The organism is Sphingomonas trueperi, from assembly GCF_040545665.1.
In the GTDB taxonomy this organism is placed as follows: Bacteria; Pseudomonadota; Alphaproteobacteria; order Sphingomonadales; family Sphingomonadaceae; genus Sphingomonas; species Sphingomonas trueperi_B.
Genome location: NZ_JBEPMH010000007.1, coordinates 170,488 through 227,659, shown reverse-complemented (window position 1 = coordinate 227,659; position 57,172 = coordinate 170,488). Strand labels below are relative to the sequence as shown.

The window sequence follows — 57,172 nt, the reverse complement described above, 5'->3', positions numbered from 1 at the left end:
CGTGATCGACATCGTCGCACCGCAGGGCAAGGGCCAGCGCGCGCTGATCGTCGCCCCGCCGCGCGTCGGTAAAACGGTGCTGCTGCAGAACATCGCCAAGGCGATTACCGACAACCATCCCGAAGTCTTCCTGATCGTGCTGCTCATCGACGAGCGCCCGGAAGAAGTCACCGACATGCAGCGTTCGGTGAAGGGCGAAGTGATCAGCTCGACCTTCGACGAGCCGGCGACGCGCCACGTGCAGGTCGCGGAGATGGTGATCGAAAAGGCCAAGCGCCTGGTCGAGCACAAGAAGGACGTGGTGATCCTGCTCGACTCGATCACCCGCCTTGGCCGCGCCTACAACACCGTGGTGCCGAGCTCGGGCAAGGTGCTGACCGGCGGTGTCGACGCCAACGCCCTGCAGCGCCCGAAGCGCTTCTTCGGCGCCGCGCGCAACATCGAGGAAGGCGGCTCGCTCTCGATCATCGCCACCGCGCTGATCGATACCGGCAGCCGCATGGACGAAGTGATCTTCGAAGAGTTCAAGGGCACCGGCAACTCGGAAATCGTCCTCGACCGCAAGGTGGCGGACAAGCGCATCTTCCCGGCGCTGGACGTCGGCAAGTCGGGCACCCGCAAGGAAGAGCTGCTGGTCGAAAAGGCCAAGCTCACCAAGATGTGGGTGCTGCGCCGCATCCTGATGCAGATGGGCACCATCGACGCGATGGAATTCCTGCTCGACAAGATGAAGGATTCGAAGACCAACGAAGACTTCTTCGACAGCATGAACCAGTAACGCGAGCCGTCGTTCTCGTGATTTCGGCAAGGCCGGGCCCGGGTGCCCGGCCTTTTTGCGTCTGGCGGCAGGGAACGTCTCGCGCCGGGCAAGCGTAGGCGTTGCGTGCGCCGATGGGGGCGCTAGGGTTTTGGCATGATCGATCTTCTTCTCAGCGCCGCGGCAGGCGGCATCGGCTCGCCGCTCGACATCTGGCAGCACATCGTCGCCGATTTCTCCAATCTCGGCGATCCCGCGGCGCTTGCCGCGTTCGGCTCGGTGCTGATGATCGACCTGGTGCTGGCGGGCGACAATGCGATCGTCGTCGGAGCGCTGGCGGCCGGCTTGCCGGCGGACCAGCGCAAGAAGGTGATCCTGATCGGCATCGGCGCGGCGCTGATCCTGCGGATTGCCTTCGCGCTGATCGTCAGCTGGCTGATGGGGATCGTCGGGCTGATCTTCGCGGGCGGGCTGCTGCTGCTCTGGGTCAGCTGGAAATTCTGGCGCGAGATCCGCCACGGCGGCGAGAGCGCCGGATCGGAGGAGATCGAGGGCGACGAGCGCTCGGGCGTGCGCGCTGCGCGGAGTTTTGCGGGCGCTGCCTGGGCGGTTGCCGTCGCCGACGTCTCGATGAGCCTCGACAATGTGCTGGCGGTCGCCGGCGCGGCGCGCGAGCACCCGGGGATCCTGGTGGTCGGTCTGCTGCTGTCGGTCGCGCTGATGGGGCTGGCGGCGAACCTGATCGCCAAGCTGATCGATCGCCACCGCTGGATCGCCTATTTCGGCCTGGCGGTGATCGTGTTCGTCGCGTTCAAGATGATCTACGAAGGTTGGGTGGGTACGCCTGGCACCGCAGGCATCACCAGTCTGTTCTGAGCCCCAGACCCCTCCCTGCGCGGCAGGGAGGGGAGGGCGGAGCCTCAGCCCAGGTTCGCGGCGAAGAAGTCTGCGGTGCGCTTGTCAGCCAGCTGTGCGGCCTCTTCCGAGCGCCGCTTGCCGAGTTCGGCCGCGAAGCCATGGTCCTCGCCCGGATAGTCGAACAGCGTGACCTTGGGGTGGTCGTCCAGCCCCTCGTGCATCTTGGCCTGCACTTCGGGCGAAACGAAGTGATCAGCCACCGGAATGTGGAGCATCAGCGGCTTGGCGATCGCATGCTTCTCACCGAGCAGCCCGTCGATGCCCACCGCATAATAGCCGACGCTCGCATCGATGTCGGTCCGCGCCGCGGTCATGTAGGCGAGGCGGCCGCCCAGGCAGAAGCCCACTGCGCCCACCTTGCCGCCGCCCAGCTCGGCGCGCGCCACCTGGATGGTCGACTCGATGTCGGCAATGCCCTTGTCCTGGTCGAACTTGCCGAACAGGTCGAAGGCCTGCTGCATCTCCTCGGGCACGTCGGCGTCGAGCTCGATGCCCGGCTTCAGGCGCCAGAACAGGTCGGGCGCGATCGCGAGATAGCCGTCTTGCGCGAAGTCCTCGCATTTCTGGCGGATGCCTTCGTTCACGCCGAAGATTTCCTGGATCACGATGATCGCGGCGCGCGGGGTGCCTTCGGGGCGCGCGACATAGGCGGAGAAGCTGCCGGTCTCGTCCAGGGCGTCGATCGTCAGGGTGCTCATAGCAGATAGTCTCCGGTTAAGCGCCGCTCATGATCGAGCAGCCAGGATTTTGTGGTCGGCCCTTGCCCGGCCGAATAGGCGCCGAGCCCGCCGCCCCGGTTCAACACGCGGTGGCAGGGCACGACGAGCGGAAACGGGTTTCGTGCGCATAGCTGACCGATCGCACGGGCGCTTGAACCCAATGCGCGTGAAAGGTCGCCATAGCTGATGGTCCGGCCGAACGGCACCGCGATCAGGCCATCGCGCAGGCTTGCACCGCGCGGTGTCGATGGAGGGGCTAACGCAACGTCGAAATCGCGCCGTTCGCCGGCGAACCATTGTTCGAGCTGGTCCGCCGCCGCGCGAACCGCAGTGGCACTGCCGTGAGCAACCGGACCTTCCGCGCCGATGGTGATGCGCTCCAGATACCCCTCCTTGCCTTCGATCCGGATCGGGCCGATGGGCGTTGCGATCAGGGCATGGTCGCGCGCATACATGGGCATGGCCTAGCAGGCGGCCGGGGATGCGCTCAAGCGCGGAAGGGATCACATGAAGATCAACGTCGAAGTCGAGTGCACGCCGGAAGAAGCGCGCCGCGCTATGGGACTGCCCGACCTCACGCCCGTCCATGATCGCTATGTGAAGCTGATGGTGCAGGCGATCGAGAACCACGGCACGCCCGAAGGCTTCGAGCAGATGATGCGCAGCTGGGCGCCGATGGGCGAGGCGGGGATGAACTTCTGGCGCGGCATGTTCGATGCCGCGACCAAGAAGCCCGGGAGCTGACGACCACCCGCATGGACACGATCTTCGCGGTTTCGAGTGGGGCGCCGCCCGCGGCGATCGCGGTGCTGCGCATCAGCGGCGATGCTGCGTTCGCTGCAGTGCAGCAGTTGGCGGGCGATGTTCCTGCACCAAGGCGTGCTGCGCTGCGGACGTTGCGCGATGCGGCGGGCGAGCCGCTCGACCAGGCGCTGGTGCTGTGCTTCCCCGGGCCGCGCTCGGCGACCGGCGAGGATCTCGCCGAGCTGCACCTGCATGGCGGCCGCGCGGTGGTGCGGGCAGTTGAGGCGGCGTTGGCGCAACTTCCCGAACTTCGCGCAGCGGAGGCAGGGGAGTTCACCCGGCGGGCACTGCTCCACGGCCGGCTGGACCTGAGCGAGGCCGAGGGGCTGGGCGACCTGCTGATGGCGGAAACGGAGGCGCAGCGGCGCGCGGCGATCCGCAGTGCGGGCGGGGCGGTGCGGCGCCATGCCCAGGATTGGACGAACCGATTGTTGGGCCTTGCCGCGCGCATCGAAGCCGAACTCGATCATGGCGACGAGGATGACGTCGCCGGTGCCGACCCGCTGCCGGCCCTGCGATCGGGGGCGGCGGCGCTGGGTAGCGACATCGCGGCCATCGCCGCACGGCCCCCGGTGGAGCGGCTGCGCGACGGCTTGCGCGTGGCCTTGGGCGGTCCGCCGAATGCCGGCAAGTCGACCCTGTTCAACGCCCTTGCCGAGCGCGATGCCGCGATCGTCTCGCCGATCGCGGGCACCACGCGCGATCGCATCGAAGTGCCCGTGGTCCGTGAAGGCATTGCCTGGCTGCTGATCGACACCGCGGGGCTGGCGGAGAACACCAAGGACCCCATCGAAGCGATCGGCGTGGCGCGCGCCCGCGATGCGCTTTCCGAAGCCGATCTGCTGCTGTGGCTGGGCGACGATCCGCCACCGCCGCACGCCTGCGCCCTGTGGGTGCATGCCCGCGCCGATGCCGAAGGCCGCGCGTCCGCGCAGCCCGGTCAGCTGGTCGTGTCGGTGCGTGAGGGTAGGGGCGTCGACGCGCTCTGGCAGCGCATGGCGGAGCTCGCATCCGATCTGCTACCCCCGCCCGATCTTGTAACGCTCAATGCCCGCCAGCGCGGCTGGTGCATCGCCGCGGCTGACGCATTGGCGCGCGCGTCGCTGCTCGACGACCCGCTGCTCTTCGCCGAGGAGCTGCGGGCGGCCCGCCGCGCGATCGATGCGATCACGGGTCGGGCCGGGGTCGAGGACGTGCTCGATGCCCTGTTCGGGAAATTCTGCATCGGTAAATAAAGTGTTCCACGTGGAACACGGACGGGGCGTTCCGCCGCACCCCTCTGGACAAGCGCGCCGCGAAGGCGTTTAGCGATGCCATGCAATTCGACGTGATCGTGATCGGCGGCGGCCATGCCGGTACCGAGGCAGCGGCTGCGGCCGCGCGCCGCGGTGCCCGCACCGCGCTGCTCAGCTTCGATCTGGAAAAGCTCGGCGCGATGTCGTGCAACCCCGCAATCGGCGGGCTCGGCAAGGGCCATCTGGTCCGCGAGATCGACGCGCTCGACGGGCTGATGGCGCGCGCGGCCGACGCCGCCGGCATCCACTATCGCATGCTCAACCGCTCCAAGGGCACCGCGGTGCAGGGCCCGCGGGTGCAGGCGGACCGCACGCGCTACGCCGCCGCCGTCCAGGCAATGCTGCGGGCACAGGAGAAGCTGACGCTCGTCGAAGGCGAGGCGGAAGCGCTGATCCTGGAGGGCGGCCGGGTCGCCGGCGTGCAGCTCCGTGACGGCACCAGCCTGATCGCGCCCGCCGTGGTGCTCGCCACCGGCACCTTCCTTGGCGGGCGACTGTTCCGCGGCGAGGAGCGGTTCGAAGGCGGGCGGGTAGGGGAGGCATCCGCGCTCCGCCTCGCTGCGCAGCTGCGTGAGCTGGCGCTGCCGATGGGCCGCCTCAAGACCGGGACCCCGCCACGGCTCGACGGCCGCACGATCGACTGGGCGCGCACCGAGGAGCAGGCCTCGGACGCCGAGCCCTGGACGATGTCGCCGATGAACGCGACGCGGCTGCTGCCCCAGCTCCACTGCGCCGTCACGCGCACGACGCAGGCGACGCATGACGCGATCCGCGGCGGGCTCGATCGCTCGCCGTTGTTCACCGGCGCGATCGAGGCGCAGGGCCCGCGCTACTGCCCGTCGATCGAGGACAAGGTGCATCGCTTCGGCGATCGCGACGGGCACCAGGTGTTCCTCGAGCCCGAGGCGCTCGATCATCACTGGATCTACCCCAACGGGCTTTCCACGTCGCTGCCCGTCGATGTGCAGGCGGCAATGATCGCCTCCATTCCGGGGCTGGAGCACGCCGTCATCACCGTGCCCGGCTATGCGGTGGAGTATGACTATATCGATCCGCGCGCGCTGGAATCGACCTTGGCGCTGCCGCAGATCCCCGGGCTTTTCTTCGCCGGTCAGATCAACGGCACGACGGGTTATGAGGAAGCAGGCGGGCAGGGGCTCGCCGCCGGTGCCAATGCGGCGGCACTGGCGCTGGGTATCGCGCCGTTGGTGCTCGATCGCGCCACCTCCTATCTGGGCGTGATGATCGACGACTTGGTGCTGCAGGGCGTGACCGAGCCCTATCGCATGCTCACCGCGCGTGCCGAGTTCCGGCTGCGCCTGCGCGCGGACAATGCCGAGACGCGGCTGGGTCCGATCGGCGAGGCGCTGGGACTGCTCGGCTTGGAACGCCAGGCGCGGCTCGACCGTAGCCGGGAAGGCAGGGGGCAGCTCGACGCAATCTTCGCGGTCGAGCGCACCGCGCACCAGCTTGCCACCCGCGGCGCGCCCGTGGCGCAGGACGGCGCCAAGCGGCCGGCGCGGGAGTGGCTGCGCTTCCCCGGTGTCGCGCTTGAGCATGTCCTGGATGAAGCGCCGGAGACGGACGTAGCGCTCCTGGCGGAGTATGTAGAGGATGCGCGCTACGCGCCCTATCTCGAACGGCAGGATGCCGAAGTCGCCCAGCTGCGCGCCAACGATGCCGTGCGGCTGCGGGTTGACATGGACTATGCCGCCATCCCCGGCTTGTCGAACGAGATGGTCGAGCGCCTGACCGTCGCTGGGCCGGAGACTCTGGGCGCAGCAGCGCGCATCCGCGGCATTACCCCCGCCGCGCTCTCCGCCATATTGTTGCACGCGCGAAAGGCCGTGGCATGAACGAAGACGAAGCCAGAAGCTGGATGCGAGACCGCTTCGGTGTTTCACGTGAAACACTCGTCGCCAGATTCGGTGACATCATCGTCGCCGAGGCGGCGCATCAGAACCTGATCGCCCGCTCGACTCTGGACAGCCTTTGGGGCCGCCATCTCACCGACTCCGCCCAGCTGGTTCCGCTGGCGGAAACGGCTGGGGAGGGGGCATGGCTCGATGTCGGCAGCGGCGCGGGGCTGCCAGGCATCGTGGTGGGGCTGCTCACCGATCGGCCGGTGGTTCTGGTCGAGCCGCGGACCAAGCGCGTCCAGTTCCTGCGCGATGCGGCAGACCAGCTGGGCATCGGCGATCGGGTGACGGTGATCGGCAGCAAGGTGGAATCCTATCGTCCAGACTCGCCCGTGGCGGTGGTGTCCGCTCGCGCCGTCGCCGAGCTGTCCGCACTGATGTTATCCACAGTCCACTGCACAGATTCGTCCACAGTCTGGTTGCTGCCAAAGGGGCGGAGTGCGCAATCGGAGGTGGATGCCGCGCGCGCGAAATGGCAAGGTCAGTTTCACGTGGAACCCAGCATCACGCAGCCGGACTCGGGCATCGTGGTCGCAACACAGATAGGCGCCAGATGATCACCATCACGATCGCCAATCAGAAGGGCGGGGTGGGCAAGACCACGACCGCCATCAATGTCGGCACTGCCCTTGCTGCCACCGGCAAGCGGGTGCTGCTGATCGATTTCGATCCGCAGGGCAATGCGTCGACCGGGCTCGGCATCGGACGCGGGGATCGCGAGCATTCTAGCTACGACCTGCTTGTCTCCGATGCCGATCTGGAAGAAGTGGCAGTACCCACCAACGTGCCGGGTCTCGACGTGGTGCCGGCAACGCAGGACCTGTCGGGTGCCGAGATCGAGCTGATCGAATTCGATGCGCGCACCCACCGCCTCGACGCCGCGATCAAGCGCCACCAGGCCGAGCGCTGGGATGTGATCCTGGTCGATTGCCCACCATCGCTGGGGCTGCTGACGGTCAATGCGATGGTTGCTGCGCACGCGCTGCTGGTGCCGCTGCAGTGCGAGTTCTTCGCGCTGGAGGGGCTTAGCCAGCTGCTCAACACCGTCGAGCGGATCCGCACCCGATTCAACCCGGGGCTGTCGATCCTCGGCGTCGCGCTGACCATGTATGATCGCCGCAACCGGCTGACCGACCAGGTTTCGGACGATGTCCGCGCGGTGCTGGGCCGGGTGGTGTTCGATACCGTCATCCCGCGCAACGTCCGCCTGTCCGAAGCGCCGAGCCATGGCGTGCCTGCGCTGATCTACGATCATCGCTGCGCCGGCTCCGAAGCCTATATCGCGCTCGCCCGCGAAGTGATCGACCGCCTTCCCAAATTGCAGAAAGCCGCATGACCGATTCCCCTGCCGCCGCCCGCAAGCCCCGCCCCGGTCTCGGCCGCGGGCTTTCCGCGTTGCTGGGCGACAGCCTCCCCGAAGAGCCGATCAAGGGCAATCCGACCAGCGCCTCGGGCGTGCGGATGCTGCCGATCAGCTCGCTGGTCGCCGATCCCAACCAGCCGCGCCGTCATTTCGACGAGGAGGCGCTGGACACGCTGGCGGAGTCGATCCGCACCCGCGGGCTGATCCAGCCGATCTTCGTGCGGCCGCACGGCCAGAGCTTCCAGATCGTCGCTGGCGAGCGCCGCTGGCGCGCGGCGCAGCGGGCGCGGCTCCATGAGGTGCCGGTGATTGTCCGCGAGCTGAACGATGCCGAGACGCTCGAAATCGCGCTGATCGAGAACATTCAGCGCCAGGACCTCAACGCGATCGAAGAAGCCGAGGGCTATGCCCGGCTGATCCGCGAGTTCGGCCATACCCAGGAGGCGCTGGGCAAGATCGTCCACAAGTCGCGCAGCCATATCGCCAACCTGCTGCGCCTGCTCGATCTGCCGGTGCCGGTGCGCGAGATGGTGGTCGATCGCTCGCTGGAGATGGGGCATGCCCGCGCGCTGATTGGTTCGCCCGATCCCGAGAAGCTGGCGCGCGAAGTCGTCGCCAAGGGGCTGTCGGTGCGCGATACCGAGAAGCTGGCGCGCACCGCCAAGCCCGCCCCTAAGCGCAAGGCGAGCGAGAGCCGCAGCGAAGGCGATCCCGATATCGTTGCGCTGGAGCGGCATCTGGGCGATGTGCTCGGCCTCAACGTCCGCATTGCACATGGCGAGAAGGGCGGTACGCTGTCGGTCAGCTATTCGACGCTCGACCAGCTCGACATGGTCTGCCAGCGGCTTAGCGGCGAACGTATCTGAGAAGGGTTCCGCTGCCCTTTGTGGCAGGGTTGACCTTGGTGGGGGTCATGGCAGCCTGTCGCCATGCTGCTCTCCCCGTCCGGCCATGGGCCGATCCTGTCCTTCGACTTCCCGCTCTCGCGGAGCGCGGCGTTGGCGCGTCTTGCGGCCTTTCTGCCGCACGCGGGAGAGGCCTATGCCCGGCATCGCAACGAGGAGCGGGGGCAAGGGCAGCATCACGCCGTGTCGCGGCTCTCGGCTGCCTTGCGGCGGCGGCTGATCAGCGAGGCCGAGGTGGCCGATGCGGTCTTGCGCATGCACGGCGGGCTGGCGGCCAAGTTCATCGGCGAACTGTACTGGCGGACCTATTGGAAGGGCTGGCTCGAGCAACATCCGTCCATCTGGGAGGATTGGCGGGCGGCGTGCGACCGCTGGGTGGAGCAGGGGCTGCCGGAGGGTTACAGCGCTGCAGTCGAAGGCCGCACGGGGATCGACGCCTTCGACGCCTGGGCACGCGAGCTGCGCGAGACTGGCTATCTGCACAATTGGGCGCGGATGCAGTTCGCGTCGATATGGATCTTCACGCTCCGCCTACCCTGGGAGCTTGGAGCGGCCTTCACCTTCCGCCACTTCGTCGATGCGGACCCCGCGTCTAACACGCTGTCGTGGCGGTGGGTCGCCGGTCTGCACACGTCCGGAAAGGCGTATCTCGCCGACGCGGAGCGAACTCGGGTGCAGACGGACGGGCGCTTCGATCCCAGGGGGCTTGCGGTCACCGCGGATGTTCCACGTGAAACATGCAAGGCGGAGCTCGGCCGAATCCGAACGCCGACGGCGCCCGACCCGCATCTACCCTCGCTGCTGCTGCTGACGCCCGAAGATCTGTCGCTGGAGACGGAAGCAACACTGAAGGCACTGGATGTCCGGCGCGTGGTGGCGTGTCGCGCGCATTGCAGCGGCGCGGCCGACCTTGCCGCCGTTGCCGATGGCTTGCAGCGCGGGTCGACACATTGGGGGGTACGCGCGCTCTGGGTGGATGACATGGAAGCGGTACTGGCAGTCGCGCAGGACGAGGGCGTAGCGCAGATCGTCACCGGCTATGCGCCGGTGGGGCCGGTCGCGGACTCGCTGGCCGCGTACCGCGAAGGGGCGCGCATCGCCGAACATCGCCGCGCCTGGGACGTGGAGGCATGGCCCTATTGCGGCAAGGGCTATTTCGCGCTGGCCCAGCATATTCCGGCGCTGCTCGGAAGCGCGGCGCTGGAATCATTGCCCGCGTAACCAAGAAGCGCTGGATCATGGTAAAGAAATGGTGAACACTTTGCCGCACTGCAGCGTTAGCGCAGGGGTGAAGGGTGAGGCATGATCGAGCAGTTGCACGACGATCAATGGCGTGGGCATGGCTCGGATGCGTTGCGCCCTACTTGGCACGATGCAGCCCGCGACGCGATCCGGCATCGGCTCGCGTCGCCCCCGAAGCGGTCTCAGCGCTGGTTCGGAAAGACCAGGTTCTTGCTGAAGAAGGGCAGGACGTAGTTTTGGAACCGGTCCGCCACCGCGCTGGTGTGGTCGCCGGGGTAGATGGTGAAGCTGTTGGGCACGCCGTAGCGGTCCAGCGTTTCGTGCAAGGTCTGGGCATCGCCGCGTAGGCCGTCCTTGTCGCCGACATCGATCGCGATCGCCCGGTAGCGGCGCAGCTCCCCGATATATTGGTCGACGAACGCCAGCGGGGCGTTGGCGGCCCATTTCGCCAGCACCTCGGGCCGCTGCTTGCCGTTCTCGATCGGCAGGTCGAGATAGAGCGGCGGCGCCTTGGGATCGGGCGACCAGGCCGCCGCCGCCGCCAGCGTCGCGCGCAGCCCCCAGGAAAGTTTGGTCGCGTCCTCGCGGGTCTTGATCGCGGCGATCTGCGCGAGCCCATTGGCATCGAGCAGGCCGGCGTCGCGGGCCGAGAGGCAGCAGGGGCTCATCATGTAGACCGCGCCGAACACATCGGCATGCTTCATCCCGATGCGGCTGGCGCCGTAGCCGCCCATCGAATGGCCGACCACGCCGCGGCTCTCGCGCGTCGGAATCGTGCGGTAATGCGCGTCGATATAGGCGACGAGGTCGTGCGCCACGAAGCGCTCGAAATCGCCCGTGGTCGGCGAACTCGAATATATCGATCCGTTGTGCAGCGTCTTGCTGTCCGGCAGCACCAGGATCACCGGCCTGGCACCGAGCGCATAGGCGCCCTCGACGACCTGGGGGACATGGATCTCCTTGATCCACTGCTCGGCACCGATCGAATAGCCGTGGAGCGCATAGACCACCGGATACCGCTTGCGGGGCGCGCGGGCATAGTCGGGCGGCAGCACCACGATCACGTCGCGGTCGGCGCTCTCGCCCTCGAGATTGCCCTGAATCGCGGGCGAGTGGACCTTGATCCGCTGCACCGTCACCGGCTTGGCGCCGGCAACCACCGGCGGGATCTGCGTCTGTACCTGCGCCATCGCCGGTGGGCCGCAGAGGCTCGCCAGCAGCGCTGCGCGCATCACCCAAGTCCGTTTGCCCATCGCTCTCTCTCCCATGCAAGGCCGGCTCGGCCCCTATTCTTGTCGGCGCAGTTCCGCTGCCGCAAAGCGGCGCACTTTACCAAGTAAAGCCGCCAACACCCCGATATACGGTAGCGTTAACATCTTCCTTCGGATACAACAGCTCCGAGTAAATAAAAAGAGGGAGAGGAATATGGCGCGGTTGCGCACCGGCATGTCTGCCTTGTTGTTCGCGTGCACCATTTCGCCGGCGGGCGCACAGGCCCTGCAGGCGACGATCGATGCGGGCCGCACATCGGCACCCGTCACCCAATATGAATATGGCATGTTCATCGAGCCGATCGGCGGGCTGGTCGCGCGGACCTTGTGGGCGGAGATGCTCGACGACCGCAAATTCTACTATGCGGTGGTACCCGCCGCGCGCGACGTGCCGCCGCCGCCCAATGCCGAGGGACGGCCAGGGGTCGCCTATCGCAAATGGCGCCCGATCGGCGGCGACGACGCCGTCACCATGGACACGCACGACCCCTATGTCGGCACGCAGAGTCCCAGCGTCGCGCTCGATGCGGCGACCCCGCGCGGCCTCTCGCAGGACGGCATCGGCATCGCCAAGGGCAAGCGTTATGTCGGTTCGCTGTGGCTGAATGGCGATGGGGGCGCACGGGTGCAGGTGCGGGTCGCCTGGGGGCAGGGGGGCGCCGAGAGCCAGACCGTGGCGCTCCCCACGCCCGCCCCGGGCTGGCAACGGGTGACCTTCGCCTTCACCCCCAAGGCAGACAGCAAGGATGCCCGCTTCGAGATCACCGGCACGGGCAGCGGCCGCTTCCGCGTGGCGGCGGTTTCGCTGATGCCCGACGACAATATCGACGGCTGGCGGGCGGACACCACCGCGCTTGCCAGGACGCTCAACTCGGGCTTCTGGCGGCTGCCCGGCGGCAACTTCCTCTCCGACTGGGACTGGCACGCGGCGATCGGCCCGCGCGACAGGCGTCCGCCGATGTTCGACCATGCCTGGAGCGCGATGCAGACCAACGACCAAGGCATGGACGAGTGGATGGCGCTGGCCAAGCTGGTCGGCGTCGAACCCTATGTCACGGTCAACGCCGGGCTGGGGGATGCTAACTCTGCGGCCGAGGAGGTCGAGTATCTCAACGGCCCGGCGACCAGCGAATGGGGTGCCAAACGCGCTGCCAACGGCCATGCCGAGCCCTACGGCGTGCGCTTCTGGAACATCGGCAACGAGCCCTATGGCTGGTGGCAGATCGGCCGCACCACGCTCGATTATTTCATGATCAAGCACAACGAATTCGCCCGGGCGATGCGCGCCAAGGATCTCGGCATCGTGCTGATCGGATCGGGCGCGATGCCCGACCAGATGCACCCCAAGGGCACCAAGGAGAACCCGACGCTCGCCAGCATCCAGCACAAGTTCGGCACAGACGAGGATTGGACCGGCGGGCTGTTCGCCCAGGCCTGGGGCAATTTCGCCGGGGTAAGCGAGCATTGGTACGACCGCGCCGAGCAGCGCCCCGATGCCCCCGCCGATGCCGAACTGCTCGAATATGTCCGCTCGCCCTCCAACCAGGTGCGGATGAAGGCGGAGGAGTGGAAGATCTACGAGCAGCGCTTCCCGGCGCTGCGCCGCGACAAGATCTTCCTGTCGATCGACGAATATGCCTATTTCGGGCCGCCGACGCTCAAGAACGCGCTCGCCTATTCGATGGTGCTGCAGGAAATGCTGCGCCACACCGATTTCCTGACGATGAGCGCCTTCACCACCGGCGCCTCGACGATGGACATCACGCCCACCGCCTCGACGCTCAACGCCACCGGCATGGTGTTCAAGCTCTATGGCGCGCATTTCGGTGCCGGCACGGTACCGATCGCGCTCGACGGCAATGTACCGCAGCCGGATCCCAAGTTCGTCGTCGGCTACAGCCACCCGCAGGTAAAGGCGGGCAGCGCGACCTGGCCGCTCGACATGATCGCCGCGCTGAGCGCCGACGGGCGGACGCTCAAGATCGCCATCGTCAACGCGACGGTGAAGCCGCAGACGGTCGCCATCGCGCTGCAGGGGTTGCGGACGCGAGGGGCCGGACGGCGCTGGATGCTCAGCGGCGCGTCGCTCGCGGCGGAGAACAAGGTGGGTGCTGCGCCCGGCGTGACGATCGGCGAGGCGCGGGTGCCGGCGCTGGGCCGTTCGCTCACCGTGCCGGCGACCGCCACCACGGTGTACGAATTCCCCGTGGTTCGCTGATCGCGTGCACCGCCGGCTTGCTTGCCGGCGGTGCATCGCGCACCACCCGGCCATGGCCGAACCTCAACTCGAGGGGCTGACGATCGTCGCCCATCCGCTGGTCCAGCACCGCCTCACCCGGCTGCGCGACCGGACCACGCCGCCCGAGCGCTTCCGCGCCGAATTGCGCGCGGTGGCGACGCTGCTGGGGGCGGCGGCGCTGGCCGACCTGCCGCTGGCCCCTCTGGCGATCGAGACGCCGGTCGCGGCGATGGAATCACCCGTGCTGGGCTGCGCGCCCCCGGTGGTGGTGCCGGTGCTGCGCGCCGGGCTCGCCATGGCGGAGGGGCTGCTCGATCTGCTGCCCGAGGCGGCGGTGGCGCATCTCGGCCTCTATCGCGATCCGCAGACGCTCGAGGCGATCGAGTATTATTTCAAGGCGCCTGCCGATGTCGCGGCGCGGCCGGTGCTGATGGTCGATCCGATGCTGGCGACCGGCAACAGCGGGGTGGCCGCGCTCGATCGGCTGAAGGCGGCGGGCGCGCGCGACCTGCGCTTCGTCTGCCTGCTCGCGGCGCAGCCGGGGGTAGCGGCGGTGCGCGCGGCGCACCCCGATGTGCCGATCTGGACGGCAGGGCTCGATGCCGAGCTCAACGCACACAGCTATATCGTGCCGGGCCTGGGCGACGCGGGCGACCGCGCCTTCGGCACCGAGCATCGCTGAGCGTCAGCCGCCGCGCAGCAACTGCATCACGAAGGCGCGGACCCGCCCGCGATTCTCGCGGCTGTCGGCGAGGATGCCGTGGCGCTCGGGCGGCAGATGCGCGAGCGGGTGGCCGTTCGGGCGGAAGGCATAATGGTCGAAAAAGGCGCGCCACGCCGCGCGCTCGGCTGGGGGGCGCTCGGCCAGCGTCGTCATCGCCAGCAGCAGCGCGGTGTAGGGAGAGTCGGGGCCGCTGGCGAAATCGTCCCACCAATAGTTCATCAGCAGGTTGAACGGCGCGGTCGCCTCGACCTGATGCCACCAGAGCTTGGGCAGATAGAGCGCGTCGCCCGGGCGGAGAGTCACTGTCAGCGCCCGCGCCCGGGCGGCGGCGAAGCGGGGATAGCGGGGATCGTCCGGGCCTGCGGAGGCGGCGAGGCTGACCGGCTGGCCCGCCATCGTGTGGTCGATCGGGCCGATATAGAGATCGCCGATCGCATCGGGCGGGTAGAGCGTGAAGCGCCGCTCGCCCGCGATCACGCAGGCGAGATTGTCGAACCGGTCATAATGGCAGGCAATCGTCGAGGCATTGCCGATCCACAGGCGCGGCAGCACGCCTTCTGGCACCAACGGCAGGGGATTGGCCTCGGCGAAGCCGGGAAGATGATCCTCGGTGGGGAGCGAGCCGCAATAGACGCTGGGCTGGTCGGGCTCGGCGGCGGCGCGGGTGATGCGGTCCAGCGCCGCACCCAGGCCGAGCGTCTCGCGGGCGAAATTGAAGCCGTCGGGCCTGTCGCCATAGGCATAGCGCCCGCCGATCGCGGGATCGCCGACAAAGGCCTGCGCCGTGCGTCCGCTGTCGAAGCCGCGCAGATAGGCGCACAGGCCCTCGATACTGGCTGCCGCCTGCGTGACGGGACAGTCCGCCGCCGCGCACCGCAGCACGATCGGCTCGCAGGCGCGGCGTGCCTCGGCGAAGTCGGCAGGTGCGATGTCGGCGGCGACCTCGCGGAGCATCGTCAGGCCGCGAGCCGGCGGTTGCGCCGCGCCGCGAGCACCGCGATCTGCCGCAGCGAGCCCGCCAGCGCATAGGCGAGCTGGAGATACCCGGCGCGGAACAGCGTGAGCACCGCGCCGTCGTCGAGTGCGTGGAGCGTATCCAGGCTCACCGTGTAGAGCCCCGTCAGGTCGAGCGAGGTGCCGTCGTCGAAGCGCAGCGTGACGTCGATCGGCTCAAGCAGCTTGTGGGCGAGCAGCGCGTCGACAAAGGCCTGGGTCTCTTCCACGCCGCGGTGCAACTGGGCCAGCGTCTGCTGGATGCCGCGGAGCGCCGGGGCGGGGGCGCCATCGTCGCCGAACAGCGGCTCGCCGTCCTGGCCGGCGAAGCGCACATCCTGCGGATCGATCGCGATCGAATCGCCGGCGATGAAGAAGCCCTGGCGCTCGACATGGAGGGGCCAAAAGCCTTCGCCGGCGCGAAGCTCGACCAGCGATTCCCCCGGCTGGAATCCCAGCATCGCGCCGACATAGAAGCGCCCGGTCTCGGCATCCTTGGTGAGCAGCACCGGGCAGGCGGCGGCGGCGGCGGCGAACTCGGCGGCCACCACCGGCACGAAATAGGGCAGGGGGCCGGTGGCGGGACGGACCCGCAGATCGCGGTGCTCCACCGAATCGAGCAACGTCACGCCTTCAGCCATTCCTGTCCTCTCCCATCGCCGCGCGTGCTGCGCCCCCAGTCTGCATATCGGCTCACGCCGCTGGCGCCAATGGCCTGACTAAAGGACAAGAATACGCCGACAAAAACCTGTTGATAGCGCTAACGCCAATCGCTACAGTTACGAACAGATTCGCAGAAGAAGAATGAATCGGGGAGGATGCTGTGCCGCTATTTGTGCGGGTGCGAAGGCTTGCGCCTATTCTCCGAGCATATGTCGCGTTGCACTGCGGTGTAGCGCGTGCGGGTCTGTATCGATCCCAACAATAAACACGGAGGGGGTAAGCACATGCCGAACATCATCGGAATGGGTTCATCGCAGCGGCGCGCGCGTCTTGCGCGGCACGTATTGGCGGGGGCCACGAGCGTGATGGCGCTGAGCCTGATCACGCCGGCAGGGGCGCAGACGACGGCGCCGTCGACCAGCCAGGCGCAGGACGAAGAGATCATCGTCACCGGTATTCGCGGTTCGCTGCAACGCAATCTGGATGCGAAACGCAATGCCTCCGGCGTGATCGAGCAGATCTCGTCCGAGGATATCGGCAAGTTCCCGGATTCGAACGTCGCGGCCTCGCTGCAGCGCCTGCCGGGCATCTCGATCCAGCGCGACGGGCCGCGCGGCGAGCCCAACGGCGTCACCGTGCGCGGCTTCGGCGGCGACTTCAACGAGACGCTGGTCGATGGCCGGCGCCTCTCGACCGCGACCGGCGGCCGCTCGATCGACTTCTCGACCGTGGGCTCGGACTTCGTCGGCGGGCTGACCGTGCTCAAGACGCCCGACGTGTCGCTGTCGTCGAGCTCGATTGGTGCGACGATCAACGTGTCCTACCCCAAGCCGTTCGACCGGCCGGGCTTCCACCTCGCCGTCTCGGCCTCGGGCTCGATCCAGGACGATGCCGGCAAGGTGGTGCCGACCGGCGGCGTGCTGATCAGCAAGACCTTCGCCGACGACACCTTCGGCATCCTCGCCAACGCGATCTACACGCGGCACGATACCCAGACCAACAACGTGTTCGTCCATGGCTGGCCGGGCGGCCGCTATGCGCCGTGTCAGCTGGCCGGCAGCACCGCGACGAGCTGCAACCCGACCAGCGACACCACCTCCGCGGCCTATGCCACGCCCAGCAACCGCCAGACCGTGGTCGGCTGGTTCGAGCAGCAGTTCGGTGCGACCCAGAACTATACGCGGGACGAGCGCATCGACGGGCGGATCGCGCTGCAGTGGAAGCCGGCGGACGGCGTGCTGCTGACGCTGGACAACAATTATTCGGACCAGCGGATCAACACCGATAATTTCGGCTTCGGCATCTGGTTCAACCAGGGCAGCCTGCGCAACGTCAAGCTCGACAAAAACGGCACGACGACGGACTTCACCCAGGCCAACTCGCAGACCGACTTCACCGCGGGCACCGACAGCAACCTGCGCCGCACCAACCAGACCGGCCTCAACGTCAAATGGGATGCGACCGAGAATCTGCAGGTCGAGGCCGATGGCAGCTGGTCGAAAAGCTGGCTGAACCCCGACGGGCGGATCAGCTCCAAGGGCGCGGACGTGGGCTATGGCTTCGGCATCGGGCCTTCGCTGGGCATTGCGATCAACGGCGACAGCAAGGACGTGATCCCGGTCCTCCACGATTACGGCGTCAACGGCACGGGCAGCCGCTGGGCCGACCTGGCGGCGATCGGCAGCCACGTCACCGTCAACATCGCCAACAAGAATACCGACGAGATCAAGCAGGCCCGGCTGGGGCTCAAGTGGCAGCAGGACGACCTGACGCTGCGCTTCGGCGGCTCCTATCTCGACGACAAGTTCCGGTTCCGCAGCGCCAACACCTTCGCGAACAATTTCTGGCAGGCCTATTCGGGCTATGGCCCCGCCTCGGGCACCAATGGCGGCGTCGCGCTGCCGGCGAGCCTGTTCAAGGGCACGGTGAGCACGAGCAACTTCCTGCCGGGCTATACGGGCGCGCTGCCGCCGGTGCTGCTCAACTTCACGGCGGCCGATTACCAAGCCTATCTGACCGGTCTCGGCAACCCGCAGACCAAGACGATCCCCGGCTACAACACCAGCTGTTGCAACAACGCGTTCAACGGCCAGTTCGCGGTGGCGGACGATGTCGGCAGCACGCGCGACATCGGCGAGCGGACCTGGGCGCTCTACGTCTCGGCAAACTTCAAGAGCGAAATCGCCGGCATGCCGTTCTTCTTCAACGCCGGCGTGCGCGAGGAAGTAACCCATGTCTCCTCGACCGGCATCGGCCGCCTGCCGACCTCGATCACGCCGAGCACCACCGACCCGACGCTGCTGACGGTCAATTTCGGAAACCAGCAGGCGATCACCACCAAGTCGAGCTATTCCTACCTGCTGCCCTCGATGGACCTGAAGCTCGAGCTCACCGATGCGCTGCACCTGCGCCTCGACGCCTCGCGCACGCTGACCCGGCCGACGCTCAACCTGCTGACCCCGGCGCTCAACATCGGCGTGGGCCAACGCATCGGCGCGCTGACCGCGGACGGCGGCAATCCCACGCTGCAGCCGTACTTGGCGGACAATTTCGATGCGGCGCTCGAATGGTATTACCAGCGCAACTCCTACGCTGCTGTGAACTTCTTCCTGAAGGACGTGCGCAACTTCATCGTCCAGGGCGTGCAGCGGCAGTCGATCAACGGCGTGGTCGATCCGTCGACCGGCACGCTGGCGCAGTTCGCGGTGTCGCAGCGGGTCAACGGCCCCAAGGCGACGGTGAAGGGCGTCGAGCTCGCCTGGCAGAACACCTTCGGCAACAGCGGCTTCGGCTTCATCGCCAACGCCACCTTCGTCGAGACCAACCGGCCCTATGATCCGAGCGACATCAGCCAGAGCGGTTTCGCGGTGACCGGCCTCGCCAATTCGGCCAACTTCGTCGGCTTCTACGACAAGAACGGCATCGAATTCCGCGCGGCGGCCAACTGGCGCGACAAATATCTGCTCCAGTTCGGCCAAGCCCAGAATACCGGATCGTTCGGTGCCGAGCCGACCTTCGTCAATTCCAGCCTGCAGATCGATCTGAGCGCGAGCTACCAGATCACCGAGGCGATCAACATCTTCGGCGAAGCGCTCAACATCACCGACGAGGTGCAGAGCACCCATGGCCGCTTCTCGAACCAGCTGCTCGACGTGTTCGCCTATGGCCGGCGCTTCACGGCGGGCGTGCGCTATCGCTTCTAAACTCTCTTCCCACGACTGGGGATGTCGGTATCGTCCGGCATCCCCTTCTTTTTCCACGGGTCGGCGCGCGTGAAACGGGTCCAGAACATCGTCATCGTCGGCGGCGGCACCGCCGGTTGGCTCACCGCGGGGGTGATCGCCGCGCGGCACCAGAGCCGGATGCCTGGCGGCTTCACCGTCACCCTGGTCGAATCCCCCAACACCCCGATCATCGGGGTGGGCGAGGGGACCTGGCCGACGCTGCGGACGACGCTCGCCAAGATCGGCGTCTCCGAAACCGATTTCTTCCGCGAGTGCGACGCAGCCTTCAAGCAAGGCGCGCTGTTCGCCCGCTGGACCACCGGCGCCGAGGACGACGCCTATTACCACCCGCTGATGCTGCCCCAGGCCTTCCACCAGCTGAGCCTGGTGCCGCACTGGATCACGGACGCGAAGGGCCGCAGCTTCTGCGACACGGTCACCCCGCAAGGGCGGATCTGCGACGCCGGGCTCGCCCCCAAGACGATCGCCACGCCCGAATATGACGGGCAGGCCAACTATGCCTATCACCTCGACGCGGGCAAGTTCGCGCCCTTCCTGACGCGCCACTGCACCACCAAGCTCGGCGTCCGCCACGTCCTCGCCGATGTCCGCACGGTCGCGCTGGCCGAGAATGGCGACGTGGCCGCGATCGACACCGAACAGGCCGGGCGGATCGAAGGCGATCTGTTCGTAGACTCCACCGGTTTCCGCTCGCTGCTGCTCGGCGAGGCGATGGGGGTGAAGTTCAAGGATTGCGGCGACGTATTGTTCTGCGACGCCGCGCTCGCCGCGCAGATTCCTTACCCGGAAGAGAACGCCCCGATCGCCACGCATACCCTCTCCACTGCGCAGGATGCCGGCTGGATCTGGGACATCGGCCTGCCGACTCGGCGCGGCACCGGCTATGTCTATTCCACCGCCCACACCAGCGACGACCAGGCCGAGGCGACGCTGCGCGCCTATCTCGGCCCGGCCGGCGCCGACGTGGCCGTCCGCCGCATCCCGATCCGATCGGGCCATCGCGAGCTCTTCTGGAAGAACAATGTCGTCGCGGTCGGCCTCGCCGCCGGCTTCCTCGAGCCGCTGGAAGCCTCGGCGATCGTGCTGATCGAGCTTTCCGCCAAGCTGATCGCCGAGCAGATGCCGGCGGTGCGCGAGGTGATGGACGTGGTCGCCAAGCGCTTCAACGCCACCACGCTCTATCGCTGGGGCCGGATCATCGACTTCCTCAAGCTCCACTATGTCCTGACCAAGCGGACGGACACGGCCTTCTGGCGCGACAATCTGCTGCCCGAGACGATCCCCGAGCGGCTCCAGGAGCTGCTCACCTTGTGGCGCTACCAGCCGCCCTGGTTCCATGACGAGTTCGACCGGGTGGAGGAGGTCTTCCCGCCCGCCAGCTACCAATATGTCCTGTACGGCATGGGCTTCCGCAGCGAAGTCGAACCGCAAGCGCTGTCGGGCGACCAACGGCTCGCCGAGCGGGCGATGCGCGAGAATGCCGCGCAGACCGAGCGGCTCTGCGCCGGCCTGCCGCGCCACCGCGACCTGATCCGCAAGATTCACGAACACGGGCTGCAACCGGTCTGACGGACCGCAGAGGGGAACACCACATGAAACGCACCATCCGCGCCGCGCTGCTGGCCGCCGCGCTTATGCCGCTGCCCGCGCTCGCTCAGAGTACCGCCGATCCGCGCGCCGAGGCCGATGCCAAGGCGGCGGCGATCGTGGCGCAGCTCACCCCGGAGGAGAAGTTCGCCCAGCTGCTCAACGTCGCGCCGGCGATCCCGCGGCTCAACATCCCGCGCTACAATTGGTGGACCGAATCGCTCCACGGCGCGCTCGGCACGCTGCCGACCACCAACTTCCCCGAGCCCGTCGCGCTCGCCGCCAGCTTCGATGCGCCGCTGGTCCACGACGTCGCCGCCGCGATCAGCAGCGAGGTGCAAGGCCTCCACGCGCTGGCCCGCGAGACCGGCCGGATGGGCCGGATCGGCACCGGGCTCGATACCTGGTCGCCCAACATCAACATCTTCCGCGATCCGCGCTGGGGGCGGGGGCAGGAGACGTACGGCGAGGATCCGTTCCTCACCGCAAAGATCGGCGTCGCCTTCATCCAGGGCATGCAGGGCCCGAACCCGGACCTGCCCAACGTGATCGCCACGCCCAAGCATTTCGCCGTCCACAGCGGCCCGGAATCGACCCGCCACGAAGCCAATGTGTTCGTCTCGCGCCACGATCTGGAGGACACCTATCTGCCCGCGTTCCGCGCCGCGATCGTCGAGGGCAAGGCGGGATCGGTGATGTGCGCCTATAACCGCATCGACGGCCAGCCCGCCTGCGCAAGCGACGAACTGCTCAAGGAGCATCTGCGCGGCGCCTGGGGCTTCAAGGGCTATGTCGTTTCCGATTGCGACGCGGTGAAGGACATCAGCGACAACCACCACTATGCGCCGGACGGCCCCGCCGCGGTGGCGGCGGCGATCCGCGCGGGCGTCGACAACGAATGCAACGGCGCCACGCTCACCGACACGGCGGGGCTGGGCGACCGCTATCGCGACGCGCTGGCCAAGGGACTGATCACGCAAGGCGAGATCGACGCCACGCTGGTGCGGCTCTTCTCCGCGCGGCTGCGCAATGGCGACCTGCCGGGGATCCGCAGCACCAGCGGCAAGCCCAGCGATGTCGGCGCGCCGGCGCACCGCGCGCTGGCCCTGGATGCGGCCGAGAAGAGCCTGGTGCTGCTCAAAAATGATGGGCTGCTGCCGCTCAAGCGCGGTAGCCGCATTGCCGTGATCGGTCCGCTGGGCGACGCGACGCGGGTGCTGCGCGGCAATTATTCCTCCTCGCTGTCGGGTCCGCCGGTCTCGGTGGTGGAGGGCCTGCGCCGTGCCTTCCCCCGCGCAAACGTGTCCTATGCGCCCTTTGGTGCCTCGGTGACCGATGGCGACCGCGTGCCCGGTTCGGCACTGCGCACCCCCAGCGGCAAGCCGGGCCTGCTCGCGCGCTACTTCAATCCCGTGACCCCAGCGCCCACCGCGTTCGCGCCCGGCACCTTCCGCGACGCGGTCGCCAAGATGCAGTTCGCCGACACGCCGGTGGTCACCCGCGTCGAGACCGATGTCTCGGCGCGCAGCCTCGACCTGCCCACCGTCTCCGAGCATCATCGCACGATCTGGACCGGCTTCCTCGTGCCCCCCGAGACCGGCACCTACCGGCTGGGCCTGACCGGCTTCGGCGGGGCGATGAGCTTCGAGGGCAAGCCCTTCGTCGACCTGACCAAGTCCGGCTGGGGCAGCCTGCCGACGATGCGCGAGGTGCAGCTGGTCAAGGGCAAGCGCTACCCGATCGAGGTGCGAACCGACGAGCATGTGCTCTCCGGCATCGATCTCGTCTGGAAGCGGATCAGCGCCGATCCCGTCGCCGCGATGAAGGCGGCCGCCGCGAAGGCCGATGTGCTGGTGGCGGTGGTGGGGATCACCTCCGATCTCGAAGCCGAGGAATCGCCGATCCAGATCCCCGGCTTCAAGGGCGGCGACAAGACCAGCCTCGACCTGCTGCCCGATCAGCAGGCGCTGCTCGACGCCGCCAGGGCGACCGGCAAGCCGTTGGTGGTCGTCGCGATGAACGGCAGCCCGATCAACCTCAGCTGGGCCAAGGACAATGCCGCCGCGATCCTGGAGGCCTGGTATCCGGGCGAGGTGGGCGGCACCGCGATCGCCAATGTCCTCTCGGGCAAGACCAGCCCCTCGGGCCGCCTGCCGCTGACCTTCTACCGCAGCGTCGACGACCTGCCGCCCTTCGGCGACTACGGCATGCAGGGGCGGACCTATCGCTACTTCACCGGCACGCCGGTCTATCCGTTCGGGTACGGCCTCAGCTACACCAGCTTTGCGTACGCGGCGCCGGTGGTGGAGAAGGCGGAAGGGGCGGGGCTGACCGTAACCGCCGAGCTGCGCAACACCGGCGCGCGGGCAGGGGACGAGGTGGCGCAGCTCTACCTCAACTTCCCCGAGGATCCCGGCGCGCCCAAGGTGGCACTGCGCGGCTTCCAGCGCGTGTCGCTCAAGCCAAGCGAGGCGCGAAAAGTCACGTACACCCTCTCGCCGCGCGACCTGAGCACGGTGACGGTGGAAGGGCAGCATCGCGTCCTTGCCGGCACCTATCGTGCGACGGTCGGCGGCGGCCAGCCGGGCAGCGGCGCGGCGGGGGCGTCGGTGCAGTTCAAGATCGAGAAGGCCATCGACCTGCCGAATTGAGGCGGAGCCTCAGCCATCCGCGTGCATTTCCGCTTCATCTCGGCTAGCCCGGGCGAAACATGAGGGGGATTTGATGGCGGGTGGCCTGGTCGCATTGCTGGACGATATCGCGGCGCTGGCGAAACTGGCGGCGGCGTCGCTGGACGATGTCGGCGCTGCCGCAGGACGCGCGGGGGTGAAGGCCGCGGGCGTGGTGATCGACGATACCGCGGTCACGCCGCGCTATGTCGTGGGGCTCACCCCCGATCGCGAGCTGCCGATCATCGGCAAGATCGCGCTGGGTTCGATCGCCAACAAGCTGGTCGTGATCCTGCCGCTGGCGCTGCTGCTCAGTGCCTTCGCGCCCTGGGCGCTGACGCCGATCCTGATGCTGGGCGGCACCTATCTGAGCTTCGAGGCCGCCGAGAAGATCCTCGAGGCGCTGACCGGCACGCACGATTCCGATGCGGTCGCCGAGATCACCGACGCCAAGGCGCTGGAGAAGCGCCAGGTGCTCGGCGCGATCCGCACCGACCTGATCCTCTCGGCCGAGATCATGGTGATTTCGCTCGCGCAGCTGCCCGCCGACATGTCGTTCGTGACGCGCGCGGGGGCGCTGGTGCTGGTGGCGTTCGCGATCACCATCGGGGTGTACGGCGTCGTCGCGCTGATCGTGAAGATGGACGATATCGGCCTGCACCTCAGCCGCGGCGGCGCCACGGGCGCGGTGGCGGGGTTCGGGCGCGGGCTGGTGACGGCGATGCCGGTGCTGCTCACCGCGCTGTCGCATATCGGCGTGGCGGCGATGGCCTGGGTCGGCGGCGGCATCCTGCTCCACGGACTGGAGGAGTTCGGCGTCGGTGCGATTCCGCATGCGCTGCACCATTGGTCCGAGGTGGCCGGCGCCGCGACGGGCGCGCTGGGCGGCGTGGTCGCATGGCTGGTCTATGCGCTGGGCTCGGCGGTTGCGGGGCTGATCGTGGGCGCGGTCGTGGCCGGGCTGCTCCACCTGATCCCGCGCAAGGGGCATTGAGCAGCTCTCGTTAACCTAATTCGGGACCGATCCCGACAGCTGCGCGTTCGCCCCCCTGACAAGGGAGGCCGCGCATGCCCATCACCATCAACGGCGCCGAGTACGAACTCGACGTCGATCCCCGTACCAGTCTGCTCGATTTTCTCCGCCGCGATGCCGGCCTCACCGGCACCAAGAAGGGGTGCGATCACGGCCAGTGCGGCGCCTGCACGGTGCTGCTCAACGGCCAGCGGATCAACAGCTGCCTCACCCTTGCGGTGATGCACGACGGCGACAGCGTCACCACGATCGAGGGCCTTGGCACGCCCGATGCGCCGCACCCGCTCCAGGCGGCGTTCGTGCGGCACGACGGCTATCAGTGCGGCTATTGCACGCCCGGCCAGATTTGCTCCGCCAAGGCGATGCTCGACGAGATCGCGGCGGGTTGGACCAGCACGGTCAGCGACGACGTTGCCGGCACCCCGACGCTCAGCGAGGAAGAGATCCGCGAGCGGATGAGCGGCAATCTCTGCCGCTGCGGCGCCTATTCGAACATCGTCGCGGCGATCGTCGAAGTGGCGGAGGCGCAGGCATGAAACCCTTCGACTATCAGCGCGCCCATGGCCTGGGCGATGCGGGCCAGCTGCTCGTCGCCGAGGGTGCCAAGCCGATCGCCGGCGGCACCAACCTGCTCGACCTGATGAAGCTGGAGGTGGAAACCCCCACTGCGCTGGTCGACGTCAACCGCCTGCCGCTCGGCGGGATCACGCCGCACGGCGAGGGGCTGCATATCGGCGCGCTGGTCTCGAACAGCGCCTGCGCCGCCGATCCGCGCATCCGTGCCGACTATCCGGTGCTCGCCCGCGCAATCCTGGCAGGGGCGACCTTCCAGCTGCGCAACAAGGCGACGACCGGGGGCAATCTCTGCCAGCGGACGCGCTGTTACTATTTCACCGACCTCGCCCAGGCCTGCAACAAGCGCGAACCCGGCACCGGCTGCGCGGCGATCGGCGGGTTCAACCGGATCCACGCGATCCTGGGCGCCAGCGACGCCTGCATCGCCACCTATCCGGGCGACATGGCGGTGGCGCTTTCGGCGCTCGACGCGACGGTGGAGATCCACAGCGCCAAGGGCGACAAGCGCATGGTGCCGGTGCGCGACTTCCATCGCCTCCCCGGCGACACGCCCGAGCGCGACAATGTGCTCGAACCCGGCGACGTGATCACCGGCGTGCTGCTGCCGGCACCCGCCGGCGGGACCCAGCTCTACCGCAAGGTCCGCGACCGGGCCTCCTATGCCTTCGCGCTGGTCTCGGTGGCGGCGGTGATTCACGTCGAGGACGGCAAGATCGCCAAGGCGCGGCTCGCCTTTGGCGGGCTGGCGCACAAGCCGTGGCACGATGCCCGCGTCGAGGCGCTGCTCGAAGGCGAGGCGCCGTCGGATGCGCTGTTCGACCACGCCGCCGCGCTGCTGCTCGAGGAAGCCCGCGGGCAGGGCAGCAACGATTTCAAGATGCCGCTCACCCGCCGCACGCTCAAGGCCGTGCTGCGCGAAGCGACGGGAGGTACGCTGTGACTCGCCTGTACACGATGGACAAGCCGGACGACCGTAACCGGCTCGATGCGATGGCGCAGGGCATCATCGGCCGCTCGCTCGATCGCCCCGACGGCAGCGCCAAGACCAGCGGCGTCGCCCCCTATGCCGCCGAATACAAGATCGCGGACTGCGCGGAGGGCGTCCTCGTCCTCGCCACGATCAGCCGCGGCGAGGTCGTGGAGATCGAATCGGAGCCCGTGCTTGCCATGCCCGGCGTGCTGGCCGTGATCGCCGATCCGCGGATGATCACCCGCTCGGCACAGGGCGGCGCCGGCAAGTCGCCGGTGCGCGAGATCCAGAAGGTCGACTATTTCGGCCAGCCGGTCGCCCTCGTCGTCGCCGAGACGTTCGAGCAGGCGCGCGATGCCGCCACGCGGCTGCGCATCGCCTATCGCGCCGACGATCCCGCCAAGGTCCCGCTCGATTCGGAGGATGGTCATGCCGCCCATGAGTCGTTCGGCGAGCCGGTGCAGCAGGGTAATCTCGACGCCGCGATGCGCGATGCCGTCCATGCGGTCGACGTCACCTATACGACCGAGGGCCATGCCAGCGCCGCGATGGAGCCGCATGCCAGCATCGCCGAATGGGACGGCACCACGCTCACCGCCCATTCGAGCCTGCAGATGCTCAAGTACAACCAGAAGGAGCTGGCCGACGCGCTGGGCATCAAGCCCGAGCAGGTGCGGCTGATCGCGCCCTATGTCGGCGGCGGCTTCGGCTCCAAGCTGGGCATCAGCGCGGAGCTGACCGCGGCGGCCGTCGCGGCGATCGAGCTCGGCCGGCCTGTGCGGGTGGTGATGAGCCGCCCGCAGGTCTTCCAGACCGTGATGCGTCGCTCCGAGACACGCCAACGCATCCGCCTCGCCGCCGATGCCGAGGGACGGCTGGACGGCTTCGGCCATGAGGCCTGGGTCTCCAACCTGCCCGGCGAGAAGTTCGCCGAGCCGGTCACGCAGGCGAGCGAGTTCCTCTATCGCGGCGAACATCGCACGCTGCGCATTGACCTCGCCCGCATCCACCGGATGACCGCAGGCTCGGTGCGCGCACCGGGCGAGGCGGTGGGGATGCAGTGCCTCGAAGCGGCGATGGACGAGCTGGCACTGGCCAGCGGCATCGATCCCGTCGAGCTGCGGCTGCGCAACATCCCCGAGCAGCATCCGAGCCAGGGCCTGCCCTATAGCTCGCGGCGGCTGGCGGAATGCCTCAAGGTCGGCGCCGAGCGCTTCGGCTGGGACGGCAGCGACCGCCGCCCGCTCCAGCGGCGCGAGGGCGAATGGTGGATCGGAACCGGCATGGCCAGCGCCACCCGCGTCCACAATCTCAACGAAGCCCAGGCCAAGGTGACGCTGTCGACCGACGGCACCGCGATCGTCGAAAGCGACATGACCGATATCGGCACCGGCACCTATGCCATTCTCGGCCAGATCGCGGGCGAGATGCTCGGCCTGCCGCCGGAGAAGGTGCTCGTCCAGCTCGGTGACACCCGCTATCCGCCGGGCTCGGGGTCGGGCGGCAGCTGGGGGGCCGCGTCGACCGGTTCGGCGGTGCTGGTTGCCTGCGAGGCGATCCGCGAGCAGCTCGCCGAGCAGCTCGGCGTCGAGGAAGCCTACCTTACGCTCAAGGACGGCGAGGCGATTGCCGGCAACCGCCGCATCCCCTTCACCGAGCTGCTCAAGACCGACCTCACCGAGACCGGCCATTTCAAGAATGGCGGGATCGACGAGCAGTTCGCCATCGCAATGTACGGCGCCTTCTTCGTCGAGGTCGGCGTCAACGCCTATACCGGCGAGACCCGCGTTCGGCGGATGACCGGCGCGTTCGGTCTGGGCCGCGCGCTGAACGCGAAGACCGCCACCTCGCAGTGCCTGGGCGGCATGGTGTGGGGCATCGGCAGCGCGCTGACCGAGGAACTCGTCTTCGATCCGCGCGACGGCCACCTCGTCAACCACGACCTCGCCGAGTACCATGTGCCGGTGCATGCCGACGTGCCCGCGCTCGACGTGGTGCTGGTCGACGAGCGCGATCCCGCGGGCAGCCCGCTCCAGGCCAAGGGCGTCGGCGAACTCGGCATCTGCGGCGCGGCAGGGGCGATCGCCAATGCCATCCATCATGCCTGCGGCGTGCGGGTGCGTAGCTTCCCGATCACGCCGGACAAGCTGCTGGAGCAGCTGCCGGAGGTGTGAGGGCAGATGCCTTGGTTTCACGGATAAAAAGACAAACCTTATAACAGGTTAATTCGAATACCCCTTAGGTTGGAATTGTCAGTGCGGCACCCGCCCGCTAGGCATTGTTTCGCGAGCGGTGCGGCCCCGTGCACGGGGCTGCCCCTCCATTCGCTGGCGTTCTGCCGGCGAGGACACATCCAGGACAGGGGAGCATCTGGGGTGCCGAACTACCCGTTGACGCGATTCCACGAACAGGCGTCGCTCACGCAAGCGGAAGCCGAAGCCTTGCGCGGCATGGGCGATCCGGAGATCGTCGTGCGTCGGGGCGGCACGATCCGCCGCGAGCGCGATCCGGTGCAATCGATCTATCTGCTGCACGAAGGCTGGGCCACCGCGGCGATCCGGCTGCCGGCCGGCCAGCGCCAGATCGTAAAGATCCACATCACCGGCGACATGATGAGCACGCCCAGCATGGTGCTGGATACCGCTGCCGATACGCTGACGGCGGTGACCGAGTGCCGGGTCGCGGCGGTACCGCTGGAGCGGCTCCGCGACGTGCTGATCGCCTATCCGCGACTGGGGCCGTTGCTGCTGATGTCGGTCCAGGTCGAGCGGCTGGCGCTGATGGATAGCGTCGCGGCGATGGGCAAGTCGTCGGCGCGTGAGCGCATGGTTCGGCTGCTGCTCGACCTGCACGATCGGCTGGCCAAGATCGGCGCGGCGGAGGAGGGCCGCTTCGACCTGCCGCTGACCCAGGAATTGCTGGGCGATGTGCTCGGGCTGACCGCGGTACACGTCAACCGCACGATGCGGCTGCTCGAGCGCGAGGGGCTGATCGCCCGCCATGGCCAGCGCGTCGTGCTCGGCGACATCGAGGCGCTGCGCAAGATCTCGCCGGTGCCGCCGCGCCGCATCCGCTTCGATCCCGCCTGGCTGCCCGGCCCCGGCGAGATGTGACGGCGGTTCAGCCGAGCAGCGCGTCCACCGCCTCGAGCAGCTCGCGCTCGCGGAACGGCTTGCGCAGCTGGGGCACGTCGCCCGGCAGGTCCTCCGCCGCATCGGTATAGCCGGTGAGCAGCAGGAAGGGCTGGGGGAGCCCAGCATCGCGGGCGCGGGTGATGAACTCGCCGCCGGTGCCGCCCGGCATCATGTAATCGGTGATGACCAAAGCGGTGTCCGGCGCATGGCTGAGCGCGGCCATGCCCTGGCTCAGCGACTCCGCCTCGGCGACCAGATGGCCATGGGCGCGCAAAACCTCCGCGGCCGCCTCGCGCACGGCGGGATCGTCGTCGACCAGCAGGATTTCGGCGGTGCGGGTCGGCCGCGCGCGGGCGGCATCGAGCGCGGGAGCCGGGGCGTCGGTCGCGGGAAGGATCAACGTTGCGCTGGTGCCCTGGCCCGGCGCGCTTTCCAGCAGCAGCCGTCCGGCGGATTGCTCGGCAAAGCCATGGACCATAGACAGGCCGAGCCCCGTCCCGCGATCGCCCGCCTTGGTGGTGAAGAAGGGCTCCATAGCCCGGCGCAGCGTGGCGGCGTCCATGCCGCAGCCATCGTCGTGCACCGCCAGCGCGAGATAGTCGCCGCGGGTAAGGCCGCGCGCCTCGTCGCGTCGGGGCAGGCGGGTCTCGACGACGATCGTGCCGCTGACACGGCCGTCGGTCTGGATCGCGTCGCGCGCGTTGATCACCAGGTTGAGCACCGCCAGTTCGAGCTGGTTGCGATCGGCGCGGACGGCGGGCAGGTCCGGCGCGCTGCGGAGCGTGCAGGCGATGGTCGGGCCTGCCGAGCGCTGGAGCAGCTCGTGGAGGTCGGCGAGCAGCGCGCCGACGTCGATCGCCTCGGGGGTGAGTGCCTGGCGCTTGGCATAGGCGAGCAGCCGCGCGACCAGCGTGCGGGCACGCTCGGCGCTGCTCGTCGCGCTGTCGATATAGCGGAGCGCCTTGGCATCCTCGCCGATCCGCGTGCGCAGCAGGTCCAGCCCGCCGAGGATCGGGGTCAGCAGGTTGTTGAGATCGTGCGCGACGCCGCCGGTCAGCCGACCCAGCGCTTCGAGCCGCTGCGCCTGTAGCGTCGCCGCCTGGCGCTGGCGGAAGCGGCGGAGCTCGATCATGAGCGCGAAGGTCAGGGCGGCGAACAGCGCCAGCGCGACGATGCTGCCGCCGATCAGCACGATCTGCGCCTGGCGGGTGAGCGCGGCGAAGCTGCCCCGGGGGACTGCCACTTCCACCTGCCAGCCGGACTCGGGCACCGCCGTCACCGCCGATCGCATCGCCTCGGGCGCTGCCGATCCCGACTGGGCGATCACCGCGCCGCGCTTGTCGAAGATCCGCAGCCGCCAGCCGGGGGGGATTTCCTCGGCGAACAGCAGGTGCTGCATCGCCGTGATCGGAACGATCGCGGAGACGACATAGGGGGCCGCGCCACGATTCAGCACGGGCGCGCGCACCGCAAAGGCCGTCAGTCCCGGCCCCCGGATGACATGCCCGACCTGCGGCTGGCGGGTGCGTACTGCCCGGGCGAGGCTGACCGGATCGATCACCTTGCCCAGCTTGCCGCCGATCGGCTCCGGCAGGTCGAGCAGGCGATTGCCCGCGGAATCGGCCACGCTCAGCGTCGCCCAATCGGGATGGTCCGCCAGCAGCCGACGGGCGAGTTCGGTGAAGCGGGGACGATCGATGCCGCCGTCAAGCGCCGGGGAGCGGCTGATCATCTTCACCGCGTCCACCGTTGCGGCGATCTCGCGTCCCACCAGCCGCGCGGTCGATCGGCTGGCGAGCGCCGCCTGGCGATCGAGCGCGGCGCGCTGCTCGCGAAGGGTCACCGCACCATAGGCCGAGCCGAGGACGACGATCGGCAGCAGGCCGGTAAGACCCATGAGGATCAGCGAGCGTCGCAAAGTGACCTGCCCCCGTTATCCGGGCCGATCATGCCCGTTTCGGATCAGACATGTATTTCAAGGGCAAAGTCAAACCCATATCCTGGATCAATACCTAGCCCGTAACGATCCGGGACCGTCATTGCGCCCCCTTGGGCAGGGCATAGGCGACGATCGAATCACCCCGCTTGGTGCCCAACGATCCATGACCGCCGGCTGCGATGACAACGAACTGCCGCCCGCTCTTCGCAGACCAGTAGCTCATCGGCGTCGCCTGGCCGCCGGCGGGCAGGCGGCCGCGCCACAGCACCTTGCCGGTCGTCACGTCATAGGCGCGGAGATAGTAATCGAGCGCCGAGCCCATGAATGCCACGCCGCCCGCGGTCAGCATCGGGCCGCCCAGCGAGGGTACGCCCAGCTTGAACGGCAGCGGCACGGGCGTCTGGTCGCGCGAGGTGCCGTTGCGGTGCTGCCACACGGTCTTGCCGCTCACCAGGTCGATCCCGGCGACATAGCCCCAGGGCGGCGCCTGGCAGGGCAGGCCCAGCGCGGAGAGGAAGGGATTGAGCGCCACCGCGAAGGGCGCACCGGTATTCGGATTGAATCCCTTGATGTCCGATCCGCTGAAGTCCGAGCCGCCGGCGGGTCCGCGCTGCCCGCGCGGCGCGGCGTCGGATTCGGGGCGCGGCACGAGCCGGTCGACGAACGCCATGTAGTTGGGGTGGGCGAAGGCGATCATGCGGACGGGATCGATCGCCATGCCGCCCCAGTCCATCACCCCGAAATTGCCCGGGAAGACCAATGTGCCCTGCTGGGAGGGCGGGGTGAACGGCCCCTCGTAGCGCAGCCGCTTGAACTTAATGCGGCAGGCGAGCTGGTCGAACATCGTCGCGCCCCACATATCGGCATCGGTGACGCGCTTCTTCTGCATCAGGCTCAGCGCGGATTCGGGCTGGGTGGGCGAGGTGCGGTCGCCCGGCGCGGCGCCTTGCGGCACCGGGATCTCGCGGACCGGCACCACCGGCTGGCCGGTGCGACGGTCGAGCACGAAGATATTGCCGGTCTTGGTCGACTGGATCAGCGCGGGCACCCGGCCCTTGCCGGGCAGGTTGAGATCGACCAGCGCGGGCTGGGCGGGGACGTCCATGTCCCACAGGTCGTGATGGACGGTCTGGAAGGTCCAGCGGACCTTGCCGGTGGCGGCCTCGAGCGCGATCACTGAAGTGGCGAAGCGCTCGGTCTCGGGCGTGCGGCGGCCGCCCCATTGGTCGATCGCGGCCATGCCGGTGGGGATGTAGACCAGGCCGAGCGCCGGATCGGCCGCCGCGATCGTCCAGCTGTTCGGGCTGGAGGGGGTATAGCGGCCGGTGCCGGGTGCCTTGGGGGTGGTGTCGTTGGGATTGGCGGGATCGAACGCCCAGACCGCGCGGCCGGTGGTCACGTCATAGGCGCGGACCACGCCCGAGGGCATGAAGGTCGTCTTGTTGTCATAGACCGCGCCGCCGAACACCGCGAGATTGCCGATGATGACGGGCGGCGAGGTGATCTGCCACCAGCCGCGCTGCTGGCCGGGCAGGCCGGGCCACACATCGACCTGGCCGCCCGTGCCGAAGCCGGGGCAGGGGCGGCCGCTCGCCGCGTCGAGCGCGATCAGCCGGGCGTCGTTGGTGCCCATGATCAGCCGGTTGTCGCACATGCCCCCGGTGCCGGGCGCGGCGCCGTTGCTGTGATAGGAGACGCCGCGGCAGGTGAGGTGCTGCATCTCCTGTGAGGCGCGGATTTGCGGGTCGTAGCGCCAGACCTGCTGGCCGCTCTCGGCATCGAGCGCGAACACGATGTTGTGCGGCGAGCAGAGATAGACGAGGTTGCCGACCTTGATCGGCGTGACCTCATAGGTGAACTCGTCCGGATCGGCGCCCGTCTTGAGGTCGCCGGTGTGGAATTCCCAGGCCTTTTCCAGCTTGGCGGCATTGGCGGGCGTGATCTGGTCAATCGGCGACCAGCGATCGCCACGCGACGAGCGGCCATAGGCGTTCCAGTCTTCCTTGGGGGTGCCGCCGAGCACGCTTGCCGGGGCGATACCGCGGGCGCCCGGCAATTCGCCGGCGAGATCGTGCGGGTTGGTGAAGGCAGTGGCGAGCAGCACGAGGGCGGCGATGCCGAGGCTGCCGATCAGCGGCCAGGCCCGGCCCGGCCAGCGCGGCGAGCCCAGCCGCCGGGTGACGAAGGGCAGCGCCAGCACGATGCCGAGCGGCACGAGGATGTCGCCGCGCGGGGCGAGCGCCCAGAAGTCCCACCCGGCCTCGGCCACCGCCCAGACCATCGTCGCGACCAGCAGCACTGCGTAGAGCGTCAGCGCCGTCGCGCGCCGCCGACACAGCAGCCAGGCGGTGGCGAGCAGCGCCAGCCCGGCGAGCAGATAGTAGATCGATCCCCCCAGCACCGCGAGCCACAGGCCGCCGCCGCCGATCGCCAGCCCCACCAGCGCCAGGATCACAGCCAGCACGGTGAGCACGCGCGAGGATCGTTGCGGGTCGGCCATGGCGTGCTCCGAGATCGGATCGAGGGAGATGCCCGCCCAACCTGCATGCGGCCCCGCGGTTCCGGCGGCGTCTCGCACTAGGCAAGATTTTCCTAGCGTCGCCCCGGCTCGGCTGCGGCCGTTCCTATAAGAGACACAATGGGGCGTGTTGGCCCTGAGAGTTCGTAACGGAGCAGGCATTGGCAGCATCCTCGTTGTCCGACGCGCGGAACGCTGCCGGGGAGTGCGGCGCGTGAAGCACGCCCTGATCGCACCGGTGGCCGAGGACACCCCCGTGCCCGCGCTCGCCTGGGCCGGCGAGGTCATCGCCGCCGAACGCCGTGCGCTCCAGGCGTTCGAGGCCGCCCTGCCGTCTTCGCTCGCCGACGCCGTCAGGGTCATCGCTGGCCAGTCGAGCCCGCTCACCTGCTTGGGCATGGGCAAGTCCGGGCTGATCGCCGCCAAGGTCGCGGCGACCTTTTCCAGCCTCGGCACCCCGGCCTTCCCGCTCAACGCGGGCGAGGCGGCGCATGGCGATCTCGGCGCGGTGCAGGACGGCAATGTCGTGCTGCTCTTCTCGAACAGCGGCACCACCGACGAAATCCTGCGCATCCTGCCGGTGTTGAAGGGCCGCGCCTGCGTGCTGATCGGAGTGATCGGCCGGCCCGATTCACCGCTCGGCCGCGCGGTCGACATCCTGATCCCGGCCTGCACCGCCTGCGAGGCCGATCACATCGGCATGGCGCCCACCTGCAGCACGACGTTGCAGCTGGCGATCGGCGATGCGCTGGCGGTGGCGGTCAGCCGCAGCCGCGGCTTCACCCGCGCCGATTTCCTCCGCCACCATCCTGCCGGGCTGCTCGGTCGCCAGTCGCTGCCGCTGCGCACGCTGATGCGCACCGGCGACGAGCTGCCGGTCGTAGGGCCCAATGCGCCGGTCGCCGATCTGCTCGCCACCATGTCGCGCGGGCGGATGGGGGCGGCGTGCGTGGTGGGGGAAGACGGCACGCTGCTCGGCCTGGTCGTCGACGGGGACATCCGTCGGCACTTCCAGTCGCGTCGCGACGTCTACGACACCCCCGCCAGCGCGCTGATGCAGCCGCGCCCGTGCGTGATCGACGTTGCCGCTACGCTCGGCGATGCGCTGCTGCTGCTGCGCGAGCGCGACGGCGGCTATTCGGTCCTGCCCGTGGTCGACGGTGCGGGCCATCTGCACGGCATGCTGCATGCCAAGGACATGTTGAATGGCTAAGCCCCTGAAGATCGTTGCCTTCGTTCCCGCCAAGGGCAGCAGCGAGCGCGTTTCGGACAAGAACACCCGCATCCTCGACGGCGAACATCTGTTCCGCCGCAAGCTGCTCCAGGCGCTCGATTGCCCGGCGATCGGCGAAGTCTGCCTCGATACCGAGAGCGCGGCGATGGCCGAGCTGGCGAGCGACCTGCCGGTCACCTGGCTCCAGCGCCCGGCCGAGCTCGCCACCAACGCCACCGACGGCCACGGCATGTTCGCCTGGGAATGTTCGCAGCGCCCCGATGCCGACATCTGGGTCCAGCTGCTCTGCACCGCCCCCTTTGTCAGCGCCGACACGATCGGCCGGGCGATCGAGCGGCTGCTCGCCGATCCGGAGGCGGACAGCCTGGTCGCGGTCACTCGCGCCAAGCAATATTGCTGGGACGGGCAGGTGCCCGCCTATGGCACCGGCCGCATCCCCAACAGCGTCGAGCTGCCGGAGACGATCGTCGAGGCGATGAGCCTCTATATCGTCCGCCGCACCGGCGAGGGCCCGGCGACCCGCCGCTTCGGCACCCGCCCGATCCTGTTCGATCTCGATCCGATCGAGCAGATCGACATCAACCATCACCACGACCTGGTGATCGCCGAAACAGTGGCGGCGGGCTTTCGCCAGGCCGAAGTCTCGCGCTTCCGCACGATGCTGCCGCATCTTTCCTCGCCGCTGTTGTCCGACATCCTCAAGGAGCGCGGCCACCGGGTGGTGCTGCCCAAGGCGCTGCGGCCGACCACCGGCGGCAAGTTCCTCGGCCGTGCCAAGACGCTCGAGCTCGCCGCATTGCCCAACCGGCCCGATCGCGCGCCCGGCGGCGCGTGGAACGGCATCTACGGCGCATTGCAATCCTATCGTTTCGTGCGCCCCGGCGACGTGATCATGGTCGCGACCGAGCTGCCCGACTTCGCCTATTTCGGCGATCTCAACGCCAACCTCGCGATCCGCTCCGGCGCGGTGGGCGCGGTGATCGACGGCGCGACGCGGGATACCGCGGACGTGCGCGCGCTGGGCCTGCCGGTCTATGCCCGCGGCCAGACCTGCGACGACATCAAGTACGAAGGCACGGTCAAGGCGATGAACCGCCCGATCGTCATGGGGGACGTGCGCATCGCCAATGGCGACGTCATCTTCGCCGACCATGACGGTATCGTCGCGGTGCCGAGGGCGCTATGGCCCGAGATCGAAGCCGCGGCATGGGACCTGCTGTCCAGCGAAGCCACCATCCGTATGCAGGCCGCGCGCGGCCGCGACGTGGATACCATACTTGCCGATTGCGGCACGTTCTGAGGGATTTGGGAATGAAGACGGTCAAGGTCGGTGCCCTGGAGATCGCCAATGACAAGCCGTTCGTGCTCGTCGCGGGCCCGTGCGCGATGGAGAGCCGCGACCACGCCTTCTTCATGGCCGAGGCGCTGACCAGCCTCTGCGCCGAGCTCGGCATCGGCTTCATCTACAAGACGTCGTTCGACAAGGGGAACCGCACCTCGATCGACGCGCCGCGCGGCATCGGGATGGACGCGGCGCTCAAGGTGTTCGCCGATCTCAAGGCGCAGTTCGGCTGCCCGGTGCTGACCGACGTGCATGATGCCGGCCAGTGCGCGCCGGTGGCAGAGGTGGTCGACGTGCTGCAGATCCCCGCCTTCCTGAGCCGGCAGACCGACCTGCTGCTCGCCGCCGCGCAGACCGGCCGCGCGGTGAACGTGAAGAAGGGCCAGTTCCTCGCGCCCTGGGACATGAAAAATGTCGCGAAGAAGCTCGCGTCCACGGGCAACGACAACATCATCCTGTGCGAGCGCGGGGCGAGCTTCGGCTACAACACGCTGGTGAGCGACATGCGCGCGCTGCCGATCATGGCGGAGACCGGCTATCCGGTGATGTTCGACGCCACCCATTCGGTGCAGCAGCCGGGCGGCCAGGGCACCAGCTCGGGCGGCCAGCGCGAGTTCGTGCCGGTGCTCGCCCGCGCGGCGGTGGCGGTCGGCGTGGCGGCGGTGTTCATCGAGACGCACCAGGCGCCCGACACCGCCCCCAGCGACGGCCCCAACATGGTGCCGCTCGATCAGATGCGCGGCCTGCTCACCCGCCTCAAGGCGTTCGACGGCCTCGCCAAGGCGGGTTGAGCCGCCCGCCGCTCAGCGGCCGAGCTGTTCCTTCAGCGCATCGATCCGCTTCGAGGCCTCGGCCTTGTTGAGATCGCCCTCGACCGGCGGCTCGCCCGCTTCCTCGAGCAGCGTGGTGAGGTAGGACGCCTGCGCGCCGGTCATCGGATCGTCGCCCGAGACCCAGTCGTCGGGATCCTTCTCGGTGTTCGAGCCGGGATGTTCGTCGAGCTTCGGGTTTTGCAGCGATTCGGTCATGATGGCCTCGCAATCGTTCTTGGTATGTTCGATAACGGGCGAGGCTAGGCGCGGGTTCCGGGCCGAGCATCGTGAAGACGGGAGGGTGCGCCGACCCTCCCGCCCGCACCGTCATTGCTGCCAGACGGTGACGTTGGAATTGCCGACGCTGCCAAAGCCTTCGGTCGCCAGTACCTGATAGTTCATCGTACCCAGATTCATGCCGACATTGGCCCAGGCGTTCACATGGTTGCGGAAGGTGATCGTCTGGTTGACGCCGGTGGCGCGCTTGGCGGTGCGCACGCTCCAATATTGGTAGAAGGTCGCGTTGCCGATGATCGATGGCGCGTTGACCCGCTGGGTGCGGTAGATGCGGTAGGTGCCGCCGTCGCTGTTCACCGTGCCGAGCTGCTGCGCATTGCCCGGCGGGGTGAAGTTGCCCCAGTTGTCGACGACATAATATTCGACCAGCGGATTGGTCGACCAGCCGTACAGCGTCAGATACCCGTTGTTGCCGGGTACGAACACGCCCGCATTATAGCCGACGACGCGGTTGATCGATCCCGTCGCCCAGCCCTTGCCGACAACGAGATTGCCGCTGCCGCCAAGGCTCCAATTGACGCTATAGTTGCCGCCGCTGCCGAGTGTCATGCACCCCGAGCCCGAATCGCGGAAGAATGTGTAGAAAAAGCCGTTGTTGGTACCGGTCTGGTTCGAGCAGATCGTCTGCGCATGTGCGCTGCCGATCGATGTCGCTACCGCGAGCAGCAATGGTAGCGCTATCATTTTCAGAGCCTTGGCGATCATGATTCCTCCTCCTTCGACGGTCGTTACCGAACATTGTCACATATCTACGTCGTGACGAGCAGCAACATGATCGATGCGGAGGCGAGTCGTCAATGTGCCCTAAAGATACTTTGATTCACTTGGGAAGAGCTACGCGCGCCACAGCATCCGGTGCGTCGTGGAGCCGCAGATAGAGCACGCTCCCCGTCGGCGCGGGCAGCGCGATCGTGCTGCCGACGAAGCCGAGCGGCACCGGGGTCGTGCGCGCGAAATCGGCCGAATCGCTCAATGCCGCGACGACGAACAGATCCTGGCCGGCCAGCATGCAGGGCGCGCCGTCACCCGGACAGGTCAGCGCGGACAGCACCGGCAGCCGCGCGAGGGTGACCAGCGTCTGCCAGTCGCCCGGCGTGCCGTCCTGCACCAGCCGATAGCGCAGCGGTCCGGCGATCCCGACGCCGAGCAGCGCGCGCGGGGCGAAATGCGCGACCACCACGTCGGCGCCCACCCGCTGCAGCGCGCCGTCCCGGAAGCCGAGGCGGGCACTCGGCCCCTCGGCACCGGCGATCTCGACCGCGCCGCCATCGCCGAGCGCCCCGCGGGTGACCTTGAACGAGAAGTCGATCGCGGCATCGGCCGGCAGCACGCCGTCGGGCAGGGTGATCGGCAGCGCGCCGGTGGCGGGCTTGCCGCTCGCTGCGCGGCTGAGCAGGGTCGCCGCAGGGCGGGGGGCGGTCGCGCGGACCGCCAGCTTGACGCTGCGCCCGTCGCGGAGCCGCACCACCGCCTCGCCGTCGCCGGCGGGGATCGGGGCCGGGGCGGTCATCACCAGCCGGTCGCCTTCGCCACCGCGCGACAGGGCGCCGGGCGCGAAGCGCAGCCCGTGCCAGTCGAGCCCCGCGACCTGGTCCAGCCGTGCGCCTTCCAGCACGCCCTCGGCATCGCCTTCGTGCGCCACGAAGCGATCGAGCCGGCTCGCCTCCAGCCGGGCGACCAGCGGGATCGTGTCCGGCGGCGCGCTGCCGAAGCGGGCGACGTTCAGCGTCAGCGCACCGGGCTTGGCGTCCTTGAGCGGCAGCGTCATGGTCAGCTCGTCCTGGCCTGTGACCTTGAACGGCACCGGTGTACGCGTGCCGGCCGCGTCGCTCAGCGCGATCTGGCTGACGCAGAAGGCCGCGCCGCCGCGCAGCACCAGCGGATGCTCGCGCCCGACCACGACATTGCTGTCCGGCACCGCGCGCCACGCGCCCATCTTGTCCAGCTGCACCGGCAGCCGCGGGCCGGTGAAGGTGTCGAAGCCCCAGCGGCCCTGCAGCACCGCGTTGGATACGGTGCCCAAGTCCGCGGGCACCGCGCCGTCCAGCTTCACGCCGCCCTTCTCGACATCGGGCAGCACGGCGAAGTCGCGGGTCGCGCCTTCGTTGCTGGTCACCCGCACCGACAGCGAGCGCCCGAAATCGGTAGCGTAGAGCAAGGGCGCGTCCTCCAGCGGCAGCACCAGATCGGGCTTGGCGAGGCACACCGGCGTCGGCCCGCCCGCCTGCCAGATCGGCGGGGTGGCGGGTCCGATCGGCGGCAGCGGCGCGGCGAGCACCGAGCGCGGGCTCTGGAACGAGGGCGCGGCGTTGAGCAGCAGCTTCAGCGTGTCGCCGCGACCGAGGGCCAGCGCCGGCAGATACTGATATTGCGGGCTGCGGAACGCGCCGAACAGCTTGGCCACGTCGCGCGCCAGCCCGATATACGAGCTGTAATAGCCGCCGCCCGCCTGGGGCGTCGCGGCGATGCTGTAGGCGAGGTCGGCGGGAGTGCCGGTCAGCGTCTCGGCCAGCGTGGTGCCGCGCTGGGTCTGCAGCACCAGCGAATCGCGATTCTGCGTGAGGCAGGCCGCCTGCAGCCCGCGCGGCCGCGACAGGCATTCGGCGTTGAGCTTGATCCGCAGCGCATTGGCGAGCACCGGCGCGGCGGTGGCGAGCCGCTCGGGCGCGGTATCGCCAATTCGCGCGATGGCGGTGACGAACGCATCGAGCCGCGCGCGGTCGAGCGAGGCCTGGAACAGGTCCTGCGCCACCCGCACGAACACGCCGGGGCGACCGCGCACCGCGTCACGCACCGCATCGAACCCGCCGCCGGTATCGGGCGCGAGCAGCAGCACCGCCTGTTCGGCGCCCTCCGGGACGGTGAGTTCGAGCTTGTTCTTCTTTTTGCGCCAGGTTTCGGCGACGAAGAACCAGTCCTTGGGCGGCGGGTTGGTCGCGCCGCGCAGGAAGGCGACGACCAGCAGATAATGCGCGGCCTGGTCGGGGGGCAGCGCCGCCTCCGCGGTCACCTTGTCGCCCGGCTGGAGCGAGGGCACCGCGCCGATCGGCAGCGTCGTGCTCCCGCGCGTGACGCTCAGCTTCAGGTCCGGCCCGACCAGGTCGAAGGCGTTCTGCTGGGCCTGGGCGGGGAGCGCGGCGCAGAGCAGCGCCAGCAGCAGCGGGATCAGGGGAAGGCGAGGCATCGCGCCGCTATAGGGGAAGCGGGCGGGGAAGGGCCACCGCCCGCGCGACGAGCCGTTGCCGGATGTCACTCGGCGACGTTGTCCGCCACCCAGGCGCGACGCTGGCCGAGCGGCTGGGGCGCGCCGGTGGTGGTGTCGTGCGTGGTCTGGTGCTCGAGCTCGGCGTTCAGCTCGGCGCCGAACAGCAGGATATAGGCGGAGATGTACAGCCAGGTGAGCAGCGCGACGATCGTGCCGAGCGCGCCGTAGGTCGCGTCATAGCGCCCGATATAGCGGACATAGGCGCCGAAGCCGAGCGTCAGCCCCAACCATGCCAGCGCCGCGAACAGCGATCCCGGCGTGATCCAAGCCCAGCGCGGCTGCGCCCGCGAGGGACCGAAGCGATAGAGCGCCGCCGCGCCTGCCACGCCTGCCACCATCAGCAGCGCGTGGCTCACCACCTTGCCGACGACGAGCAGCGCACCGGGGGCGAAGGGCAGCAGCCTGTCGAGCGCACCTAGCGCGGTCATCGCCACCGCTGCGAGCACCGCCGCCAGCACCGCGCCCAGCGTGATCGCCAGCGCGGTGAGGTTCACCCAGAGGAAGTTGCGCTTTTCCTTCTCCTCATAGGCGATGTTGAGCGCGGCGATGATCGCCCCGGCGCCGTTGCGCGCGCCGAACAGCGCGATGCCCAGCGCGATCAGGATGCCGAAGCCCTTCTGGCCATCCGGGCTGTGGACCAGGCCGAGCAGCTGGTCGCCCACCACCGCGGCGATGTCGTGCGGCAGGATGGTGGAAAGCGCGCGCACGTCGTGCAGCACGGTCACCGGATCGGCGATCAGCCCATAGCTGAGCACCACCGCGCCGAGCAGCGGCACCAGCGCGAGGAAGCCGTAGAAGGCCACGCCGGCGGCGATCAGCCCGATATTGTCGTCGCTCGACTCGTTCCAGCTGCGCCACAGCACGGACTTCCAGCCGGCCCAGGGCATTGCCCATGGGCTGCGCGCGTCGCGCCCCTTCGGATCCATCCTGCTTCCCCTGTTCGTTGTGGCAGGAAAGCGCGCGACCGGCAGACCGGGTTCCTTGCGCCCGAAGGTGCAGGGTGTTGAAATTGCGCCGGTTACGCGATGTCGGCATGACCGAACAAGGGAAGCGGTTCGGCCAGCCCGCGCTCGAAATTGGAGACGGTCACCCCCACCAGCCTGATGCCCTTGGGCGTCGGCAGCACCGATCGCAGAAGTGCGATGCTCGCGGCGTGGAGCTGCTCGCGGCTGGTGATCGGCGCGGTGTGGCTGCGGCTGCGGGTGATGATCTGGAAATCGGCATATTTGATCTTCACAGTGGCGGTGCGGCCGAAGCCCTGGGTGCGCTCGCACCATTCCCAAACATCGTCGGCCTGGCCCAGCACCGCTGCCTCGATCTCGGCATCCTCTGTCAGGTCGCGGCTGAAAGTGGTCTCCGAGCCCGAGGACTTGCGCTCGCGATTGGGGTTCACCGGCCGCTCGTCGATGCCGCGGACGATCTGGTGATACCATTCGGCGCTGCTGCCGAAATGCTGCTGGAGGAAGTCGAGCGATTTGGCGCGCAGGTCCGCGCCGGTCTCGATTCCCAGCCGCTGCATCTTGGCGGCGGTGACCGGCCCCACGCCGTGGAAGCGCGAGACGGGCAGCGTCTCCACCCAGGCGGCGCCCATCTCGGGCGTCACCGCGAACTGGCCGTTGGGCTTGCGATGGTCCGAGGCGAGCTTGGCGAGGAACTTGTTGTACGAGACTCCGGCCGAGGCGGTGAGCCCGGTCTCCGCCAGGATCCGCGCGCGGATCTCCTTGGCGGTCGCCCAGGCGGTGCCGAGCCCGCGGCGATCCTCGGTCACGTCGAGATAGGCTTCGTCGAGCGACAGCGGCTGGATGAGGTCGGTATAGTCGGCGAAGATCGCATGGATCTGCTGCGACACCGCCTTGTAGACCTCGAAGCGCGGGCGGACGAAGATCAGGTCGGGGCAGCGCCGCAGCGCGGTGACCGAGGGCAGGGCTGAGCGCACCCCGAAGGTCCGCGCCTCGTAGCTCGCCGCCGCCACCACGCCGCGCGCCGCCGCCGATCCCACCGCCACCGGCTTGCCGCGCAAGCTCGGATCGTCACGCTGCTCGACCGAGGCGTAGAACGCATCCATGTCGATGTGCAGGATCTTCCGGGTGGGCGGGGCGGCCATGGCGCGGATATACCGCCGGATGAACGAATAGGGAACAGCGTTTGCGGTGCAAGTCATTGTGAAAGAGGCGGGCGGGCGGGTAAGGAGGACGATATGCTGACCTTTGCCCGCCGCTTCGCCCTCGCGCTCGCCTGTCTCCTGTGGACGCTGCCCGCGGCGGCGAAGACGATCCTGTTCGTCGGCAACAGCTTCACCTTCGGCGCCAATTCGCCGGTGATGCGCTATCGACCGGACCGGGTGATGGACCTCAACCGCGAGGGCATCGGCGGCGTGCCCGCGCTGTTCCGCACCTTCGCGATCGAATCCGGGCTCGACTGGCAGGTGAGCCTGGAGACCTCGCCCGGCAAGGATCTTGCCTGGCACCTCGCCAACCGCCGTGCGCTGATCGACCGACGCTGGGACGTGGTGGTGCTGCAGGGCTTCAGCACGCTGGATGCCGAGCGGCCGGGCGATCCCACCCGGCATCTCGCGGCGGCGCGCGAACTGGCAGCGCTGTTCCACGCCCGCAACCCGGCGGCGCAGGTGGACCTCGTCGCGACCTGGTCGCGCGCCGACCAGACCTATCGGCCGGGCGGCCATTGGCACGGGTCCTCGATCTACCGGATGGCGGAAGACCTGCTCGCGGCCAACCGGCTGGGGCTAGCGCCCGGCACTGGCATTCACGGCGTGCTGCCGATCGGCACCGCCTGGAACCGCGCGATCCGCGACGGATTCGCCGATGCCAATCCCTATGACGGCATTGCCTGGGGCCAGTTCAGCCTGTGGACCTGGGATCAGTATCACGCCAGCGCCGAGGGCTATTATCTGGAGGCGCTGGTCGAGTTCGGCGCGATCACCGGCCGCGATCCGCGCAGCCTGGGCCCGCGCGAACGCGCCGCCGAGGATCTGGGGATCAACCCCGAGGTCGCCCGGCGGCTGCGCGACGTCGCCGCCGCCGAACTGGCGGCTCAGCGGGTCGGCGGCGCGCCGTAATAATCGGGGGCGCCGTCGAGGCGCACGTCGATCCGGTCGAGCAGGAAGCCCGGGTCCATCGCGAACACCTCGATCCGGTGCGCACCGGCGGCGAGCAGGCCGAGCTTGAGCGTGCGGACCGCGGTGTTGGAGAGGACGTTGGCCTTCCATTCGTCGCTGCGGCCATGGGTCTCGTAATCGAGCACGGTGATCGCGCCGCCATCCACCCGCACGCCGATCCGCAGCTTGTTCGCGGCGGTGAGGGCATGGACCGGCAGCGCGACGATCTTGAGCTCGGCATCGCCCTTGTTGCCGAGCACGAAGGGCAGGGCGAGCGGGGCGGCGGCATCGGGCTTGTCGGTGGAAGGCAGGTCGAGCTTGCTGCGCAGTACCGCGCCGCGCGAGCCCAGTTCGGCGATTCGCTCCCAGGGCGTGCCGGCCAGTTTCAGGTCGGCAGGGGTTAGGGAAATGATGTGGTTTACCTCGGGCGTCGCGTCGCCGGCGGGGAAGGGCTGGAGCACCGGCTCGAGATAGACCATCGCGCCGTTGCAGCGGATCTTGCCCGCCGCGATCGGCCCCTCGCCGTCATACTTCACCGAGACACGCATCTCGTAGCCGTTGCTCGTGTCGAGCCTCCCTGCGCGGGCGGAAAGCTCGACGCCTTCCAGCCCCTCGACGGTCCAGTCGCTCACCGCGCCATTGCCATAGACGGTCATATACCGGGTCTCGGCCTTGCCGGGGGCAAAGGCGAGCGCGCGGGCATCGGCGCCGCACGGGGCGACCGGTGCGAGATCGATCTTGGGATAGGGCGGCTCGGCGAACACCGCGAGCTGGCGCGGGGCCATATCCATGATGCCGCGCCACTTGCCGCCGCTCTGGGCATTATAGGCAGCGGTATCGGCGACGATCGTCGCGTGCGCGGCGCGGGCCTGGTCGGCAAGCGCGTTGGCGCTGGCCCGGCCCTGGCGGGCATAGAGCGCGGCGAGATCGAGCTTGAGGTTGCGCTCGTTGAGCTTGGCCGCCCCGCGCACCGGGTAGAGCACCAGCTGGAAGAAGGCATCGCGGCGGTCGGCGGGCATGGTAGCCGCCAGCGCCTCGGCCTTGTCGAGCAGCGCCTGATAGCGGGCGATCCGCGCCTGCGCCTCGGCCTTGTCGAGCAGCGCCTGATAGCGGGCGATCCGCGCCTGCGCCTCGTCGCCGCCGGTGCGCACATAGTCGCCGATGCGGATCGGGGTTTCGGGCTCGACGGTGCTGAAGCCCATGAACTCGGGCTTCCGCTCCCAGGCGAGGTCGTAATAGTCCATCAGCACGTCGCCGACGGCCGGTCCCTGCGCGCCGAATTGCGTGGTCGCCCAGTCGTACAGCTGCGCGCGCACCGGCTTGTCCAGCAGCTTGGCGTCGAAGGCGACATCGAGGAAGTAGCTCGTCAGCACCTCGCCCGGCTTGATGTCGCCGACATTGACGACCCAGAGTTTCCGCGTGCCGGTCTGCCAGGCGCGATCGAGCTGTTCGCGGATCAGCGCCGGATGGGTGGTCGCCAGCCACAGATAGTCGTGCGGCCTGCCCCAATAGCTGATGTGGTAGTAAAGGCCCGATCCGCCCTTGCGCGCCCGCTCGGCGGCGGTGGGTAGCTGGCCGAGATAGCCGTAATTGTCCTCGGGCCAGACGAGCGTCACGTCCTCGGGCACCTTGAGCCCGCTGCGATAGACGTCGAGCACTTCCTTGTAGAGGGTGAGCACCTGCGGCACCTGGTCCGCGGGCTTGCCCTGCGCGGTGGCGAGCAGCCCGCGCTGCAGGTCGATCGCCTGGGTGGTGGCGGCGAGCGCCTGTTCGGGGCTCCTGGCGCCCTCCAGGGCGGAGTCGTGCTTGCCGCGCAGGCCGATGGTGTAGACGTTTTCGAAGCCCTTCACTTCGTCCACCCGGCGCCGCCAATAGTCGACCATCAGGTCGCGGTTGGTGAAGAAGTTGAACGGACCCTCGGCCTTCTCGTCCCACTCGCGGACGTTGTTGCGCATCATCGGTTCGGCATGCGAGGTGCCGACGACGATGGCATAATTTTTGGCCATCTCGGCATTGCCGGGGATCTGGTAGAAGGGTTTGGTGCTTTCGTGCATCGCCGGCCAGATCATGTTGGCCTTCAAGCGCCACATCAGCTCGAACACGCGCGCATAGGTCTTGGGGCCGATATCGCCGGTTTCGGGCTCATAGGTCTTGGCCGCCCAGGGCTGGAGGCCCCAATCCTCGTCGTTGAGGAAGATGCCGCGATACTGGACCGACGGCGCGTCGGAGAGCAGGCGGCGGCCGTCGACGACCAGCCGGTCGGCATGGCGCGGGGCCACGTCGGCCCACCATTCCCAGGCCGAAATGCCGATCGCGCGGCTGAGGTCCACCGTCCCCCAGATCGCGCCGCGCGGGTCGGAGCCGGCGATCAGCAGATAGGCGTGGCCGGGATGCTGCTTCGAGGGCGCGAGAACGCGGATATAGCGTTCCCACTGGCCGTTCAGCGCGGTGAGATCGACCTTCGCATCCGCGGCGACTGCGCGGACCAGTGCGGAGTCCTTCTGGCCGATGACGACGCAGAGTTTGCTGCAGGCGGCGAGGTCGCTCGCCACGAGCGGGGTCTTGCCCGCGCGCTTGCCGATGTCGCGGGCGAGCAGCTCGCCGGCGAGCTTCGCAGAGGTCGCCTCGTCATGGACGATGGTCGCGGTGGAGCGGCCGTCGAACAGCACGGCCTGCTGGGCATGGGCGGTGATGGGGAGGACGAGCAGGGCGGGCAGGGCGAGATGACGCATGCTGGGGCTTGAAGCATGCCGGGCGTCGGAAGGGAATCCCTAGATCCTCCCCGGAACGGGGAGGGGGACCGCCGCCGCAGGCGGTGGTGGAGGGGGATCTCCACAAGGGACGTCCTTCGCTGCGCTCCCCCTCCACCAAGCCGCTGCGCGTCTTGGTCCCCCTCCCCGTTCCGGGGAGGATCTTTTCAGCCCTTCGCTCTTGCAGCGGCCCGGGCGATCGCCACGCATTCCACTTCCGCCAGCAATTCCCCCGCGCTGCCCGAGGACATCATCGCCCGCTCGGCGGTCCGCACCCGCTCGATCGCGCGGGCGATCTGCGGAGCCCCCCAGCGGCGGAGCGCGCGGCCGGTGGCGGGGCGTTCCTTGAAGAACACGCGGTGGCGCTCCATCGCGTCGTCGACGCTGGCGCCCTGGTCCATCTCGGCGCGGAGTTCCGCCAGCGTCATCAGCCGGCGGACCAGCTGGCGCATCAGCGGAATCGCCGAGCCGCCGCCTTCGCCGAGCTTGGCCAGTTCCTCGCCGACTTCGGCCACGCGGCCGTCGAGAATCGCCTCGATCGCGCCGAACAGCTCGCCTTCGCCGAGATCCGCACCGATCGCGTCGAGCGCCGCGCCGTCGGCATCGCGGGGATGCTCGGAATCGGCATCGAGGAACAGCGCCAGCTTCTCGATTTCGCGGGTGAGGATCGCCCGGTCGCCATTGGCGGCCGCCGCCATCCGGTGCGGCACGTCGCCGGTGAGGCGCAGGCCATGCTCGCGCGCGATCGTGCCGGCGAGCTGCGCGGCACCCGCGCCCTCGGGGACATAGCAGGCAAAGGCCATCGCGGTCGGCGCGGCGATCGCTGCCTTGACCAGCTTGCCGCTCGCCTTGAGATTCGGGCCGATCGCCACCACCGGGTTGCCCGCGCGCTCTGCGCCGAGCAGCAGCGCGATCGCCTCGGCCGCGCCTTCCTCGATGTTGGAAACGCGGATGTAGCGTGCGCCCCCGAACAGCGAGAGCGATGCCGCCTCGTCGGCGAGCAGCCCGGGCTGGTCGCGCAGCATCTTCATGTCGATGTCGATGCGCTCCACATCCGGCCCCAGCGCCTTGCCGAGCCGCTGGGCGAGATCGGCAGCGCCCGCTTCGTCGGGGCCGTGGAGCAGGTAGAGCCGGGTATCGGGCCGGGGCGCTTCTACCGCCGCCCGGATCTGGCCCGCATTGGCCTTCACTGGGGCCGCGCGCCGCCCTCGCGCACCGTCCGCGCCAGCCGCGCGACGATCTGGTCGGCGACGATGCCCGAGAGTCGTTCGAGCGCCGATTTCTCCGCCGCGATCGTCGCATATTCGGAGCCGACCACGTCGATGCCCGCATCCGATCCGGCGGTGGCGTCGAGCACCACCTGGCCATTGCGCAGGTCGATCAGCTGGTAGCGCGCGCGCAGCGTCCGCCGCTCGCGCGAGACCGAGTCGTCGCGCCGCACGCCCAGGCCGATGATCTGGTCGTCCAGCTTCACTTCGAGCCGATAGGCCGCCGCGCCGCCATTGTTCGCGAGCCGGTCCTTGAGCGCGTTGGACATCAGCCAGCCCGACTGGCCTTCGATCGGCGCGACCTCGACCGCCGAGAGCGTCGTCGCGACCGCGCCGCCGCTGCCCCCCTGGTACATCGGATGCAGCCCGCACGCGGACAGCGCGAGGGCGAGGGGGGCGAGCAGGGCGACGGTCTTGTTCATGCGACGATGTTCACCAATCGATCGGGCACCACGATGATCTTGCGCGGTGCGTTGCCTTCGAGCAGCCGAACGATCTTGTCCGACGCAAGTGCCGCGGCCTCGACCACGTCCTTGGCCGCGCCCTTCGGCATCACCAGCGTGTCGCGCAGCTTGCCGTTGACCTGCACCGCGATCGTCACTTCGTCATCGACCAGCAGCGCCGGATCGACCGCAGGCCATTCGGCATCGGCGATCATGCCGGCTTCGCCCATCGCGGCCCAGGCCTCTTCGGCGATGTGCGGCACCATCGGCGCCACGACGCGGACCAGCGCGCGGATCGCGGCGGTGCGCGAGGCGGAGGGCTTGGCCTTCTCGATCGCCGCGGTCAGCTCGTAGAGCTTGGCGACGGCCTTGTTGAAGGTCAGCGCCTCGATATCCTCGGCGACGCCGGCGATGGTGCGATGTAGCTTGCGGTCGAGGTCCTTGTCCTCGCCTTCCGCGTTCTCCAGCCCGTCGAACAGGCGCCACAGCCGGTTGACGAAGCGCCACGCGCCTTCGATGCCGCTTTCGCTCCACTCCAGGTCGCGCTCGGGCGGGCTGTCGGAGAGCACGAACCAGCGGGTCGCGTCGGCGCCGTACTGGTCGACGATCTCGGTCGGGTCGACGGTGTTCTTCTTCGACTTCGACATCTTCTCGACGCGGCCGACGGTAATCTCGGCGCCGGTGTCGGTCAGATAGGCGGAGCCATCGGCGCGGAACGAGACCTGGGTCGGCTCGAAATACACCTTCCGCTCCAGCCCCTCATGCTCTTCGAGCTGATAATAGCTGGCGTGCGTGACCATGCCCTGGGTGAACAGGCCAGCGAAGGGCTCGGCAACGTCGATGCGACCGATATGGCGCAGCGCGCGGGTAAAGAAGCGGGCGTAGAGCAGGTGCAGGATCGCATGCTCGACGCCGCCGATATACTGGCCGACCGGCAGCCACTGCTCGGCCACCGCCTTGTCGAACGGCTTGTCCGCAGGCTGGCTGGCGAAGCGCAGGAAATACCAGCTCGAATCGACGAAGGTGTCGAGCGTGTCGGTCTCGCGCCGCGCGGGCTTGCCGCAGGTCGGGCAGTCGACATGCTTCCACGTCGGGTGGCGGTCCAGCGGGTTGCCGGGAACGTCGAACGAGACGTCCTCGGGGAGCGAGACCGGCAGCTGGTCCTTGGGCACGCCGACGGGGCCGCAATCCTCGCAATGGATGATCGGGATCGGGGTGCCCCAATAGCGCTGGCGGCTCACGCCCCAGTCGCGCAGGCGCCACACGGTGCTGCCGGTGCCCCAGCCGCCATCCTCGGCGCGGCGGATGACTTCGCGCTTGGCATCGACGACGTCGAGGCCGTCGAGGAAGTGCGAATTCACCAGCGTGCCGGGGCCAGTATAGGCCTCGGTGCCATCGAACGCAGGCGCGGTCTTGTCGCCTTCGGAGACAACGCGGCGGATCGGCAGGTCGTACTTGGTCGCGAATTCGAAGTCGCGCTGGTCATGCGCCGGCACGCCGAACACGGCGCCGGTGCCATAGTCCATCAGCACGAAGTTCGCGATATAGACCGGCACCTGCCAGTCCGCGTCGAACGGATGCTGCGCGGTGAGCCCGGTGTTCCAGCCGAGCTTTTCCTGCGTCTCCAGCTCGGCCGCGGTGGTGCCGCCCTGTTTGCAGCGCTCGATGAACGCCTGCACCTCGGGGTTGCCCGCGGCGAGGGCTTGCGCGATCGGATGGTCCGCCGCGATCGCGACGAAGCTCGCGCCGAAGATCGTGTCGGGCCGCGTGGTGTAGACGGTCAGCCCTTCGCCGTTGGACAACTCCCACGTAAACTGCAGGCCTTCCGACTTGCCGATCCAGTTTTCCTGCATCAGCTTCACCTTGTCCGGCCAATGCTCGAGGCCCTTCAGCCCTTCGAGCAGGTCGTCGGCGAAATCGGTGATCTTGAGGAACCACTGGTTGAGCTTGCGCCGCTCGACCAGCGCGCCCGAGCGCCAGCCGCGTCCGTCGATCACCTGCTCGTTGGCGAGCACGGTCATGTCGACCGGGTCCCAGTTGACCGCGCTTTCCTTGCGATAGACCAGCCCGGCCTCATAGAGGTCGAGGAACAGCGCCTGTTCCTGGCCGTAATAGTCGGGCTCGCAGGTGGCGATCTCGCGCGTCCAGTCGAGCGCGAAGCCCAGGCGCTTGAGCTGCGCCTTCATCGTCGCGATGTTCTGGCGGGTCCAGGCGCCCGGATGGACATTCTTTTCCATCGCGGCATTTTCGGCGGGCATCCCGAAGGCGTCCCAGCCCATCGGATGGAGCACTTCCATGCCCTTCATCCGGCGGAAGCGCGCCAGCACGTCGCCCATCGTGTAGTTGCGCACATGGCCCATATGGATGCGCCCCGAGGGATAGGGGAACATCTCGAGCACATAGGACTTGGGCTTGGGCGAATCGTCGCGGGCGGCGAAGGTGCGGTTTTCCTCCCACGCCTTCTGCCACGCCGCGTCCGCCTTCAAGGGATTGAAGCGTGACGCCATTATGGGATTCCGATTAGTTGGTCGCGACGGCCGCGCGGCGCAGGTCGCGTGCACGGGTCAGGATGATGTCCTCGAGCTTCTGGACGGTGGCGGCCTGCACGGGTGCCGAGACCCAGGCGCCGTTGCGGTTGACTTCGCGCAGCGCCGCGACCCGCAGCGCATCGGCGCGCAGATCCTGGTCGAGCACGGTCACCGTCACCTTCATCCGCTCGGTGGGGACGTTGGGGTTCACATACCAGTCGGTGACGATCACGCCGCCGTTCGAATCGGTCTGGAGCAGCGGCATGAAGCTCAGCGTGTCCAGCGTGGCGCGCCACAGATAGGCGTTGACGCCGATCGTCGTCACCTTCGACGCCGCCAGATCCGCGTTCACGCCCTTCTTGTGATGGCTGCAGGCGGAGGCGGAAACAGCGAGCGACCCCAGGATCGCAAAGCGCAACAGGCGGTTCATGGACGTCGTACTTCCTACCGGCAAGGGAATGAGTGCCTGCATCTATAGGGCGGGATGTGGCGGGAGCAAGGCCGACGCGCTGGTATCCGATTGGTCGCAGCTGGTACGATTCTGTGGGTTGCGTGCAACACTCCGGGAAAATTGCTGCCACCGGTGGAACGTCGCTTTGATTCCATGGTAGGGGCAACCATTAGAGAGGTATGCAAATGCGCTTGGTACGTTGGATGTCGGGACTTGGGCTGGGGGCGCTCTGCGCTGCCGGGCTCCTCGTCGCGCCCACGCTCCAGGCACAGGAACGAGACCGCGCTTTGAAGGCGGCCGTTCGCCCCGCACCCCTGGCGCAGGTCGCCGGCGGGTTCACGCCTGCATCCGCCGATCCCAAGCTCGCCGCCATGCTGGCGCGCAGCGGGATGAACGGCGCGGGCTTCCGCTTCACCCCGGCCGAGTCGCGCACCGGCTCGACCCGCGGCGTCAACGTCGCGGTCCGTGCCAGCACGAACCGTGCGGTGGAACTGGCGAGCCGTACCGCCACCGCCAAGCCGGCATCGGTCAGCCTCGCGCCGATCGCCTATAATCTGGGCGTCGCGGTGGGCTGGCGTCGCTTCGCCGTCTCGGGTGACGTGACCCATATCGACATGGCGAACACCCAGCCCGGCAGCCGCGACCGCTCCGAAGTGGCACTCAGCTATGCCGGCAAGCGCCTGAGCGGCCGGATCGCCGCGAGCGAGGATCGTCCGCTGGCGGGTACCCCGGTGCTGATCGGCGACAAGCCTAGCTATTCGTTCGATCTCGGCGGCTCCTATGCCGTGTCGCGTCGCCTCGATGTGACCGCGGGCGTGCGCTACAAGAGCGAGCGGGATCGCCTGACGCAGTTCAACGAGGACACGCGTCGCGACAGCCAGTCGATCTATATCGGCACGGCCTTCCACTTCTGATCCTTTGGGCCCGGCTAACGGGTCCAGGCATCGATCGCCGCCCAGCCGTGGATGCCTAGCAGCTTGAGACGCCTGGCGTTGTGCGCGTCCATGCCGCCGAGGGCGATGATCGGCACCTTCAGCCCCCGAACCAGCAAGCCTAATCGCGCCGGGCCAAGTACCGGTGCGCCGGGATGCGAGCGGGTCTGGAAGACGGGCGAGACCAGCAGTGCATCGGCGCCCGCGCGGATCGCGGCGATCGCTTCGCACCGCGAATGTACCGGCCAGGTGGTCAGCCCGCACCCGCGCCGTCCATGGGTGCCGATCTCGCCTCGCATCGGCTCGGCACCCGCGCGCAGCAACACCAGCCCACGCCGCCGCGCCACCTTGGCGATGCGGGCGAACAGTGCGCGCCGCTCGGTAACCGGAAGCTGGTAATGCCGGAAGATCACCCCGCTACCGCGCGGCAGCCGCGCCAGCGCCGTCCATAGCGCATCGCCCAGCCGCGGGTCGGTCATCAGCCACAGGCGCGGGATTGGGGGGTGGCGGGTCGGCATCGCCATGCCTATAGCGCGGCCCATGCTTCAAGACGATGCCAGCCAGCGGCTCGCCGCGGTGCAGACCGCGATCGCCCGCGCCGCCAATATCGCCGGCCGCAAGCCCGCCGACATCACCCTGATCGCGGTCTCCAAGACCCACGATGCCGCGACGATCCAGCCGCTGATCGACGCCGGCCAGCGCGTGTTCGGCGAGAACCGCGTCCAGGAAGCCCAGGGCAAATGGCCGCAGCTGCGCGAAGCGACGCCGGGTATCGAACTCCACCTGGTCGGCCAGCTCCAGTCGAACAAGGCCGACGAAGCCGTGGCACTGTTCGACGTGATCCACGGCGTCGACCGCCCTTCGCTGGTGACCGCGCTCGCCAAGGCGATGGACAAGGCCGATCGCCGCCCGGCCTGCTTCCTCCAGGTCAATATCGGCGACGAGCCGCAAAAGGGCGGCTGCCCGGTGGCCGAGCTGCCGGCGCTGCTCGCGGAGGCGCGAGCAGCCAATCTACCGGTTGCCGGGCTGATGTGCGTGCCGCCTGCGGGCCTAGAAGCCGCACCCTATTTCGCGCTGCTCGCCAAGCTGGCGCGCGACCATGGGCTGGAGGGTCTCAGCATGGGCATGTCGAGCGATTACGAGACCGCGGTGACGCTCGGCGCCACCCATATCCGCGTCGGCACGGCGCTGTTTGGAGACCGCGGATGAACGCGATGACGGGCTTGCCCACCACGATCCCGGTGCGCTTCGCCGGCATACTCTTCGACTTCGACGGCGTGCTGCTGGAGAGCGAATATGCCGGCAACAAGCAGATCGCCGACTATCTGACCAGCATCGGCCACCCGACCACGCCCGAACATTCGATGGCAAACTTCATGGGGCTGGCCGGCGCCGATTTCCTGGCGGCGATCGAACACTGGATCGGCCGACCCGTGCCGGAGGGGTTTCACGAGGCCCGGGCCGAGGAAGATGCGCGTGCGCTGTCCGAAGGGCTGCCGGCGGTCGCGGGCGCGCTCCGCTTCCTGGAGAGCCTGCCTGCCGACCTGCCCAAGGCGATCGCCTCGTCCAGCCCGACCCATTGGCTCGACATCCATCTCCGCCATCTCGGCGTCCGCGACCTGTTCGGCGACAAGCTGTTCAGCGGTCGCGAGCATGTCGCCAACGGCAAGCCCGCACCGGACCTCTACCTCCACGCCGCCGCGGCGCTGGGCGTTCCGATCGCGGATTGCGTGATCCTGGAGGATTCGCCGGTGGGGGTGAAGGGCGCGGTCGCCTCGGGCGCGACGGTGATCGGGCTGTGCGCCGGGTCGCACTGTGCGGCCGATCACGGCGAGCGGCTCAAGGCGCTGGGCGTGCAGCACATCGCGCAGGATTTCGACGAGGTCGCCGGGCTGATCGGCTGACGCGCACGGCAATTGGCGGCGCCGCTCCGGCGTGGCAGAATATCGCCCATGGACGAGCTGTTCCGCTTTCCGGGCGTGCGCAGGCACGATCCTGCGGTTGAGGCCTGGTTCGCGCAGGGGGATCCTTTGCGTGGGGTCCTGCAACCATGGCGCGAACGGCTATATGCGTGCGGCAATGATGTGGGCGCGCTGATCCACGATGGCCGCCCCACCTTCTGCGGCCAAGATGCGGCGTTCGCCTATGTCGACGCCTATGCGGCGCACGCCAGTATCGGCTTTTTCTTCGGCGCGAACCTGCCCGATCCCGCCGGCTTGCTGCAGGGGAACGGCAAACGCGTGCGGCACGTCAAGCTGCTGCCGATCCGGACACCCGACGAGGCGGCGCTCGCCGCGCTGATACGCGCCTCCTATGCCGACATTCGGCGGCGTCTCCACGCCGCGAACTAACGAAGGAGCGACGACATGTATGTCTGCGGCCTTGTCATTCCGGTGCCTGAGAATGCCTATGAGGCATATCGCCAATGGGCGGAGAGCAGCGCCGCCTTCTTCCGAGAATATGGCTGTATGGAGATCGTGGAGAGCTGGGAGGATTTCATTCCCGACGGCAGCGTCACCGATTTCCGCAAGGCAGTCGCCGCGCGCGCGGGGGAGCGGATCGTCCTTGCCTGGCAGGTGTGGCCGGACAAGGCGATGTTCGAGGAAGCGGAGCAGCGGATGCACGAGGACCCGCGGATGGACTCCGCCGGCACGCCGCCCTTCGACGCCAAGCGCCTGATCCTCGGCTGTTTTCAGCCCTTGCTGGTGATGGGGCGCTCCCCGGCGGTACCTTAGAACTCGTGCCCGGTCCGATCCCGCTTGGTCGCCAGATACCGTGCATTGTGCGGGTTCGCCGGCAGCACGTGCGGCACGCGCTCCAGCACGTCGACGCCCGCGGCGCGCAGCGTCTCCACCTTTTGCGGATTGTTGGTGAGCAGCCGGATGCGCGGCTGGCCGAGCAGGTCCAGCATCCGCGCCGCCACCCGGAAGTTGCGTGCATCGATCGCGAAGCCGAGCCGGGTGTTGGCGTCGACCGTGTCGAAGCCCTGGTCCTGCAGCGCATAGGCGCGCAGCTTGTTGATCAGGCCGATCCCGCGCCCTTCCTGGCGCAGATAGAGCAGGATGCCCCAGCCGTTCTTGGAAATCTCCGCGATCGCCGCCTTGAGCTGCGGCCCGCAATCGCATTTGAGGCTGCCGAGCATGTCGCCGGTCAGGCATTCGCTGTGGAGCCGCACCAGCGGTGCCTCGCCATTGGGCTGGCCGATCAGCAGCGCGATATGCTCGCCGGGCATCTCGTCGGTGCGGAAGGCGACGATCTCAGCATCCTCGGCGGCCTCTACCGGCAGCCGCGCGCGGCCGACGATGCGCAGGCGATCGGCATCCTCGTGCGCGTCGATATCGGCGAGGGTGATCGCGTGCTGGGCGTCGCCTTCGAGCACGAAGAAGGCAGGGAGCAGCCCGGCGATCCGCGCCAATCGCAGCGCCGCCGTCGCGGCATCGGGCTGCACCACCGGAATCGCGCGGAAGGGGCCCTTGAGCGGCGTTGCCAGATCGAACTGCGGGTCGGCCAGCGCCGTCGCCGCATCGAAATCGAGCCAATCGACCCGCTCGACCAGCACCGGCGCGTCGGGCGTCGCCGCGTCGCGCTGGTTGGCGAGCTTGAGCGTCGTGGCGCGGCCGGCCGATAGCAGCACGGGCGCGGTGCCGGCGGGATCGAACGCCGCGAGCCGCGCGCCGTCGCCGGTCTCGATCGCCAGCAGCTGGAGCGTGCCTTCCGCGCCCCGAATCGCGATCGGCCAGCCGCGACGCAGCGCATCGACGGCTTCGGCGGCGGCGCGGGCGTTGCTCAAAAGTCGAACTCCGTCACGATCGGCACATGGTCCGAGGGCTTGAGCCAGGAGCGGCACGGTTCGCATACCTTGTGCGCCACCGCCTTGTCCGCAACCTCGGGGCTGGCCCACATATGGTCGAGCCGCCGCCCCCGATCGGAGGCGGCCCAGTCCTTGGCGCGGTAACTCCACCAGCTGTAATAGCGGGCGGGCGCGGGGATGAACTTGCGGCCCAGGTCGACCCAGCCATGCGCCGCCTGCAGCCGCCCGAGCGCCGCCACCTCTATGGGCGTGTGGCTGACGACGTCGAGCAGCTGCTTGTGGCTCCACACGTCCGATTCGAGCGGGGCGATGTTGAAGTCGCCGGTGAGGATCGTCGGCACGGCCAGCGCCTCGGACCATTCGGTCATCCGCTGGACGAAATCTAGCTTCTGGCCGAACTTGGGGTTCACCTCCCGATCGGGCACGTCGCCGCCGGCGGGGACGTAGACATTTTCGAGCCGGACGCCGTTCGGCAGCCGCACGCCGACATGCCGCGCTTCCTGGTTGGCCTGCCAGTCGAGCCGGTCATCCTCAACCAGCGGTACGCGAGAGACGATCGCGACGCCGTGGTGCATCCGCTGGCCGTGCTTGATAACGTGGGCGTAGCCCAGCGCGTGGAACGGCGCCTCTGGGAAGTCGCCGTCGATCACCTTGGTCTCCTGGAGACACAGGATGTCGGGGGCTTCCTCGCGCAGAAACTGCTCGACGATGGCGATGCGGAAGCGGACGGAGTTGATGTTCCAGGAGGCGATCTTCACGCGCGCCGATGTAGCGATTCTTCGGAAGAGCGCCAGACCACCCTATACCGGAAAAGGAAAGGCCCCCGCTCCGGGGGCAATGGAGCGAGGGCCGACCTAGCGTTCGTCACGCAGGCGGGAAGGGGTACCAGGCCCGGGCAACAGGGGGAAAAATCCCGGGCAAAAACCCCATCCGCACTACGCTCTTAGACTCGCGAACCTGTCGCTTGGATGAACGATTGCACAGAAAACGAAATTAGTGCGTGCGGCCCTGGGGACGCGGATCGGTCCAGCGGAAGCTCGAATCGGCCACGGGCGCGTTGAAGCGCTGGTTGCTCAGCCGGATCGTAGTGCGGTTGTTCTGCGCGTCGAGCGCGACCCAGCCCTGCAGCTTGAGGCCCGCCGGCGCCGCCGCGTCCTTCTGGAAGACGAGGGTGATGCGGCCATATTCGGGATGCTTGTTGTCGTGCACCTCGACCGAGACGATGCGCGGATCGGCGGTGGGCTTCACGCTCGCATAGCCGGTAATGTCGCGGTTCGGATCGAGCAGCACGCGCAGCGGCGAGTTGCCGATCGGCCAGCGCTGCACCTGGCGCACCTGATAGTCGATGAAATAGAGGCTGCTGCCGTCGGCGACGATCAGCTGCGGCACGCCCTTCTCATACTGGAAGCGAATCTTGCCCGGGCGCTTGAGCGTCATCGTG

Annotated in this window: 49 protein-coding genes (2 of these 49 running past the window's edge); 28 read left to right on the top strand and 21 right to left on the bottom strand. The window is 68.4% G+C overall.

The annotated features are described in order from the left end of the window. Together rho and ABIC65_RS20310 are read left to right on the top strand one after the other, a co-directional pair. A protein-coding gene (gene rho / locus ABIC65_RS20315) for a transcription termination factor Rho (RefSeq protein ID WP_064313625.1) crosses the window boundary here: on the top strand, positions 1-778 show its 3' portion. The gene continues 479 nt to the left of window position 1, outside the view; 778 of the gene's 1,257 nt are visible here — the last part of the coding sequence; its start codon lies beyond the left edge, outside the window; it ends in the stop codon at positions 776-778. Positions 779-913: 135 nt separating this feature from the next. After that, positions 914-1,633: a TerC family protein gene (locus tag ABIC65_RS20310; RefSeq protein WP_354311169.1), complete on the top strand. Its 720-nt coding sequence runs from the start codon at positions 914-916 to the stop codon at positions 1,631-1,633. A 44-nt stretch (positions 1,634-1,677) separates the two neighbouring features. On the opposite strand, the gene ABIC65_RS20305 is transcribed toward ABIC65_RS20310, so the two are convergent. Then, entirely contained in the window at positions 1,678-2,373 is a 696-nt protein-coding gene (locus ABIC65_RS20305; RefSeq protein ID WP_354311168.1) for a dienelactone hydrolase family protein, read from the bottom strand. Further along, entirely contained in the window at positions 2,370-2,849 is a 480-nt protein-coding gene (locus tag ABIC65_RS20300) for a methylated-DNA--[protein]-cysteine S-methyltransferase (RefSeq protein WP_354311167.1), read from the bottom strand. The genes ABIC65_RS20305 and ABIC65_RS20300 overlap by 4 nt, the downstream gene beginning before the upstream one ends. A 52-nt stretch (positions 2,850-2,901) precedes the next feature. On the opposite strand from ABIC65_RS20300, the gene ABIC65_RS20295 reads away from it, so the two are divergent. The 7 genes from ABIC65_RS20295 (at position 2,902) to ABIC65_RS20265 (ending at position 9,901) form a co-directional block, all read left to right on the top strand. After that, complete coding sequence (locus ABIC65_RS20295) at positions 2,902-3,138, top strand: DUF6489 family protein (protein ID WP_121072777.1); 237 nt, start codon at positions 2,902-2,904, stop codon at positions 3,136-3,138. 11 nt (positions 3,139-3,149) lie between these two features. Further along, positions 3,150-4,433, top strand: coding sequence for a tRNA uridine-5-carboxymethylaminomethyl(34) synthesis GTPase MnmE (gene mnmE / locus ABIC65_RS20290; RefSeq protein ID WP_354311165.1), 1,284 nt, complete (start codon positions 3,150-3,152; stop codon positions 4,431-4,433). Positions 4,434-4,513: 80 nt separating this feature from the next. Continuing rightward, positions 4,514-6,349 carry a tRNA uridine-5-carboxymethylaminomethyl(34) synthesis enzyme MnmG gene (gene mnmG, locus ABIC65_RS20285; RefSeq protein ID WP_354311164.1) on the top strand — a complete coding sequence of 612 codons (1,836 nt, stop codon included), beginning with the start codon at positions 4,514-4,516 and terminating at the stop codon, positions 6,347-6,349. Further along, positions 6,346-6,969: a 16S rRNA (guanine(527)-N(7))-methyltransferase RsmG gene (rsmG, locus tag ABIC65_RS20280; protein WP_354311162.1), complete on the top strand. Its 624-nt coding sequence runs from the start codon at positions 6,346-6,348 to the stop codon at positions 6,967-6,969. The genes mnmG and rsmG overlap by 4 nt, the downstream gene beginning before the upstream one ends. After that, positions 6,966-7,748 carry a ParA family protein gene (locus tag ABIC65_RS20275; protein WP_354311161.1) on the top strand — a complete coding sequence of 261 codons (783 nt, stop codon included), beginning with the start codon at positions 6,966-6,968 and terminating at the stop codon, positions 7,746-7,748. The genes rsmG and ABIC65_RS20275 overlap by 4 nt, the downstream gene beginning before the upstream one ends. After that, positions 7,745-8,641, top strand: a complete 897-nt coding sequence (locus ABIC65_RS20270; protein ID WP_354311160.1) for a ParB/RepB/Spo0J family partition protein — start codon at positions 7,745-7,747, stop codon at positions 8,639-8,641. Before ABIC65_RS20275 ends, ABIC65_RS20270 begins: the two co-directional genes overlap by 4 nt. A 63-nt stretch (positions 8,642-8,704) precedes the next feature. Next, entirely contained in the window at positions 8,705-9,901 is a 1,197-nt protein-coding gene (locus tag ABIC65_RS20265) for an FAD-binding domain-containing protein (RefSeq protein ID WP_354311159.1), read from the top strand. A gap of 203 nt (positions 9,902-10,104) precedes the next feature. Here the strand turns inward: ABIC65_RS20265 and ABIC65_RS20260 are convergent, their stop codons facing one another. Continuing rightward, complete coding sequence (locus tag ABIC65_RS20260) at positions 10,105-11,175, bottom strand: alpha/beta hydrolase (protein ID WP_354311158.1); 1,071 nt, start codon at positions 11,173-11,175, stop codon at positions 10,105-10,107. Between the two features lie 172 nt (positions 11,176-11,347). On the opposite strand from ABIC65_RS20260, the gene ABIC65_RS20255 reads away from it, so the two are divergent. Continuing rightward, positions 11,348-13,411, top strand: coding sequence for a carbohydrate binding domain-containing protein (locus ABIC65_RS20255; RefSeq protein ID WP_354311156.1), 2,064 nt, complete (start codon positions 11,348-11,350; stop codon positions 13,409-13,411). Positions 13,412-13,463: 52 nt separating this feature from the next. Then, positions 13,464-14,114 carry a uracil phosphoribosyltransferase gene (gene upp, locus ABIC65_RS20250; RefSeq protein ID WP_354311154.1) on the top strand — a complete coding sequence of 217 codons (651 nt, stop codon included), beginning with the start codon at positions 13,464-13,466 and terminating at the stop codon, positions 14,112-14,114. A gap of 3 nt (positions 14,115-14,117) precedes the next feature. Here upp and ABIC65_RS20245 read toward each other — a convergent pair whose 3' ends face one another. Both ABIC65_RS20245 and ABIC65_RS20240 read right to left on the bottom strand, forming a co-directional pair. Beyond that, complete coding sequence (locus ABIC65_RS20245) at positions 14,118-15,110, bottom strand: cupin-like domain-containing protein (protein WP_354311152.1); 993 nt, start codon at positions 15,108-15,110, stop codon at positions 14,118-14,120. A gap of 2 nt (positions 15,111-15,112) precedes the next feature. Further along, positions 15,113-15,790: a SapC family protein gene (locus tag ABIC65_RS20240; RefSeq protein WP_354311151.1), complete on the bottom strand. Its 678-nt coding sequence runs from the start codon at positions 15,788-15,790 to the stop codon at positions 15,113-15,115. Between the two features lie 387 nt (positions 15,791-16,177). Between ABIC65_RS20240 and ABIC65_RS20235 the strand changes: the two genes are divergently transcribed. The 8 genes from ABIC65_RS20235 to ABIC65_RS20200 all read left to right on the top strand — a co-directional run bounded on the left by ABIC65_RS20235 (position 16,178) and on the right by ABIC65_RS20200 (position 29,005). Then, positions 16,178-19,015, top strand: a complete 2,838-nt coding sequence (locus ABIC65_RS20235) for a TonB-dependent receptor (RefSeq protein WP_354311196.1) — start codon at positions 16,178-16,180, stop codon at positions 19,013-19,015. Between the two features lie 21 nt (positions 19,016-19,036). Continuing rightward, on the top strand, positions 19,037-20,626 hold the full coding sequence (locus ABIC65_RS20230; RefSeq protein ID WP_436286754.1) for a tryptophan halogenase family protein: 1,590 nt from the start codon (positions 19,037-19,039) through the stop codon (positions 20,624-20,626). A gap of 23 nt (positions 20,627-20,649) precedes the next feature. Then, positions 20,650-23,295 (top strand): glycoside hydrolase family 3 C-terminal domain-containing protein, encoded by a 2,646-nt coding sequence (locus tag ABIC65_RS20225; protein WP_354311147.1) that lies wholly within the window; start codon positions 20,650-20,652, stop codon positions 23,293-23,295. Between the two features lie 73 nt (positions 23,296-23,368). Continuing rightward, complete coding sequence (locus tag ABIC65_RS20220) at positions 23,369-24,307, top strand: DUF808 domain-containing protein (RefSeq protein ID WP_354311145.1); 939 nt, start codon at positions 23,369-23,371, stop codon at positions 24,305-24,307. A 74-nt stretch (positions 24,308-24,381) separates the two neighbouring features. Then, the gene (locus tag ABIC65_RS20215) at positions 24,382-24,882 is read left to right on the top strand and encodes a 2Fe-2S iron-sulfur cluster-binding protein (protein WP_354311143.1); all 501 of its coding nucleotides are present in this window, start codon (positions 24,382-24,384) and stop codon (positions 24,880-24,882) included. After that, positions 24,879-25,862: an FAD binding domain-containing protein gene (locus ABIC65_RS20210; RefSeq protein ID WP_354311141.1), complete on the top strand. Its 984-nt coding sequence runs from the start codon at positions 24,879-24,881 to the stop codon at positions 25,860-25,862. The genes ABIC65_RS20215 and ABIC65_RS20210 overlap by 4 nt, the downstream gene beginning before the upstream one ends. Before the next feature lie 14 nt (positions 25,863-25,876). Then, positions 25,877-28,066 (top strand): xanthine dehydrogenase family protein molybdopterin-binding subunit, encoded by a 2,190-nt coding sequence (locus tag ABIC65_RS20205; RefSeq protein WP_354311195.1) that lies wholly within the window; start codon positions 25,877-25,879, stop codon positions 28,064-28,066. Positions 28,067-28,267: 201 nt separating this feature from the next. Further along, complete coding sequence (locus ABIC65_RS20200; protein WP_354311139.1) at positions 28,268-29,005, top strand: Crp/Fnr family transcriptional regulator; 738 nt, start codon at positions 28,268-28,270, stop codon at positions 29,003-29,005. 7 nt (positions 29,006-29,012) lie between these two features. On the opposite strand, the gene ABIC65_RS20195 is transcribed toward ABIC65_RS20200, so the two are convergent. Continuing rightward, positions 29,013-30,944: an ATP-binding protein gene (locus ABIC65_RS20195; protein WP_354311137.1), complete on the bottom strand. Its 1,932-nt coding sequence runs from the start codon at positions 30,942-30,944 to the stop codon at positions 29,013-29,015. Positions 30,945-31,062: 118 nt separating this feature from the next. Then, positions 31,063-33,465, bottom strand: a complete 2,403-nt coding sequence (locus tag ABIC65_RS20190) for a membrane-bound PQQ-dependent dehydrogenase, glucose/quinate/shikimate family (RefSeq protein WP_354311135.1) — start codon at positions 33,463-33,465, stop codon at positions 31,063-31,065. A gap of 232 nt (positions 33,466-33,697) precedes the next feature. Between ABIC65_RS20190 and ABIC65_RS20185 the strand changes: the two genes are divergently transcribed. The 3 genes from ABIC65_RS20185 to kdsA are packed head-to-tail and all read left to right on the top strand — an operon-like array spanning position 33,698 to position 36,850. Continuing rightward, on the top strand, positions 33,698-34,696 hold the full coding sequence (locus ABIC65_RS20185) for a KpsF/GutQ family sugar-phosphate isomerase (protein ID WP_354311133.1): 999 nt from the start codon (positions 33,698-33,700) through the stop codon (positions 34,694-34,696). Beyond that, positions 34,689-36,017 (top strand): cytidylyltransferase domain-containing protein, encoded by a 1,329-nt coding sequence (locus tag ABIC65_RS20180; RefSeq protein WP_354311131.1) that lies wholly within the window; start codon positions 34,689-34,691, stop codon positions 36,015-36,017. Before ABIC65_RS20185 ends, ABIC65_RS20180 begins: the two co-directional genes overlap by 8 nt. Before the next feature lie 11 nt (positions 36,018-36,028). Beyond that, entirely contained in the window at positions 36,029-36,850 is an 822-nt protein-coding gene (kdsA, locus tag ABIC65_RS20175; protein WP_354311129.1) for a 3-deoxy-8-phosphooctulonate synthase, read from the top strand. A 12-nt stretch (positions 36,851-36,862) separates the two neighbouring features. Here kdsA and ABIC65_RS20170 read toward each other — a convergent pair whose 3' ends face one another. From ABIC65_RS20170 to dinB, 5 genes are all read right to left on the bottom strand, one after another. Further along, positions 36,863-37,087 (bottom strand): DUF3072 domain-containing protein, encoded by a 225-nt coding sequence (locus tag ABIC65_RS20170; RefSeq protein WP_354311127.1) that lies wholly within the window; start codon positions 37,085-37,087, stop codon positions 36,863-36,865. A gap of 111 nt (positions 37,088-37,198) precedes the next feature. After that, on the bottom strand, positions 37,199-37,873 hold the full coding sequence (locus tag ABIC65_RS20165) for a glycoside hydrolase family 11 protein (protein WP_354311125.1): 675 nt from the start codon (positions 37,871-37,873) through the stop codon (positions 37,199-37,201). A 115-nt stretch (positions 37,874-37,988) separates the two neighbouring features. Next, entirely contained in the window at positions 37,989-40,352 is a 2,364-nt protein-coding gene (locus ABIC65_RS20160; RefSeq protein ID WP_354311123.1) for a hypothetical protein, read from the bottom strand. A gap of 65 nt (positions 40,353-40,417) precedes the next feature. Continuing rightward, positions 40,418-41,359 carry a YihY/virulence factor BrkB family protein gene (locus ABIC65_RS20155; RefSeq protein ID WP_354311121.1) on the bottom strand — a complete coding sequence of 314 codons (942 nt, stop codon included), beginning with the start codon at positions 41,357-41,359 and terminating at the stop codon, positions 40,418-40,420. A 92-nt stretch (positions 41,360-41,451) separates the two neighbouring features. Beyond that, positions 41,452-42,537: a DNA polymerase IV gene (gene dinB / locus ABIC65_RS20150; RefSeq protein WP_354311119.1), complete on the bottom strand. Its 1,086-nt coding sequence runs from the start codon at positions 42,535-42,537 to the stop codon at positions 41,452-41,454. A gap of 93 nt (positions 42,538-42,630) precedes the next feature. On the opposite strand from dinB, the gene ABIC65_RS20145 reads away from it, so the two are divergent. Further along, positions 42,631-43,509 (top strand): PEP-CTERM sorting domain-containing protein, encoded by an 879-nt coding sequence (locus ABIC65_RS20145; RefSeq protein WP_354311117.1) that lies wholly within the window; start codon positions 42,631-42,633, stop codon positions 43,507-43,509. Here the strand turns inward: ABIC65_RS20145 and ABIC65_RS20140 are convergent. From ABIC65_RS20140 to ABIC65_RS20120, 5 genes are all read right to left on the bottom strand, one after another. Then, a complete protein-coding gene (locus ABIC65_RS20140) occupies positions 43,485-46,280 on the bottom strand; it encodes a glycosyl hydrolase 115 family protein (protein ID WP_354311115.1) in 2,796 nt (931 codons plus the stop codon). The genes ABIC65_RS20145 and ABIC65_RS20140 overlap by 25 nt on opposite strands. A gap of 185 nt (positions 46,281-46,465) precedes the next feature. Next, positions 46,466-47,488, bottom strand: coding sequence for a DNA polymerase III subunit delta (gene holA / locus ABIC65_RS20135; protein ID WP_354311113.1), 1,023 nt, complete (start codon positions 47,486-47,488; stop codon positions 46,466-46,468). Then, complete coding sequence (gene lptE, locus ABIC65_RS20130; RefSeq protein WP_354311111.1) at positions 47,485-47,988, bottom strand: LPS assembly lipoprotein LptE; 504 nt, start codon at positions 47,986-47,988, stop codon at positions 47,485-47,487. The genes holA and lptE overlap by 4 nt, the downstream gene beginning before the upstream one ends. Next, positions 47,985-50,516 carry a leucine--tRNA ligase gene (gene leuS, locus ABIC65_RS20125; protein WP_354311109.1) on the bottom strand — a complete coding sequence of 844 codons (2,532 nt, stop codon included), beginning with the start codon at positions 50,514-50,516 and terminating at the stop codon, positions 47,985-47,987. The genes lptE and leuS overlap by 4 nt, the downstream gene beginning before the upstream one ends. Before the next feature lie 13 nt (positions 50,517-50,529). Beyond that, positions 50,530-50,967: a DUF3576 domain-containing protein gene (locus tag ABIC65_RS20120; RefSeq protein WP_093296331.1), complete on the bottom strand. Its 438-nt coding sequence runs from the start codon at positions 50,965-50,967 to the stop codon at positions 50,530-50,532. Between the two features lie 206 nt (positions 50,968-51,173). Between ABIC65_RS20120 and ABIC65_RS20115 the strand changes: the two genes are divergently transcribed. After that, entirely contained in the window at positions 51,174-51,902 is a 729-nt protein-coding gene (locus tag ABIC65_RS20115; protein ID WP_354278492.1) for a hypothetical protein, read from the top strand. A gap of 14 nt (positions 51,903-51,916) precedes the next feature. Here ABIC65_RS20115 and ABIC65_RS20110 read toward each other — a convergent pair whose 3' ends face one another. Continuing rightward, positions 51,917-52,438, bottom strand: coding sequence for a thiamine phosphate synthase (locus ABIC65_RS20110; RefSeq protein ID WP_354311107.1), 522 nt, complete (start codon positions 52,436-52,438; stop codon positions 51,917-51,919). Positions 52,439-52,460: 22 nt separating this feature from the next. On the opposite strand from ABIC65_RS20110, the gene ABIC65_RS20105 reads away from it, so the two are divergent. The 4 genes from ABIC65_RS20105 to ABIC65_RS20090 are packed head-to-tail and all read left to right on the top strand — an operon-like array spanning position 52,461 to position 54,655. After that, positions 52,461-53,129 (top strand): YggS family pyridoxal phosphate-dependent enzyme, encoded by a 669-nt coding sequence (locus ABIC65_RS20105; RefSeq protein ID WP_354311105.1) that lies wholly within the window; start codon positions 52,461-52,463, stop codon positions 53,127-53,129. Beyond that, a complete protein-coding gene (locus tag ABIC65_RS20100; RefSeq protein WP_354311103.1) occupies positions 53,126-53,824 on the top strand; it encodes an HAD family hydrolase in 699 nt (232 codons plus the stop codon). Before ABIC65_RS20105 ends, ABIC65_RS20100 begins: the two co-directional genes overlap by 4 nt. Before the next feature lie 48 nt (positions 53,825-53,872). Then, positions 53,873-54,271 carry a DUF1801 domain-containing protein gene (locus tag ABIC65_RS20095; protein WP_354311101.1) on the top strand — a complete coding sequence of 133 codons (399 nt, stop codon included), beginning with the start codon at positions 53,873-53,875 and terminating at the stop codon, positions 54,269-54,271. A gap of 15 nt (positions 54,272-54,286) precedes the next feature. After that, a complete protein-coding gene (locus ABIC65_RS20090) occupies positions 54,287-54,655 on the top strand; it encodes a DUF1428 domain-containing protein (RefSeq protein WP_354311099.1) in 369 nt (122 codons plus the stop codon). On the opposite strand, the gene ribA is transcribed toward ABIC65_RS20090, so the two are convergent. The 3 genes from ribA to ABIC65_RS20075 all read right to left on the bottom strand — a co-directional run. Beyond that, the gene (gene ribA, locus ABIC65_RS20085; protein ID WP_354311097.1) at positions 54,652-55,710 is read right to left on the bottom strand and encodes a GTP cyclohydrolase II; all 1,059 of its coding nucleotides are present in this window, start codon (positions 55,708-55,710) and stop codon (positions 54,652-54,654) included. The genes ABIC65_RS20090 and ribA overlap by 4 nt on opposite strands. Beyond that, entirely contained in the window at positions 55,707-56,489 is a 783-nt protein-coding gene (locus ABIC65_RS20080) for an exodeoxyribonuclease III (protein ID WP_354311095.1), read from the bottom strand. The genes ribA and ABIC65_RS20080 overlap by 4 nt, the downstream gene beginning before the upstream one ends. Before the next feature lie 235 nt (positions 56,490-56,724). Beyond that, on the bottom strand, positions 56,725-57,172 hold the 3' portion of the coding sequence (locus ABIC65_RS20075) for a LolA family protein (protein WP_354311194.1). It continues 146 nt past the right edge of the window; 448 of the gene's 594 nt are visible here — the last part of the coding sequence; its start codon lies off the right edge, out of view — the gene reads right to left on this strand; it ends in the stop codon at positions 56,725-56,727.

Coding starts and splice junctions, on each gene's coding strand:
- ABIC65_RS20310 (WP_354311169.1), top strand. CDS start 914: ATGATCGATCTTCTTCTCAGCGCCGCGGCAGGCGGCATCGGCTCGCCG.
- ABIC65_RS20305 (WP_354311168.1), bottom strand. CDS start 2,373: ATGAGCACCCTGACGATCGACGCCCTGGACGAGACCGGCAGCTTCTCC.
- ABIC65_RS20300 (WP_354311167.1), bottom strand. CDS start 2,849: ATGTATGCGCGCGACCATGCCCTGATCGCAACGCCCATCGGCCCGATC.
- ABIC65_RS20295 (WP_121072777.1), top strand. CDS start 2,902: ATGAAGATCAACGTCGAAGTCGAGTGCACGCCGGAAGAAGCGCGCCGC.
- mnmE (WP_354311165.1), top strand. CDS start 3,150: ATGGACACGATCTTCGCGGTTTCGAGTGGGGCGCCGCCCGCGGCGATC.
- mnmG (WP_354311164.1), top strand. CDS start 4,514: ATGCAATTCGACGTGATCGTGATCGGCGGCGGCCATGCCGGTACCGAG.
- rsmG (WP_354311162.1), top strand. CDS start 6,346: ATGAACGAAGACGAAGCCAGAAGCTGGATGCGAGACCGCTTCGGTGTT.
- ABIC65_RS20275 (WP_354311161.1), top strand. CDS start 6,966: ATGATCACCATCACGATCGCCAATCAGAAGGGCGGGGTGGGCAAGACC.
- ABIC65_RS20270 (WP_354311160.1), top strand. CDS start 7,745: ATGACCGATTCCCCTGCCGCCGCCCGCAAGCCCCGCCCCGGTCTCGGC.
- ABIC65_RS20265 (WP_354311159.1), top strand. CDS start 8,705: ATGCTGCTCTCCCCGTCCGGCCATGGGCCGATCCTGTCCTTCGACTTC.
- ABIC65_RS20260 (WP_354311158.1), bottom strand. CDS start 11,175: ATGGGCAAACGGACTTGGGTGATGCGCGCAGCGCTGCTGGCGAGCCTC.
- ABIC65_RS20255 (WP_354311156.1), top strand. CDS start 11,348: ATGGCGCGGTTGCGCACCGGCATGTCTGCCTTGTTGTTCGCGTGCACC.
- upp (WP_354311154.1), top strand. CDS start 13,464: ATGGCCGAACCTCAACTCGAGGGGCTGACGATCGTCGCCCATCCGCTG.
- ABIC65_RS20245 (WP_354311152.1), bottom strand. CDS start 15,110: ATGCTCCGCGAGGTCGCCGCCGACATCGCACCTGCCGACTTCGCCGAG.
- ABIC65_RS20240 (WP_354311151.1), bottom strand. CDS start 15,790: ATGGCTGAAGGCGTGACGTTGCTCGATTCGGTGGAGCACCGCGATCTG.
- ABIC65_RS20235 (WP_354311196.1), top strand. CDS start 16,178: ATGGCGCTGAGCCTGATCACGCCGGCAGGGGCGCAGACGACGGCGCCG.
- ABIC65_RS20230 (WP_436286754.1), top strand. CDS start 19,037: ATGTCGGTATCGTCCGGCATCCCCTTCTTTTTCCACGGGTCGGCGCGC.
- ABIC65_RS20225 (WP_354311147.1), top strand. CDS start 20,650: ATGAAACGCACCATCCGCGCCGCGCTGCTGGCCGCCGCGCTTATGCCG.
- ABIC65_RS20220 (WP_354311145.1), top strand. CDS start 23,369: ATGGCGGGTGGCCTGGTCGCATTGCTGGACGATATCGCGGCGCTGGCG.
- ABIC65_RS20215 (WP_354311143.1), top strand. CDS start 24,382: ATGCCCATCACCATCAACGGCGCCGAGTACGAACTCGACGTCGATCCC.
- ABIC65_RS20210 (WP_354311141.1), top strand. CDS start 24,879: ATGAAACCCTTCGACTATCAGCGCGCCCATGGCCTGGGCGATGCGGGC.
- ABIC65_RS20205 (WP_354311195.1), top strand. CDS start 25,877: ATGGACAAGCCGGACGACCGTAACCGGCTCGATGCGATGGCGCAGGGC.
- ABIC65_RS20190 (WP_354311135.1), bottom strand. CDS start 33,465: ATGGCCGACCCGCAACGATCCTCGCGCGTGCTCACCGTGCTGGCTGTG.
- ABIC65_RS20180 (WP_354311131.1), top strand. CDS start 34,689: ATGGCTAAGCCCCTGAAGATCGTTGCCTTCGTTCCCGCCAAGGGCAGC.
- kdsA (WP_354311129.1), top strand. CDS start 36,029: ATGAAGACGGTCAAGGTCGGTGCCCTGGAGATCGCCAATGACAAGCCG.
- ABIC65_RS20170 (WP_354311127.1), bottom strand. CDS start 37,087: ATGACCGAATCGCTGCAAAACCCGAAGCTCGACGAACATCCCGGCTCG.
- ABIC65_RS20165 (WP_354311125.1), bottom strand. CDS start 37,873: ATGATCGCCAAGGCTCTGAAAATGATAGCGCTACCATTGCTGCTCGCG.
- ABIC65_RS20160 (WP_354311123.1), bottom strand. CDS start 40,352: ATGCCTCGCCTTCCCCTGATCCCGCTGCTGCTGGCGCTGCTCTGCGCC.
- ABIC65_RS20155 (WP_354311121.1), bottom strand. CDS start 41,359: ATGGATCCGAAGGGGCGCGACGCGCGCAGCCCATGGGCAATGCCCTGG.
- dinB (WP_354311119.1), bottom strand. CDS start 42,537: ATGGCCGCCCCGCCCACCCGGAAGATCCTGCACATCGACATGGATGCG.
- ABIC65_RS20145 (WP_354311117.1), top strand. CDS start 42,631: ATGCTGACCTTTGCCCGCCGCTTCGCCCTCGCGCTCGCCTGTCTCCTG.
- ABIC65_RS20140 (WP_354311115.1), bottom strand. CDS start 46,280: ATGCGTCATCTCGCCCTGCCCGCCCTGCTCGTCCTCCCCATCACCGCC.
- lptE (WP_354311111.1), bottom strand. CDS start 47,988: ATGAACAAGACCGTCGCCCTGCTCGCCCCCCTCGCCCTCGCGCTGTCC.
- leuS (WP_354311109.1), bottom strand. CDS start 50,516: ATGGCGTCACGCTTCAATCCCTTGAAGGCGGACGCGGCGTGGCAGAAG.
- ABIC65_RS20120 (WP_093296331.1), bottom strand. CDS start 50,967: ATGAACCGCCTGTTGCGCTTTGCGATCCTGGGGTCGCTCGCTGTTTCC.
- ABIC65_RS20115 (WP_354278492.1), top strand. CDS start 51,174: ATGCGCTTGGTACGTTGGATGTCGGGACTTGGGCTGGGGGCGCTCTGC.
- ABIC65_RS20110 (WP_354311107.1), bottom strand. CDS start 52,438: ATGCCGACCCGCCACCCCCCAATCCCGCGCCTGTGGCTGATGACCGAC.
- ABIC65_RS20105 (WP_354311105.1), top strand. CDS start 52,461: ATGCTTCAAGACGATGCCAGCCAGCGGCTCGCCGCGGTGCAGACCGCG.
- ABIC65_RS20100 (WP_354311103.1), top strand. CDS start 53,126: ATGAACGCGATGACGGGCTTGCCCACCACGATCCCGGTGCGCTTCGCC.
- ABIC65_RS20095 (WP_354311101.1), top strand. CDS start 53,873: ATGGACGAGCTGTTCCGCTTTCCGGGCGTGCGCAGGCACGATCCTGCG.
- ABIC65_RS20090 (WP_354311099.1), top strand. CDS start 54,287: ATGTATGTCTGCGGCCTTGTCATTCCGGTGCCTGAGAATGCCTATGAG.